The sequence below is a fragment of the Burkholderia sp. RF7-non_BP4 genome, from assembly GCF_001521935.1.
Lineage (GTDB): Bacteria > Pseudomonadota > Gammaproteobacteria > Burkholderiales > Burkholderiaceae > Burkholderia > Burkholderia diffusa.
Genome location: NZ_LOTA01000048.1, coordinates 54,841 through 112,511, shown reverse-complemented (window position 1 = coordinate 112,511; position 57,671 = coordinate 54,841). Strand labels below are relative to the sequence as shown.

Here is a 57,671-nt window from a genome sequence, read left to right as displayed (position 1 = left end):
GTTCGTGCTGACGCTCACGTCGTTCACGTGGGGCGACATCGCACTCGGCGGGCTGCTCGCGATCGCACTGATCGTCACGCGGCTCGTGGCGAAGCTGGCCGGCGTCGTCGCGTTCGCGAAGCCGAGCGGCATCGGGATGAAGCAGGGCATCGCGCTCGGTATCGCGCTCACGCCGATGTCCGCGCTGTCGTACCTGCTCGTCGACGACACCTACCAGCTCTATCCGAATTTCGACCCGCACCTGCGCGCGATCGTGATGTGCACGATCGTGATCCTGCAGCTCGTCAGCCCGTTCGTCGTCTACCGCTGCCTGTCGGCGGTCAGCGAACGCAGCGACGGCAACTGATTTCCGGAACCTGCCATGGCACTCGAAACTTTCGTCAATTCCGAACCGTTCACGTTCGGCGTCGAACTGGAGATCCAGGTCGTCAACACGCACAACTACGACCTGACCAAGGCGGCATCCGACCTGATGCGCCTGATCCAGGGCGAGACCTTCCCCGGCAACATCACGCCCGAAATCACCGAGAGCATGATCGAGCTGTCGACCGGCATCTGCCATTCGCACGAGCAGGCGGTCAGCGAGCTGCACGCGATCCGCGACGTGCTCGTGAAGGCCGCCGACCAGCTCAACGTCGGGCTCGCCGGCGGCGGCACGCACGCGTTCCAGCAGTGGAGCGACCGGCAGATCTACGACGCGCCGCGCTTCCAGTACATCTCCGAGCTGTACGGCTATCTCGCGAAGCAGTTCACCGTGTTCGGCCAGCACGTGCACATCGGCTGTCCCGATCCGGACAGCGCGCTGTTCCTGCTGCACTCGATGTCGCGCTTCATTCCGCACTTCATCGCGCTGTCCGCGTCGTCGCCGTTCGTGCAGAACGTCGACACCGGCTTCCATTCGGCGCGCCTGAATTCGGTGTTCGCGTTCCCGCTGTCGGGCCGCGCGCCTTTCGTGCTGACCTGGGACAGCTTCGAGGAGTACTTCATGAAGATGGTCAACACGGGCGTCGTCAACTCGATGAAGGACTTTTACTGGGACATCCGGCCGAAGCCCGGCTACGGGACGATCGAGGTGCGCGTGATGGACACGCCGCTGTCGGTCGATCGCGCGGCCGCGATTGCTTGCTACATCCAGACGCTCGCGCGCTACCTGCTGACCGACCGGCCGCTGAAGCTGTCGGAGGACGACTATCTCGTCTACACATTCAACCGTTTCGAAGCGTGCCGCTTCGGGCTCGAGGGCACCTGCGTCAATCCTCAGACAGGTGAGCGCCGCACGATCGCGGAAGACATCCTCGACACGCTCGACCGGATCGCGCCGCATGCGGCCGCGCTCGGCTCGCGCGCGGCGCTCGACGAGATCGGCGCGCTCGCGAAGGCGCGCGTGAATGACGCGTCGTGGTTGAGAACCGTTTTCAAACAGGAAAAATCGCTGAACGAGACGGTTCGTCAGCAGTGCCTGCGCTGGCGTGAATGAAAAAATGTTTTGCAGATTACAGGCTCGACCGCGCGGCGATTCGCTGAACGCCGTTCGGCGCCGATTCGTGCGCAGCGCGTCGCCAGTCGTCCTGAAAATCTGTGGATAACCCGATATTCCGCTTCAAAGTCAACGCTCTGCGAGATGGATAACCCGGTGGACCGATGCCGTCGGCACGATGGCCGATTCGAACAGGAAAATGTTTGCGCGTTCGGTTGTGGGGTCGGCTGAGATTGCCGGCACAACGAAAAAATCCGGTTATCCAGCGATTTTCCACAGAATGCAGGGGATAACTTAGCTGTGCGATTTTCCGCTCTCGCTTAGAATGTCGGCTTTGCGGACACCGGAACGACCCGTGTCTCACCGGTCGCCGCGAACGCGACCGCCGCGTGTGCCTCGCGACGGCCGTGTCGACGCTCTTCAACGAGCGTCTGTTTTGAGATGACATTCGATCTCCACACTACGGCTGCTCGGCGATCCGGGCGGCGGCAAAGCGAAAAGACTATGAGCGAAGGCGTTTACGGGAATCAGGCTTCGGGACGTGTGACCCACAGCTTGCTGCGGTTGAGTACGGCCATGCGAAGCCAGGCATGGGATTGGGCGGAAGGCGCAGGCCTCACGCCGACGCAGGGCGAGATCCTCGTGCTGCTGCTGCAACGCAAGGGCCCGATGCGGCTCGGCGAGATCGCACGCGAGACGCAGCTCACGGCTGCGACCACCAGCGATGCGGTCAGCACGCTCGAGACGAAGGGTCTCGTCGAGAAGCGTCGCGCACTGGACGACGGCCGTGCGCTCGCCGTGCGCCTGTCGGCCCGCGGCCGTACCGCGGCGAAGAAGGCGCTGCAATGGCCTGAATTCCTGACGAAAGCGGTCGGCAAGCTCGGCGCGGACGAGCAGGGCACGCTGTACCGTGCGCTGCTGAAGACGCTGCGCGAACTGCAGGTGGCCGGTGCGACGCCGCCGCAGCGCATGTGCCTGACGTGCGCGCATTTCCAGCCAGGCAAGCAGTCGAAGAAGACCGTGCATCACTGCGCGGCGCTCGATCTGTCGATGGCCGACAGCGACCTGCGTCTCGACTGTTCGGTGCACGAAGAAGCCGACGCGGCGACGCAAAAGAAGACCTGGAAGGTATTCGCCGGCTGACGTCCGTCGATCGACCGGGAGGCCGATGATGAACGCTGAAGTGGTGGCGATCCGCCACGTGCATTTCGAGGACCTCGGCAGCTTCGAGCAGGTGCTCGGAGAGCGCGGGCGGCGGGTGCGCTACGTCGACGTCGGATCGTCGCGCGTCGAGGCGCTCGACGCGCTCAAGCCGGCGCTGCTCGTGATGCTCGGCGGGCCACTCAGCGTGTACGAGGATGCGCAGTATCCGTCGATCGCGCCGCTCGCGGCACTCGTGCGCCAGCGCATCGACGCCGGACTGCCGATCCTCGGCATCTGCCTCGGCGCGCAGTTCATCGCCCGCGCGCTCGGTGCGCGCGTCTATCCGGCTGCGCAGAAGGAACTCGGCTGGGCGCCGCTGACGCTCACCGACGCGGGCCGCGCGTCGCCGCTGCGCCATCTCGACGGCGCGGCGACCTCGATGCTGCACTGGCATGGCGATACGTTCGACCTGCCGGGCGGCGCGATCCATCTCGCCTCGACCCCGGCGTGCCGCCACCAGGCGTTCGCGTGGGGGCAGCACGTGCTGGCGCTGCAATGTCATCCTGAAATCCGCGCCGACCGCTTCGAACCCTGGCTGATCGGCAACGCCGGCGAAATCGCGTCGACGCCCGGCATCGACGCGCGCCAGTTGCGCGCCGACACCGTTCAGCACGGTCCTGTGCTGGAGACGGCCGCGCGACGCATGTTCGGCGAGTGGCTCGACAGCGTCGGGCTTTGATCCCGGGCGGGCGGCATCGCGCGTGACCGGCCCGCGGGCATTGCGGCCGGTGCACCGCCGTACGCCGCGTGCGCGCTGCCTCGTTGCCGGCTGCACGCCGGCCCTGCCTGACCATCCGCTTACTGCCGAACCGGCTGCCAGCAGGCTTCGAGTCCGCATGCTACGCTGATCCGCTCTTTCCCTTTCCTGGCGAGCGGCATCCATGACTGCGCTGTTTTCTCCGTTCACGCTGCGCGGCGTGACCCTTCCGAACCGGATCGTGATCTCCCCGATGTGCCAGTACTCGGCCGAGCGCGGCGAGGCGACCGACTGGCACATGATTCACCTCGGCCATCTCGCGCTGTCCGGCGCGGGCCTGCTCTGCATCGAAGCGACCGCCGTCGAACCCGACGGGCGCATCACGGCCGGCGACCTCGGCCTGTGGGACGACGTGACCGAAGCGGCGCTCGAGCCCGTGCTGGCGGCGATCCGCAAGCATTCGCCGGTCCGTGTCGCGATGCAGCTTTCGCATGCGGGGCGCAAGGCGTCGAGCGAGGTGCCGTGGAAGGGCGGCCAGCTCGTGTCCGTCGCCGATGGCGGCTGGCTGCCGCATGCGCCGTCGGCGTTACCGCACAAGGACGGCGAGACGCCGCCGCTCGCGCTCGACGCGGCCGGCCTGAACCGGATCCGCGAAGCGTTCGCCGCGGCCGCGAAGCGTGCGGCGCGCCTCGGCATCGATGCGATCGAGGTGCACGCGGCGCATGGCTACCTGCTGCATCAGTTCCTGTCGCCGCTTGCGAACCAGCGCACCGACGAATACGGCGGCTCGCGAGACAACCGGATGCGCTTTCCGCTCGAGATCTTCGAGATCGTGCGCGCGGCGTTCCCGGCGGACCGGCCGGTCGGCGTGCGCGTGTCGGCGACCGACTGGGTCGAGGGCGGCTGGGAACTCGAGGATACGATCGCGTTCGCGCACGAACTGAAGCAACGCGGCTGCGACTGGATCGACGTGTCGTCCGGCGGCGTGTCGCCGCTGCAGAAGATTCCGCTGTCGCCCGGTTACCAGGTGCCGTTCGCGCAGGCGGTGAAGCGCGCGGTCGGGATGCCGACGATCGCGGTCGGCCTCATCAACGAGCCCGCGCATGCGAACCGGCTGATCGAGTCCGGCGACGCCGATTTCGTCGCGATGGCGCGCGCGATGCTGTACGACCCGCGCTGGCCGTGGCATGCGGCCGCCGAGCTCGGCGCGCAGGTTTCGGCGCCGCCGCAGTACTGGCGCTCGCAGCCGCGCGAGCACAAGACGTTGTTCGGCGACATCGCATTCGGTCAGCGCTGAGCGTCATGCGCGCGATATTGCGCGCGATGTTGAACGAAGCAATCGTGAACGTGTAGGATGCGGGTGATTCGCCGCATGCCCCGACGCGGCACCGACCGGTGCCGCGTTTTCGTTTCGCGCGACGCAGGGCCGCGCAGGACGCAAACGCGGCCGTCTTCCATTCAAGTCGTCTTCAAAGGATTCGTTCGATGAGTTCACGCAGGATCGCGGTGCGCCGCTCGGGAGTACACGGCAAGGGCGTGTTCGCGGTGGAGCCGATCAAGGCCGGCGAACGCGTAGTGGAATACAAGGGCGAGCGAATTTCGTGGAAGGAAGCGCTGCGCCGCCATCCGCACGACCCGAACGAGCCGAATCATACGTTCTACTTCGCACTGGAAGAGGGCGGCGTGATCGACGGCAAGATCGACGGCAACAGCGCGCGCTGGATCAACCATTCGTGCGCGCCGAACTGCGAGGCCGAGGAGATCAAGGGCCGCGTGTTCATCCACGCGCTGCGCGATATCGGGCCGGAAGAAGAGCTGTTCTACGACTATGGCCTCGTGATCGACGAGAAGCTGACGAAGAAGCTCAAGCGTGAATACGCGTGCCATTGCGGCGCGGCCGCGTGTCGCGGCACGCTGCTCGCCACGCCCGACGACGACGGCAAGAAGAAAAAGAAGAAGGACCGGAAGTCGGAGTCCGGCGCGAAGGACAAGAAAAAGAAGAAGTGACCGGCGCGGCCGCGCATCGTGCGCGGCTGCTTCACCTTCACCGGATGGCCGCCGCGCGGCCGTCCGTCCTGCCCGATACGGGCTGGCGCGCGCGCTTCAGTGCGTCGGCGCGGCGGCCGGCGTCTCGCTCGCCGGCTTCGCGGTGCGCTTGGCGAGCGGCACCCGCACCACGAAACGCGAACCGCCTTCCGCTGCATCCTCGTACGAGACCGTGCCGCCGTGCATCGCGATGATGTCGTGCACGATCGCGAGCCCGAGCCCGGCGCCGGTCTCGACGCCGTTGCCGCTCTGCGCGTCGCCGCGGAAGAAGCGCTTGAACAGGTCGGCCTGCTGGCCGGCCGGCACGCCCGGGCCGTTGTCCTCGACGACGATCTCGGCGGCCGGCTGGCCGTCCTCGAGCGCGCCGCGCGCGACGTTCACCGTGATCCGCGCGCCGGCCGGCCGTGCGAGCGGCACGTATTTCAGCGCATTGTCGAGCAGGTTCGCGATCACTTCGCGCAGCAGCACGGGGTTGCCGCGCACGTTCAGCGTCTCGTCTTCGCCGGGATCGTCGCTGCGCTGGAAGCCGAGGTCGACATGCGATGCGAGCGCGCGCGGCACCCACTCGGCGCCCGTCTCGAACGCCATCGCGGCCAGGTCGACGTCGACGAAACGCGCGGCTTGTTCGCCCGGCTCCGCACGCGCGAGCGACAGCAGCTGGTTCGACAGCCGCACCGCGCGGTCGGCGGCCGCGCGCAGTTCGCGCACCGCGGCGTAGGTCTGCTGCGGGTCGCGCGCGACGGCGGCCTGCTCGGCATGCAGCTTCACGGCCGTGAGCGGCGTGCGCAACTGGTGCGCGGCATCGGCGATGAACTTGCGCTGCGCGTCGAGCGCGGTCTTCAGGCGGCCGAGCAGCGCGTTCATCGCGCTCGTCAGCGGCCGGATCTCGAGCGGCACGTCGGTCTCGTCGACCGGCTCCAGCGACGTGTGGGTCTGCCGGTTCAGCGAATCGGCGAGGTGCGTGAGCGGGCCGAGCTGCTGGTTCACGACCCGCCACACGATGCCCCAGCCCGCGAGCAGCAGGAGCAGCAGCGGCATCATGATCGCGACGAGGAATTCGGCCGCGATCCGGTAGCGGTGCCGTACCGGCTGCGCGACCTCGACCACCATCGGCTTGCCGCCTTCGACATCGTCGACGCGCACCTGCGCGACGCGCACCGCGCGATTGTCGTACTCGGCCTCGAACACGTACGCGTGATGCATGCGGCGCACGTTGATGCCGCGCAGCGGCAGCTTCGGGTCGCCGGCGAGTTCCTGTTCGCCGTCGCTGATCCGGTAGATCAACGCCTCCGCCGGATCGGAGAACATCGCCTGCGCGAGCGGCGGCACCGTGAACGGCGCGTCCGGCCCGGCGATCTGGATCTGTTTGGAGATGGCGGTGGCAAGATCGGCGAGCGAGCGGTCGATCACGTGTTGCGTGTATTGCCACGCGAGCCAGTAGGCAATCAGGCCGCTCATCAGCGCGAGCATCGACAGCGGCGCGGCGAGGCGTCGAAGCAGCGAGCGGCGCAGGCTGGTGGTGACAGCCGGATCAGAAGACATTTCGACGGGCAAATGGATAAGCGCCGCTCACGGGGAGCGGCGCGGACGTGCGTCGGACGGCGACGCGGGCAGGGCGGCTTGCCGGCGGCACGCGGCCGGCCGGCGTGCGGCGCCGCTCAGACGCTCGCGGTCTGGCGGATTTCCTGCAGCAGGTAGCCGAAGCCGCGCACCGTGACGATTTCGACACGGCACTGCTCGAGTTTCTTGCGCACCCGGTGCACGTAGACTTCGATCGCGGTGTCGCCGAGGTCGCCGCCGAAATGCGTGAGGTGATCCTGCAGCTGGGCCTTGCTGACCACGCGGCCGTGACGCAGCAGCAGCATTTCGAGCACCGCGAATTCGCGCGGCGACAGTTCCAGCGGCTTGTCGTCGTTGAAGATGCGGCGATCGACGCCCGACAGGCGGACACCGCCGAGCGACACTTCCGGACGCGGCATGTCGCTGTGCGGGCCGCTGCGGCGCATCACCGCGCGGATGCGCGCTTCGAGCTCGGCCGGCTCGAACGGCTTGAGCATGTAATCGTCGGCGCCGGAGTTCAGGCCCTGAATCCGGTCGTTCAGTTCGTCGCGCGCGGTCAGCACGATGACCGGCGTGTGGCGATTGGTCTGGCGGAAACGTGTGAGCAGCGTCATTCCGTCGATGCCCGGCAGGCCGAGGTCGAGGATCACGAGTTCGTGGCGGTTTTGTGCCAGCGCCTGTTCGGCAAAGATGCCGTCATGCACCATGTCGACGGTGAAGCCAGCCTGCTCGAGGCTGCTCTGGATACCGCGTGCGATGGGGCGGTCGTCTTCGATCAGAAGGAGTCGCATGAAGTTCGCTCAAGTACAATGGGTTGGCGGTTCAGGCACGCGGACAGCACGACGCCGTTTCCACAGGGGCGCCGCATCGCCTGACAATCAAGCATGGCGGCCAGCGAACGATTAAATCCAATCATGTCCGATATTTCGATTCACGACCTCGAAGCCGCGATCAATTTCTGGCGCGCCCGCTCGCCGTCGAGCGGCGACGAACTCAAACTCTGCGAAGAGGCCAGCGCGCTCTCCAAGCCGTATGCGCTGCTGATTGTACAGCGCGAAGGCGCGCTGCAACTGGAAGGTTTGGACCCCAAGGCGCGGAAAGCGTACGAGACTTACGTGCGCCTTAAGGATGGCTTGGAAAGCTGAAGGCTTTCGCTGAGTACATCCTAGAAAACGTTCATCGAAATGAAAAGTTGACGCGCCGCGCGTCGAAAGACGCGCGGCGGTAGAGGAACGTCTCAGGCGGCCGGTTCCGTGTGGGCGCACACCTGGTCGATGAACGTCGCGAGCGCGATGTCGCGTTCGGTCAGGCCGTCCGCGTCGTGGGTCGACAGCGTCACGTCGACGCGGTTGTACACGTTGAACCATTCCGGATGGTGGTTCATTTCCTGCGCCTTGATCGCGACACGCGTCATGAAGCCGAAGGCCTCGTTGAAATCGGCGAAGCGCAGGCTGCGCTGGATCGCGTCGCGGCCCGGCACGGCCGTCCAGTGCGGCAGGCCTTCGAGCCGGGTCTTGCGTTCTTCTGATGTGAGCTTGTGGATCATGTTGCACCTCGTTCGGTAACGGCGCCCGCACGCGGGCAAGGGCCACGCGGCAAAGCCGGTACCGGTCATTGTTTCATAGTTGCGGGACGGCCATCCGGAGACGGACATCGGGAGGGGGGCGGGCGCCGGCGCGCGAATCACGCCGGCATGGCCCGCGGACTTACGCGTCGGCGTCGTCCGGCCAGCCTTCGCCCGTGCCGCGATGCAGCACGAGATCGCCGTCGACCACCGCGCCGGCCGGGAATTCGGGCAGCGCAGCCAGCCGGTCGGCCAGCGCACGGCCGTCGACGTCGGCCAGCGCGAACAATTGCGCGAAATCGTCGATCACGAAGTAGGTCTTCTGGAACGTGTCGATCCGGTAGCGCGTGCGCATCACGCGCTCGAGGTCGAAACCGAGCCGGTTCGGCGCCGCGCTTTCGAGGCTGTACAGGCTCTCTCCCTTGCTCGACACGATCCCGGCGCCGTAAATCGACAGCCCGTTCGTGCCGTTCGGGTCGCGGATCAGCCCGAACTCCACCGTATACCAATAGAGACGCGCCAGTCGCGCGAGCGCCGCTTCGTCGTCCGCCACCGCGAGGGCGGTGCGGCCGTATGCCTGCATGTAGTCGGCGAACACCGGCTCGATCAGGAGCGGCACGTGGCCGAACAGGTCGTGGAAGCAGTCGGGTTCCTGCAGGTAGTCGAGCTGATCGGGGCGCCGCATCCACCAGGTGACCGGAAACCGCCGGTTCGCGAGGTGCTCGAAGAACACGCGATCGGGCACGAGGCCCGGCACGGCGACGATTTCCCAGCCGGTGGCCGGTTTCAGCTGGCGATTCACGTCGGCGAACGACGGCACGCGATCGGCCGGCAGCTCGATCTTCCCGAGCCCCGCGACGAACGCGTCGCATGCGCGTCCGCGCAGCAGCGCCGACTGGCGCGCATAGAGCTGCCGCCACACCGCGTGGTCGACCTGGCCGTAGCGTTCGAGCGGCTGGTCGATGGTGAAATCGGCGCGGGTTTCGAGGCCCGCGTCGAACTGCTCCTGCAGTTTCGCGGTGACGACGGTGGACATGGTGAGGCTCTGCACGCTGTGGTTGGGAACCGTGCAAGTGTAGAGCGGGCGACATGCGGAATGGGCGCAAAGATGGCGTGGATTCGCTTATTGATGCGATAATCGCGCATCAAAATCGGAATCAATGCGGAGAATGCTCATGCTGGAACTCGATCACTTCGATCTCGCGCTTCTCGATGTGCTGCAGCGCTTCGGCCGCGCGACGCACCAGCAGCTCGGCGAGGAGGTGCCGCTGTCGCCGTCGCAGATCGGCCGGCGGCTGCAGCGGCTGGAGGCGGCCGGCGTGATCGAAGGCTACCGCGTGATGCTGCGCCCCGAAAAGCTCGGGCTCGGCGTCACGGCGTTCACGAGCCTGAAGCTCAAGCACCACGGCGATTCGATCATCGAGCAGTTCCAGCAACAGATCGACGTGCTGCCCGAAGTGCTCGAATGTCATGCGGTGGTCGGCGACGCCGACTATCTGCTGCGGATCGTCGCGCCGGATCTCAACGCGCTGTCGCAGTTCGTGATGAAGAAGCTGATGCGCGTGCCGGGCGTCGACAGCGTGCGCTCGAACATCGTGCTGACGACCTTCAAGCGCAACGGCGCGCTGCCGCTCGCGCACCTGGCGCCCGGCGCCGCCTGACGCGGTGGCCGGGCCGGCGGCGGGGCGCGAGGCGCCGCCGCGGACAGACCGGATCAGGCCGCTTCGGATCGTGCGTCGGCGTTCAGCAGGTCGACGTACGCGACCGCGACGAGATCCTCCTGCGCCACGCCGAGCTTGGCGAACACGTCATGGGCCTCGGCTTCGCCGCCGGCTTCGTCGTCGTCGGGGCCGAGCACCACTTCCAGTTCGATGAAGTCGCCGAGGCCGTCGACGCGGTCGAGGTGAATCCGCGTGCGGCCGACGAGGTACACGTGCCGTTCCTTCGTCACGATTCCGCGCGTGGTGAGCGCGGTCGCGAGCAGCGAGTGCATCGCGTCCGGGTTCGTCACCGGGCTGCGCGTGTAGTACGACGCCTTCGGGCCGTCACGGTCGTCGCGCTGGTAGAAGATCAGTTCGGCCGGCGTGCCGTCCTCGAAGCGGCGCAGCTTCAGCCGGCCGCGCGGCACGTCGTAGAAGAAATCCTGCTGGCGGTAGAAGAGCGGTGCTTCGGCGGCGAGCTTGGCCGCCTGTTCGCGCAGCCGGTCGAATTCACGGGCGCGGGCTTTGATCTCGATGTTGCGGGCCATGCGGGTCTCCTTCAATCAGAGGTCTCGCGGTGTGCGAAGGCACAATCTAGCAAAAAGCCTGCGATGGTGGCGTGACGGGAAGGCGGGACGCGGCGACGCGCCGCGGGCCGGCGATTCGCGCCCGTTCGCGATAACACCCGTCACATACGGGCGCCGATCGGGCACCTGATGCGCGTCGGACGCTGAAGTCCGGTGCGCGATCGGCCGCACCGGCATCAGCGGCGCTCATATCGCCCATTGGGTCTCGATCAGCCGCAGGGCGGCCGCGATCGCCGGTTCGGCGCGCCGCTCGGCGAGCGTCACGAAAGTCAGTTCGGTCGGCACCGTCACGCGTTCGACGATCGTCAGCGCATGCGCGTGCGCTTCGGCCAACGCGGTCGAGTCGCGCGCGAGCGTCAACCCGATCCCCGATTTCACGAGATCGAGCATCGATTGCTCCTGGTCGACCTCGGCGACCTTCACCGGCTGCGCGCCGGCCGCCGCGAACAGCCGCGACAGCAGCCGGTGATGAGCGGACGCCGGCGGCGTCCAGATCCACGGCAGCGCGGCGAGCGCGCGCCAGTCGTGCGCGCGCTGCACGCGCTCCTTCCAACCGGCCGGCGCGAGCACGCGGTACTGGAAGTGCGTGAGCGTGACCGTGTGGAACAGCGCGTCGTCGCGCGGATCGTCCTCGCCGGGCCGGCCGATGTAATAGCCGACGTCGAGCGCCTGCGCGCGCACCTGTTCGAGCACCCAGCCGGACATCCCGTGCCGCAACGCGGTTTCTATCTGCGGATGGGTTTCGACCAGCGCGCGCAGGAAGCCGCCGAGCCGCAGGAAGCCGGGATCGAGGATCGTGCCGATCCGCAGCCGTCCGCGCACCTCGTGGCGCAGCGCAGCAGCGGCGCGCTGCACGTCCGCGGCCGCGGCCAACGCGCGCTCCGCATGCGGCAGCAGCGTCTGGCCGTCTCGCGTGAGCGCAAGCCCGCGCGACGTGCGCGTGAACAGCGTGACGCCGAGCGTTTCCTGCAGATGCTTGATCTGCAGGCTGACGGCCGGCTGCGTCAGGTGCAAATGCACGGCGGCGCGCGTCAGGTTGCCTTCGCGGGCGACCGTCGCGAACGCACGGAGCAGGGTGAGATCCATCGTCGTGATATGAGCGCAGCTTATAACGCGGTTCAGCATAACTCATTGGATCGGCGGCGGGCGGCCGGAGTACGCTTCATCGACCGCATCGCCCGCGACGCACTATGCTGAAAACGACGCGCGGAATCGCATGCGCGATACACAACAATCCATGGAGACACTCGTGAGTACTCAACGCACGCTCGAGGGCGAATTCGATTACGTGATCGTCGGCGCGGGCACCGCGGGCTGCGTGCTCGCGAACCGCCTGACCGAGGATCCCGAGATCCGCGTGCTGCTGCTCGAAGCCGGCGGCAAGGACGACTATCACTGGATCCACATCCCGGTCGGCTATTTGTATTGCATCGGCAATCCGCGCACCGACTGGCTGTACAAGACGCAGCCCGAGGCGGCGCTCAACGGCCGCGCGCTGTCGTATCCGCGCGGCCGCGTGCTCGGCGGCTGCTCGTCGATCAACGGGATGATCTACATGCGCGGCCAGCGCGAGGATTACGACGGCTGGGCGCAGGAAACCGGCGACGCCGGCTGGTCGTGGGACAGCGTGCTGCCCATCTTCAAGCGCAGCGAGGACCACCACGCGGGCGCGAGCGATGCGCACGGCGCGGGCGGCTACTGGCGCGTCGAGAAGCAGCGGCTGCGCTGGGAAATCCTCGAATCGTTCGCGCAGGCCGCGCAGCAGACGGGCATCCCGGCGACCGACGATTTCAACCGCGGCGACAACACCGGGGTCGGCTATTTCGAAGTGAACCAGAAGCGCGGCGTGCGCTGGAATACGTCGAAGGCGTTCCTGCGGCCCGCGATGACCCGCCCGAACCTCACCGTGATCACCGGCGCGCAAGCGCAGTGCGTGATCTTCGAGGGGCGGCGCGCGGTCGGCGTCGAGTATCGCGGCGGTGGCACCGACTACGTCGCGCGCGCGCGCGCCGAAGTGCTGCTCACCGCCGGCGCGGTGAATTCGCCGCAGTTGCTCGAACTGTCGGGCATCGGTGCGGGCGCGCGGCTGCAGGCGCTCGGCATCGACGTCGTGCAGGATCTGCCGGGTGTCGGCGAGAACCTGCAGGATCACCTGCAGTTGCGGATGGCATTTCGCGTCGAAGGTGTACGCACGCTGAACACGCTGTCCGCGCACTGGTGGGGCAAGCTGATGATCGGCGCCGAATATGCGCTGCTGCAGCGCGGGCCGATGTCGATGGCGCCGTCGCAGCTCGGCGCGTTCGCGAAGTCCGATCCGGACGATCCCGCGCTCACGCGCCCCGATCTCGAATACCACGTGCAACCGCTGTCGCTGGAGCGTTTCGGCGAGCCGCTGCACGGCTTCAACGCCTTCACGGCGTCCGTCTGCCATCTGCGGCCGAGCTCGCGCGGCAGCGTGCATATCGCGAGCCCCGATGCGGGCGCGGCGCCGTCGATCGCACCGAACTATCTGTCGACCGACCACGATCGTCATGTCGCGGCGAATGCGCTGCGCCTCACGCGCCGGATCGCGTCCGCGCCGGCGCTCGCGCGCTACCGCCCCGAGGAGATCCTGCCCGGCACGCGGTACCAGACCGAAGCCGAACTGATCGAAGCGGCGGGTGCGGTCGGCACGACGATCTTCCATCCGGTCGGTACGTGCCGGATGGGGCGTGCGGACGACGCGCGCGCCGTCGTCGACAGCCGGCTGCGCGTGCGCGGCATCGCGGGGCTGCGGATCGTCGATGCATCGGTGATGCCGTTCATCACGTCGGGCAACACGAATTCGCCGACGCTGATGATCGCCGAGCGCGCGAGCGACATGATCCGCGCCGATCGACGTGCTGCGCACGACGCGACACAGGTGCGAACGGAAGCGGCGGTGACGGCAGCATGACGCCACGCTGACACGCGCGCCAGCGGGCCGTCATCCGGGTGCCCGCTGATTCGCTATGCGAAACAAGCTCGCGCGTGCGGATCGCAACCGATCGACGACGCGCACGCCGCGCATTGTTCGCAGTCTTCTTGTTGCGCGACGACATGACGCGCAGCGTAACGTGCCCGCTTTCGCGCAGGCACGCGTCGTGCGAGCGCGCGACCGTCGATGATGCGCGTGTCAAAAAAAACGCGTCGAAATGCGCGCTCAGCCGCGTCCTGTATGGCGGCCAGCCCTATAAGTGCAAATCCCGATGATTGCACTGCACCAACGGCGCGACAATGTTGCGCAGTGTGCATACGCGTCGGCGCGGGAGACCACCCTCGAGGCGTAATACGGCGCCCCGGGGGCAGCCCGCTGATCCGCGGTTCTGTTCGCGGTCGCTTGCGCGAATCTTCCCGGTGCTTCGCCTGACTTCGTACGGAAGGGAACATGATTCTCGGCGACACGATTCTCGAAACACGCGGACTGACGAAGGAATTCAGGGGCTTCACCGCCGTGAACGGCGTCAACCTGCGTGTGCGCCGCGGTGCGATCCATGCGTTGATCGGACCGAACGGCGCGGGCAAGACCACCTGCTTCAACCTGCTCACCAAATTCCTGACCCCGACGGCCGGCCAGATCGTCTTCAACGGCATCGACATCACCGACGAGCGGCCCGCCCAGGTCGCACGTCGCGGCATCATCCGTTCCTTCCAGATCTCGGCGGTATTCCCGCACCTGACCGCATTGCAGAACGTGCGCATCGGCCTGCAGCGCGCGCTCGGCACCGAATTCCACTTCTGGCGCAGCGAGCGCACGTTGCGGCGCCTCGACGATCGCGCGATGGACCTGCTCACGCAGGTCGGCCTCACCGATTTCGCGCACGTGCCGACGGTCGAGCTCGCGTACGGCCGCAAGCGCGCGCTCGAGATCGCGACGACGCTCGCGATGGAACCCGAACTGATGCTGCTCGACGAGCCCACGCAAGGGATGGGCCACGAGGACGTCGACCGCGTGACCGCGCTGATCAAGAAGGTCGCGAGCGGCCGCACGATCCTGATGGTCGAGCACAACATGAACGTGATCGCGGGCATCTCCGACACGATCACCGTCCTGCAGCGCGGCGAGGTGCTGGCCGAAGGGTCGTATGCGGAAGTGTCGAAGAATCCGCTGGTGATCGAGGCCTACATGGGCAGCGCCGACGCGGCGCTCGCGGGGGCGCACGCATGAAGCACAGCGAACGGGAGGAACGCGAATTGAGCGGCGTCGAAAGCGGCACGCCCGCGCTGGAGATCACGGGCCTCGAGGCCTGGTACGGGGAATCCCACATATTGCACGGTGTCGACCTGAGCGTTCATCGCGGCGAGGTCGTCACGCTGCTCGGCCGCAACGGCGCGGGCCGCACCACGACGCTGCGCGCGATCATGGGCCTCACCGGCCGGCGCAGCGGCTCGATCAAGGTCGCGGGCAACGAGACGATCGGCCTCGCGACGCATCGCATCGCGCATTTCGGCGTCGGCTATTGCCCGGAGGAGCGCGGGATCTTCTCGAGCCTGTCGTGCGAGGAGAACCTGATGCTGCCGCCGCCGATCGGGCCGCGCGAGCACGCGATGTCGCTCGACGAGATCTACGCGATGTTCCCGAACCTCGCGTCGCGCCGGCAGAGCCAGGGTACGCGGCTGTCCGGCGGCGAGCAGCAGATGCTCGCGGTGGCGCGGATCCTGCGCACCGGCGCGAACCTGCTGCTGCTCGACGAGATTTCCGAAGGCCTCGCGCCGGTGATCGTGCAGGCGCTCGCGCGAATGATCGTCGCGCTGAAGGCGCGCGGCTATACGGTCGTGATGGTCGAGCAGAATTTCCGCTTCGCCGCGCCGCTCGCCGATCGCTTCTACGTGATGGAACATGGCCGCATCGTCGAGCATTTCCGCTCATCAGAACTGGAAGGCAAGATGCCGATCCTTCACGACCTGCTCGGGGTGTGACGCCGCCCCGTTTCCCTTGCCGCTAGCCGTGGCGGCCTTCGAACAACCACAACGCATCAGAAGAACAGGAGACGTCAATGAAAATGAAGACCCTCGCACACGCGTGTCTCGCGGTCGCGACCGCAGCGTTCACCGCCGGCGCCGCACACGCCGCGGATAGCGTGAAGATCGGTTTCGTCACCGACATGTCGGGGCTTTACGCGGACATCGACGGGCAGGGCGGCCTCGAGGCGATCCGCATGGCCGTCGCCGATTTCGGCGGCAAGGTGCTCGGCAAGCCGATCGAGGTCGTCTATGCCGATCACCAGAACAAGGCGGACATCGCCGCGTCGAAGGCGCGCGAATGGATGGACCGCGGCGGGCTCGACCTGCTCGTCGGCGGCACGAATTCGGGGACGGCGCTGGCGATGGCCAAGCTCGCCGCGGAGAAGAAGAAGGTCTACATCAACATCGGTGCGGGCGCGGATACGCTGACGAACGAGGAGTGCACGCCGTACACGGTGCACTATGCGTACGACACGATGGCGCTCGCGAAGGGCACCGGCTCGGCGGTGGTGAAGCAGGGCGGCAAGAGCTGGTTCTTCCTGACCGCCGACTACGCGTTCGGCAAGGCGCTCGAGAAGAACACGTCGGACGTCGTGAAGGCGAACGGCGGCCAGGTGCTCGGCGCGGTGCGGCATCCGCTGTCCGCGTCGGATTTCTCGTCGTTCCTGCTGCAGGCGCAGTCGTCGAAGGCGCAGATCCTCGGCCTCGCGAACGCGGGCGGCGACACGATCAACGCGATCAAGGCCGCGAAGGAATTCGGCATCACGAAGACGATGAAGCTCGCCGGGCTGCTGATGTTCATCAACGACGTGCACAGCCTCGGCCTCGAGACGACGCAGGGCCTCGTGCTGACCGACAGCTGGTACTGGAACCGCGACGCGGCGTCGCGCCAGTGGGCGCAGCGCTACTTCGGCAAGATGAAGAAGATGCCGTCGAGCCTGCAGGCGGCCGACTATTCGTCGGTGACGACCTACCTGAAGGCCGTGCAGGCGGCCGGCACGACCGACTCCGACAAGGTGATGGCCGAGCTGAAGAAGATGAAGATCAACGACTTCTACGCGAAGGGCTTCATTCGCCAGGACGGCAGCATGATTCACGACATGTACCTGATGGAAGTGAAGAAGCCGTCCGAATCGAAGGAGCCGTGGGACTACTACAAGGTGCTCGCGACGATTCCGGGCGATCAGGCATTCGGCACCAAGCAGGAATCGCGCTGCGCGCTGTGGAAGTAAGCGCGACGTAGCGCCGCGCGGCGGCGGGCGCAGCGATGTGCCCGCTGCGCCGCCCGTGCGCGCGACGGCTTGAACGTTGCGCACGCAACGAAACTCATTCTGACGGCTAAGTCGATGGAAATCTTTGGCATTCCGTTGCCGGCGATGCTGAGCCAGTTGCTGCTCGGGCTCGTCAACGGCTCGTTCTACGCGATCCTGAGCCTCGGCCTCGCGGTGATCTTCGGGCTGCTCAACGTGATCAACTTCGCGCACGGCGCGCTGTTCATGCTGGGCGCGATGCTCGCGTGGATGGGGTTGTCGTACTTCGCGTTGCCGTACTGGGCGATGCTCATGCTCGCGCCGCTGATCGTCGGTGCGTTCGGGATCCTGATCGAGCGTTCGATGCTGCGCTGGCTGTACAAGCTCGATCACCTGTACGGGCTGCTGCTCACGTTCGGCCTCACGCTCGTCGTCGAAGGCGTGTTCCGCTCGATCTACGGGGCGTCCGGCCAGCCGTACGACGTGCCGTCGCAGCTGTCCGGCGCGACCAATCTCGGCTTCATGTTCCTGCCGAACTACCGTGCGTGGGTGGTCCTCGCGTCGCTCGCGGTGTGTCTCGCGACCTGGTTCGTGATCGAGAAGACGCGCCTGGGCGCCTATCTGCGCGCCGGCACCGAGAACCCGAAGCTCGTCGAGGCGTTCGGCGTGAACGTGCCGATGATGATCACGCTCACCTACGGCTTCGGCGTCGCGCTCGCGGCGTTCGCGGGCGTGCTCGCGGCGCCGGTGATCCAGGTGTCGCCGCTGATGGGCCAGCCGATGATCATCACCGTGTTCGCGGTGGTCGTGATCGGCGGGATGGGTTCGATCCTCGGTTCGATCATCACGGGCCTGCTGCTCGGGGTGATCGAGGGCTTCACGCGCGTGTTCTATCCGGAAGCATCGGCCACGGTCGTGTTCGTGATCATGGCGATCGTGCTGCTGATTCGCCCGGCGGGCCTGTTCGGCAAGGAAAAATGATGCAGAGAAAAGTGCTCTACGGCGTGCTGCTCGCGGCACTGCTCGCCGCGCCGTTCATCGGTGCGTATCCGGTGTTCGTGATGAAGGTGCTCACGTTCGCGTTGTTCGCGGCCGCGTTCAATCTGCTGATCGGCTATACGGGGCTGCTGTCGTTCGGCCACGCGATGTTCCTCGCGACCGCCGGCTATTCGACCGGTTATGCGATCCAGACGCTCGGCTTCACGCCCGAGCTTGGCGTGCTCGTGGGCACGTTCGCCGCGACGCTGCTGGGGCTCGTGGTCGGCCTGTTCGCGATCCGCCGGCAGGGCATCTACTTCGCGATGATCACGCTCGCGTTCGCGCAGATGGTCTACTTCATCTACCTGCAGGCGCCGTTCACGCACGGCGAGGACGGCCTGCAGGGCGTGCCGCGCGGGCACCTGTTCGGGCTCGTGGACCTGTCGAACGACGTCGCGCTCTACTACGTCGTGCTCGCGGTGATCGTCGCGGCGTGCGCGTTCATCGTGCGGATCGTGCATTCGCCGTTCGGCCAGGTGCTCGTCGCGATCAAGGAGAACGAGGCGCGCGCGATCTCGCTCGGCTACGACACCGACCGCTTCAAGCTGCTCGCGTTCATCCTGTCGGCCGGGCTCGCGGGGCTGGCCGGTTCGCTGAAGGTGCTGGTGCTCGGTTTCGAAACGCTGTCCGACGCGTACTGGACGATGTCGGGCCTCGTCGTGCTGATGACGCTCGTCGGCGGGATGGGCACGCTGTTCGGGCCGTTGCTCGGCGCGGCGCTGATCGTCGCGCTGGAGGACCGGCTCGGCGACATCGGCGAGTGGCTCGCGTCGGCGACCGGCATCGGCTGGTTCCACTCGCTCGGCGAATCGACGACGATCGTCACGGGGCTGATCTTCATCGCATGCGTGCTTGCATTCAGGCGCGGGATCGTCGGCGAGATGGTCGCGCGGGTCAAGACGCTCAGGCCGTCCTGATCGCAGCGCGGCGGTCGGCGCGGCGCGTTGATGCGAAGCACCATCCGGCGCGGCCGGGAAGGGCGTTTCGGCGGCCTCGTGCCGGTGCCGCGCGGCGAGACTGGTGCCCCATTTTCGTGCGGCGATGCACCATAGGGGTAAATGCTAAGTTGTCGCAGGGTGAAAGGTCCTTTAATCTTCGTTTCAGTTCTGATGCACCGCGAAACGAATTTGCAGGTGGAGAACGAGGAGACAATCGAGGCACAAAGTGCCCGGACCCCAAAGCGCTGTTGGACGGAATCCAACAGCGCTTTTTCATTTGGTGCGCGAATTTCCATTGCTGGTGCAGGGCAGTGGCGCCGCATTCTGCACCACCTCGCTCGCCTCATCCCGTCTCCCCGTTTTCATCCATTCCTGCCGGTCGATCGCCGCCGGCGCGCAGCCGCGTGCATCGTCGTCCGGGCTTACCCGGTTGGCGTGCGCAAAAAGCGTCCGTTACACTCAGCTTTCGCCGACCGAGCGGTCGGGAAAACGGTCGGCAGTTCTCCTACAAGCAAAATGCAGAAGAGGGAGTGCGGTTGGATGAGAAGCGCGGGACGATGGATCGGGGTGCGAGGGGCGGCTGGCGCCGCTCGTTCGGGGTCGGCGGTGCACGGGTATGCCCCGGCGTTCACGAGCCGTCCTGCGGCCGGCATGCGCGTTCCGGTGCGATTTGCCGGCACGACGGTCTCCGCGGTCGTTGCGTTCGCATCCGACGTGTCGTTCGCGTTCGCATGAACGGCCGATTTTTCGATTCTGCGCCGCTCGCTCGTGGAGCCGAACCCGGCCCGGCCGGCCGACCTTCCGACGATCGTTGCGTCCGCATCGATCGCGTCTCGCGCAACGTCGCATTCCTCCGTTTTGTTCATCCTGACGACATTGCCGCCGCGCATCGTGGCGGTCGCACGACCGTGTCGGCACGCGCCGCGGCGCATGTGCGCGCGGTCTCGCCGGGGCTTGATGGCGGTGCCGGCGTTTCACGGGAAAACGAGCGTAGGCGCGGTACGGCGAGATAGTTAAATTATTAACTTGTTTGAGGACCGGGAGCCGCCCGAGCGACCCGCGGATTTTTCGAGCAGCGTTTGGAGACAACGTAAATGAAGATGAATCGATGGATGGAGGTTCTGCTTGCCGCGGGCCTCGTGTGCGCGGCGGCCACGGCGTCGGCGCAGGTGAAGATCGGTGTGACGCTGTCGGCCACCGGGCCGGCCGCATCGCTCGGGATTCCGGAAAAGAACACGATCGCGCTGCTGCCGAAGGAAATCGCGGGCAAGAGCGTCCAGTACATCGTGCTCGACGATGCGTCCGACACGAGCCGCGCGGTGCAGAACGTGCGCAAGCTGATCGACGAGGATCACGTCGACGCGATCATCGGTTCGTCCGTCACGCCGAACTCGCTCGCGATGCTCGATCCGGTATCGCAGGGCAAGACGCCGACGATCTCGCTCGCGGCGAGCGCGCAGATCATCTCGCCGATGGACGCGAAGCGCGCATGGATGTTCAAGGTGCCGCAGAACGACCAGCTGATGGCCGATGCGATCGCGGGCTACATGGCGAAGCACGGCGTGAAGACGGTCGGCTTCATCGGCTTCGCCGATGCGTACGGCGACAGCTGGTACAAGACGTTCAGCGCGGCGGCCGAGAAGAACGGGCTGAAGCTCGTGTCGAACGAGCGTTACAACCGCACCGACGCGTCGGTGATGGGGCAGGTGCTGAAGCTGATGGGCTCGAATCCCGACGCGATGCTGATCGCCGGGTCCGGCACGCCGGCCGCGCTGCCCGCCAAGACGCTGAAGGAGCGTGGCTACAAGGGCAAGGTGTATCAGACGCACGGCGTCGCGAACAACGACTTCCTGCGCGTGTGCGGCAAGGATTGCGAAGGCGAGATCCTGCCGGCCGGCCCGGTGCTCGTGACCGACCAGCTCCCCGATTCGAACCCGGTGAAGAAGCCGGCGCTCGGCTACAAGGCCGCGTACGAGAAGGCGTACGGCGCCGGTTCGCTGTCGACCTTCGGCGGCCACGCATGGGATGCGGGGCTGTTGCTGCAGCGTGCGATTCCCGACGCGCTGAAGAAGGGCCAGCCGGGCACCGAGGCGTTCCGCGAGGCGCTGCGCGCGTCGCTCGAGAGCGTGAAGGACCTGCCCGTGTCGCACGGCGTGATCAACACGACGCCGACCGATCACAACGGCTTCGACACGCGTGCGCGCGTGATGGTGCAGATCGTCGACGGCAAGTGGAAGCTGCAGGCCGAATAAGCACCACGTGAAACCGGCGGGCGCGGCGCGAACGGCGTCGTGCGCGCCGTCGGCAGCGGAGCGGGCCTGACGGCCGCTCCCGTGCCGCATGGAATCACCGGGGCCCGCCGCGTGGCGCCCGACGCGCCGATCTTGCCGTTCGTGCGCCGCGGCCATTCCCGTCTCTCGTTTCTCCGCAGCATTCTCGATACACGAAACGTATGGATCTCTCGATTGCGGCGATCCTCGCGCAAGACGGCATCACGACCGGCGCCATTTATGCATTGCTGTCGCTGGCGCTCGTGCTGGTGTTTTCCGTCACGCGGGTGATCTTCATTCCCCAGGGCGAATTCGTCGCCTACGGTGCGCTCACGCTTGCAGCGCTGCAGGCGCAGAAATTTCCCGCCACCTGCTGGCTGCTGTTCGTGATGGGTATCGCGTGCTTCCTGCTGGAAGTGGGCGGCCTGATCCGCCATCGCGAACGCCGCCATCAGCTCGGCCGCACGCTCGCAACGCTCGGTAGCCGCTACGTGCTGCTGCCGCTCGCGGTGTTCGCGATCACGCGCAGCTTTGCCGCGCAGCCGATGCCGATGCTTGCGCAGATCGCGCTGACGCTCGCGATCGTCGTGCCGATGGGGCCGTTCGTCTACCGGCTCGTTTATCAGCCGATCGCCGAAGGCACGACGCTGCTACTGCTGATCGTGTCCGTCGCCGTCCATTTCGCGATGGTCGGCCTCGGGCTCGTGATGTTCGGGGCGGAAGGTTCGCGCACCAACGGCTTCGCGGATGCGTCGCTGTCGGTCGGCAGCATGACGGTGTCGGTGCAGAGCATCCTCGTGGTCGTGACCGCGCTGGTGCTGATCGGTGCGCTCTACGTGTACTTCGGCCGCACGATCGCCGGCAAGGCGCTGCGTGCGACGTCGGTGAACCGGCTCGGCGCGCGGCTCGTCGGCATCGGCACGACCGAAGCCGGGCGGCTCGCGTTCACGCTGGCGGCCGGGCTCGGTGTGCTGTCCGGCATCCTCGTCGGTCCGCTGACGACGATCTATTACGACTCCGGCTTCCTGATCGGCCTGAAGGGTTTCGTCGGCGCGATCATCGGCGGGCTGGTCAGCTATCCGCTCGCGGCCGCCGGCTCGCTGCTGGTCGGCGTGCTCGAATCGTATTCGTCGTTCTGGGCGAGCGCGTACAAGGAAGTGATCGTGTTCACGCTGATCATCCCGGTGCTGCTGTGGCGCAGTTTCGCGACGCCGCACACGGAAGAGGAAGAGGAGTGACGCGATGAAGACGATGGTACGCAACAAGACCTTCTGGGTGTTCCTCGTGGCGCTGTTCGCGCTGCCGGTGCTGCCCGGCGCGCTGCAGGTGCCCGAATACTGGATCACGCTGCTGAACTACATCGGCCTCTACGCGATCGTCGCGATCGGACTCGTGCTGCTGACGGGCGTCGGCGGGATGACGAGCTTCGGGCAGGCCGCATTCGTCGGCATCGGCGCGTATGCGACCGCATTCCTGACGACGCGCTACGGCGTGTCGCCGTGGCTCGCGCTGATCGTCGGCGTCGTGCTGACGGCGCTCGTCGCGCTCGTGCTCGGTGCGGTCACGATGCGCCTGTCCGGGCACTTCCTGCCGCTCGGCACGATCGCGTGGGGCCTCGCGCTGTTCTACCTGTTCGGCAACCTCGAACTGCTCGGCAAGTACGACGGGATCAACGGGATTCCGGCACTGAACCTGTTCGGCATCGAGCTGGGAAGCGGCCGAAGCCTGTACTTCCTGATCTGGGCCGTCGTGCTGGCCGCGATCGTGTCGGTGCAGAACCTGCTCAACAGCCGGCCAGGCCGCGCGATCCGCGCATTGCGCGGCGGCGGCGTGATGGCCGAGGCGATGGGCGTGAACACCGCGTGGATGCGCGTCGTGATCTTCGTCTACGCGGCCGTGCTCGCGGCGGTTTCGGGCTTCCTGTATGCGCACCTGCAGCGCGCCGTGAACCCGACCCCGTTCGGCCTGAACCACGGGATCGAATTCCTGTTCATGGCCGTGGTCGGCGGCGTGTCGCACGTGTGGGGCGCGGTGCTCGGGGCGGCGATCCTCACGGTGCTGCAGGACTATCTGCAGACGCTGTTGCCGAAGCTGCTCGGCTCGGAAGGCAACTTCGAGATCATCGTGTTCGGCGTGCTGATGGTGCTGCTGCTGCAGTACGCACGCCAGGGTGTATGGCCGTTCGTCGCGAAGCTGTTTCCGCGCGGGCCGCGCGCACATGTGCCCGACCATGCCGATCCGTTGCCGCAGCGCGCGAAGCCGGTGGCGGGCGAGCCGCTGCTCGTCGTCGATAACGCGCGCAAGCAGTTCGGCGGCCTGGTGGCCGTCAATGACGTCAGCTTCGACGTGAAAGCGGGGCAGATCATCGGCCTGATCGGCCCGAATGGCGCCGGCAAGTCGACCACGTTCAACCTCGTGACCGGCGTGCTGCAGCCGACCGCCGGCACGATCACGTTCCGCGGCGAGCGGATCGACGGGCTCACGTCGCGCCAGATCGTCCGGCGGGGGATCGGTCGTACGTTCCAGCACGTGAAGCTGCTGCCGACGATGACGGTGCTCGAGAACGTCGCGATCGGCGCGCACCTGCGCGGCCATACGGGCGTGTGGCGCAGCATCGCGCGGCTCAATGCGCACGAGGAAGCGCAGCTGCTGGCCGAGGCGGCACGCCAGATCCGCCGCGTTGGGCTGGAGAGGCACATGTACGACGAAGCAGGCAGCCTCGCGCTCGGCCAGCAGCGGATTCTCGAAATCGCGCGCGCGCTGTGCTGCGATCCGACGCTGCTGCTGCTCGACGAGCCGGCTGCCGGGCTGCGCTACCAGGAGAAGCAGCAACTCGCCCACTTGCTGCGGCGCCTGAAGGCGGAAGGGATGAGCGTGTTGCTCGTGGAACATGACATGGATTTCGTGATGAACCTCACCGACCGGCTGGTGGTGATGGAATTCGGCACGCGGATCGCGGAAGGGCTGCCGCAGGACGTGCAGCAGGATCCGGCGGTGCTCGAAGCATATCTGGGCGGGGTGGAATGATGACGGATACGACGATGCCGATTCTCGACGTGCGCGGCCTAGCGGTGCGTTACGGGAAGGTCGAGGCGCTGCACGGCGCGGCGATCAAGGTCGGCGCCGGGCAGATCGTCAGCGTGATCGGCCCCAACGGGGCCGGCAAGTCGACGCTGCTGAACGCAATCATGGGCGCGTTGCCGGTGACCGGGCATGCATCAGGGGCGGTGGTGTACCGCGGCAAGGACGTGGGCGCACTGCCGGTCGAACAGCGTGTCGCGCGGGGAATGTGCCTGGTGCCGGAAAAGCGCGAGCTGTTCAGCACGATGACGGTCGAGGATAACCTTGTGCTGGGCGCGTATCGCCGCAAGCTCGCAGGCGAGTCGAACTTCCTCGACCAGCTCGATCATGTGTTTGCGCTGTTTCCGCGGCTCAAGGAGCGGCGCAAGCAGGCAGCCGGCACACTGTCGGGTGGTGAGCGGCAGATGCTCGCGGTGGGCCGCGCGCTGATGGGCAAGCCCGACCTGCTGATGCTCGACGAGCCCAGCCTCGGCTTGGCGCCGCTGATCGTGAAGGAGATTTTTCATATCATCAGCGCGTTACGCGGCACAGGCGTCGCGACGCTGCTGATCGAGCAGAATGCCCGGGCCGCGCTGCAGATCTCGGACTACGGATATGTACTGGAGACGGGGGAGTTTGCGTTGGAAGGGCCGGCGGCCGAGCTGGCGCAAAATCCTCGCGTGATCGAAACATACCTCGGGTTGGTGAAAAAAACGGCTTGATCGGTGGGGCGGTCGGCTGGAAACGGGCGGCGTGTTTCACGTGAAACACGCCGCTTTTGTTTTCTGGAAGAGGGCGATGCGTCGGTGAATCGGGCGTGGGGATAAGTGCCGGAGCAACAAGCGGAAGCCCTGTGACGAGCGGGGCCCCCATCACGTCGGGTTGCACAGAGTAGTGAGCGCGGTACGCGCGACGGTGTTCTATCGACACGGGCCAAACGGCACAGGGGATAAGCGCAGGAAGGTCGATCCGAAATGCTGTGATGGCGCAGCGACTGCGGGTTTCGCAAACAACCGCCGGGTGTGCGATTTTGCACAGCCTGACGATGTGCGCTGAGGCTGCGGCAGCGCCGGCCGAAGCAGGCCGCACGGCACAGTTTGTATGATCAGGCGAAAAAAACGACCAAATGAACCGGCCCTACCATTCGGACGGTCTTCGGGTGAAAAGCGAACCCGCTATAATTCGCCCCATACATTTCTCAGATAGGTTCGTGCGCAGTCCTGCGCACGGAATCCACCATGCTTTTTCCCACAGAATTTGACGTCATCGTCGTCGGTGGCGGGCACGCCGGCACGGAAGCCGCGTTGGCATCGGCCCGTATGGGTGCGAAGACGCTGCTGCTGACCCATAACATCGAAACGCTCGGCCAGATGAGCTGCAATCCGTCGATCGGCGGCATTGGCAAGGGCCATCTGGTCAAGGAAGTCGATGCGCTCGGCGGCGCGATGGCCGCCGCGACGGACGAGAGCGGTATTCAGTTCCGGATCCTCAACTCGTCGAAGGGCCCGGCCGTGCGCGCGACGCGTGCGCAGGCTGACCGCATCCTGTACAAGGCTGCAATCCGCCATCGGCTCGAGAACCAACCGAACCTGTGGCTGTTCCAGCAGGCTGTCGACGACCTGATGGTCGAAGGCGACCGCGTGGTCGGCGCCGTCACGCAGATCGGCATCCGCTTCCGCGCACGTGCGGTCGTGCTGACGGCCGGTACGTTCCTCGACGGCAAGATTCACGTCGGCCTGAACAACTATACGGGCGGTCGCGCGGGCGATCCGGCGGCGGTGTCGCTGTCGGCCCGCCTGAAGGAGCTGAAGCTGCCGCAGGGCCGCCTGAAGACCGGTACGCCGCCGCGTATCGATGGCCGCTCGATCGACTTTTCGAAGCTGGACGAGCAGCCGGGCGACCTCGATCCGATCCCCGTATTCTCGTTTCTGGGCCGTGCGGAGCAGCATCCGCAGCAGCTGCCGTGCTGGGTGACGCACACGAACGAGCGCACCCACGACATCATTCGCGGCGGCCTCGACCGTTCGCCTATGTATACAGGCGTGATCGAAGGTGTCGGCCCGCGTTACTGCCCGTCGATCGAGGACAAGATTCACCGGTTCGCATCGAAGGAATCGCACCAGATCTTCCTTGAGCCGGAAGGGCTGACGACCAACGAGTTCTATCCGAACGGGATTTCGACGAGCCTGCCGTTCGACGTGCAGCTCGATCTCGTGCACTCGATGCGCGGCCTTGAGAACGCGCACATCCTGCGCCCCGGCTACGCGATCGAATACGACTACTTCGACCCGCGCGCGCTGAAGGCGTCGCTCGAGACGAAGGCGATCAACGGGCTGTTTTTTGCGGGCCAGATCAACGGCACGACCGGCTACGAAGAAGCAGCCGCACAAGGGCTGCTGGCCGGCCTGAATGCAGGCCGCTACGTGCAGGAGAAGGACGCATGGTGCCCGCGTCGCGATCAGGCCTATCTTGGCGTGCTGGTCGATGACCTCGTCACGCGTGGCGTGGCCGAGCCGTACCGGATGTTCACGAGTCGTGCCGAATACCGTCTGAGCCTGCGTGAAGACAATGCGGACATGCGCCTGACCGAGATTGGCCGCGAGCTGGGCCTCGTCGACGACGTGCGCTGGGATGCGTTCAGTCGGAAGCGCGACGCTGTTTCACGTGAAACCGAACGACTGAAGTCGACGTGGGTCACGCCGAAGACGCTGCCGCCTGAAGAGGCGACTGCGTTGCTCGGCAAGGCGATCGATCACGAGTACAGCCTCGCCGAACTGCTGCGCCGCCCCGGTATCAGCTACGACGGTGTGTGCGGCCTGAAGGGCGGTGAATGTGCGCCTGCGGAGCCACTGGCCGATGATCCGGTGCTGCTCGAGCAGATCAAGGAGCAGGTCGAGATTGGCATCAAATATCAGGGCTATATCGAGCGGCAGGCCAGCGAGATCGAGCGCAACGATGCGAACGAGAACACACGCCTGCCGGACGGTATCGACTACCGCGAGGTGCGCGGCCTGTCGTTCGAAGTGAGCCAGAAGCTGAACGAGTTCCGCCCGGAAACGATCGGCCAGGCATCGCGGATTTCGGGCGTCACGCCGGCTGCGATCTCGCTGCTGATGGTGCACCTGAAACGCCGGGGCCTCGGCCGTCGTAACAGCGCCGCCGCGGAAGTGACGGAACAGGGGGACGGCACCGTCCCGACGCAACAATGACGGCGCGTCGCGCGCCGGCGGTTAATCGGGACGTACTTGAACAGATGCTCGTCGACGGCACGGCCGCGCTCGACATCACGTTGACGGATGCACAACGCAACCAGCTGCTCGACTATGTCGCGCTGCTCGGCAAGTGGAACGCGGTCTACAACCTGACCGCGATCCGCGACCCGAAGCAGATGCTGATCCAGCACATTCTCGATTCGCTCTCCATCGTTCCGCATCTGCGCGCCCGTGCATCGGCGCGCGTGCTCGACGTGGGGTCGGGCGGCGGATTGCCCGGTATCGTGCTGGCGATCGTCCAGCCGGACTGGCGGGTCACGCTGAACGATATCGTGCAGAAGAAGTCTGCATTCCAGACGCAGATGCGCGCCGAGCTGAAGCTCGCGAACCTGTCTATCGTCACCGGGCGTGTCGAATCGCTGCAGCCGGGTGTCGAAGTTCCGGAAAAATTCGACATGATCGTATCCCGCGCTTTCGCGGATCTATCCGACTTCGTTAAACTTGCTCGACATCTCGTCGCGCCCGGCGGATCGATCTGGGCAATGAAGGGTGTCCATCCGGACGACGAAATTGCACGGCTGCCGGAAGGCAGTCACGTAAAGCAGACGATGCGGCTGGCGGTACCGATGCTCGATGCCGAACGGCATCTGATCGAGGTCACCGTCGACGAGGCGAATTGAAGGTGCGCGGTAGCGCGCCGTTTGTTTGAAGGTAAAGGGAACACACCAACGATGGCAAAGATCTTCTGCGTTGCGAACCAGAAGGGGGGCGTCGGCAAGACGACGACATCGGTCAATCTCGCCGCAAGCCTTGCAGCGCAGGAGCAACGAGTCCTGCTGATCGATCTCGACCCGCAGGGCAACGCGACGATGGGCAGCGGGATCGACAAGGCCGCCTGCGAGTCGACCGTGTACGAAGTGCTGGTCGACGGCGTCTCGGTGACGGACGCGCGCGTGCGTCCGGAAGGTGTCACGTACGACGTGCTGCCGGCCAACCGTGAACTGTCCGGTGCGGAGATCGAGCTGATCAGCATCGATAACCGCGAGCGACGGTTGAAGGCCGCGCTCGAACACGTGGCCGACGACTACGACTTCGTGTTGATCGATTGCCCGCCGACGCTGTCGCTGCTGACGCTGAACGGACTGTGCGCGGCGCATGGCGTCGTGATCCCGATGCAGTGCGAATACTTCGCGCTGGAGGGGCTGTCGGATCTCGTCAATACGATCAAGCAGGTTCACGCGAACATGAACCGCGATCTGAAGATCATTGGCTTGCTGCGCGTGATGTTCGATCCGCGTATCACGCTGCAGCAACAAGTTTCCGATCAACTGAAAGCGCACTTCGGCGACAAGGTGTTCGACGCGGTGATTCCGCGCAACGTGCGCTTGGCGGAAGCGCCGAGTTACGGGTTGCCGGGCGTCGTATTCGACCGTAACTCGCGCGGTGCGCAGGCGTATCTCCAGTTTGGTGCCGAGATGATCGATCGCGTGCGCGCGTTCGAGGTGTCGTGATCCGGACATGAGCGAAGCGAGGAAGAAAGACATGAACGCGGTACCAAAGAAGAAGGGCTTGGGACGTGGCCTCGAAGCGCTGCTCGGCGGCAGTGCGGACATCACCGAAGCGGTGAAGATCGAAGGGGCGCCGAACACGCTCGCGCTCGGCAAGCTGCAGGCCGGCAAGTACCAGCCGCGGACGCGGATGGACGAAGGCAGCCTGCAGGAGCTGGCGGCCAGCATTCGCGCGCAAGGCGTGATGCAGCCGATCCTGGTACGACCTATTTCATCTGACAAATACGAAATCATCGCGGGCGAGCGGCGTTTCCGCGCGGCACGCCTGGCCGGCCTCGACGAAGTGCCGGTGCTCGTGAAGGACGTGTCCGATCAGGCTGCCGCCGCGATGGCGCTGATCGAGAACATCCAGCGCGAGGATCTGAATCCGCTGGAAGAGGCGCACGGTATCCAGCGCCTGCTCGATGAGTTCGGTTTCACGCACGAACAGGCGGCCGAATCGGTTGGCCGCTCGCGCAGCGCGGTATCGAACCTGCTGCGCCTGCTGAACCTCGCGGCGCCGGTGCAGACGATGTTGCTGGCCGGCGACCTCGACATGGGCCATGCGCGTGCGCTGCTTGCGGTCGATGCCGCCACGCAGATCACGCTCGCGCACCAGGTGGTCAACAAGCGCATGTCGGTGCGCGAGACCGAGAAGCTGGTCGCGCATACGACGAAGGAAGCGCCGGCGGTGAAGGCGCGCGCGAAGGACGATGGCGGCCGCGACACGCGTCGTCTCGAGGAGGAGTTGTCCGACCTGCTCGCGTCGACGGTGAAGATCAAGCTCGGCCGCCGCGGGCGAGGGCAGGTGATGATCGACTTCGGCAACCTCGACGCGCTCGAGGGCATTCTTGCGCGTCTGCGCGGCAACGTCGCGACCGAAGAATAACGAGGCACGATCGATGGAAAACACGGGCGCGCCGGCGCCGCGCCGGTGGCTTGGCTGGCTTTTGCAGGAACCCGTACTGACGGTGCTGGCGCTTGCGCTGATTGTGCTGCAGTGGTTGCGTCCGCAACCAGTTGGCGCACTGGTCGGTCTCGTCGACTGGCAGACCGTAGCGACGCTCGCGGGTCTGCTGATGCTGACCAAGGCGCTCGAGCTGTCCGGGTGCCTGATGTGGCTCGCGCATCGCATCGTGCATCACGTGCATTCCGAGCGCGGGCTCGCGATGCTGCTCGTCGTGTTCGCGGCGGCGCTCGCGATGTGGCTCACCAACGATGTCGCGTTGTTCGTCGTCGTGCCGCTGATGGTATCGCTGCGCACGTTGACGCCGCTGCCGTTCCGGCGGCTCGTGATCGTGGTCGCGCTGGCCGTCAACGCGGGGTCCGTCGCGACCCCGCTCGGCAATCCCCAGAACCTTTTCCTGTGGCAATTGAGCGGCGTGTCGTTCGGCCGCTTCGTCGTCACGCTCGGGCCGCTCGCGCTGGCGTTGATGGCGCTGCTGCTCGTGCTGACGGCGTGCGCGTTTCGCGCGAAGCCGCTCGATCTGTCGGGAGACGTCCAGGCCGTTCCCGTGCAGCGCATGCATGCTTTGCTTGCGGCGGTGCTGTTCGGTGCGTTCGTGCTGCTCGCCGATGCGCACAATCCCGTGCCGGGCCTGATCGGCGTCGTGATCGCGCTGCTGGTGGCGAGACGTGACGCAGTCCTGAAGATCGACTGGCTGCTGCTGCTGATCTTCGTGCTGATGTTCGTTGTGCTGCGCAGCGCGGCCGCGCTGCCGGTCGTCCACGATGCGATCGCGCGAACCCATCTCGATTCGCCGCTACGCGTGTTCGCGGCGGGCGCGGTGGTGTCACAGGGAATCAGCAACGTGCCGGCGGCGATCCTGTTGTCGGAATTCACGCGCGACTGGCGGGCGCTCGCGTTCGGCGTATCGGTCGGCGGCTTCGGTTTCGCGATCGGTTCGCTCGCGAACCTGATCGCGGTGCGTCTCGCGAAGGAGCCGCGCATGTGGCTGCCGTTTCACCTCGTGTCGATTCCGTTCGCGCTCGCGAGCGCGGCGCTGGGTGCGTGGTTGCTCGTTCACGGCTGAGCAATGCGGACTAGTGCGGCGCGCGCATGCCGCAAGCCTGGCGGGGAGGGCGCACAGCGTTCCTTGTCGTTGCGAGGCCGGGCCTGTTGATAAGTGTTGCGCCACCACAGTCGTTCGACTGTGGTGGCGCAACAACTGATTGCGGGCATCGGCGCGCTCGGTTCGAGCGTATTTCGCGCATCGCGCTCGACACTGTGGCCACAGTGTTTCCTCTATTGGTCATCGCCGCGTCGGATCGTTTCCCGTGTTCGCGTCACAGCAGAGTTCCTGCTGCCATCGCGCCACGTCGGCGGCGCCCGCACCGCACGTCGCCGTCACGTCACTTCGTTGCGTCCGCATTTTTTTGGGCGAGAAATGCCGGTACGAAAAACCGACCTTACAACTGTCATCGTACGTCATCGACGCGCGCGTTTTTCACATGATGAGGCGTCGTTTTACGCTGGTTTTTGTCGCGTCTAAAGCCTTGAATCACCTGCAACTATCGCTTACAATCGCCCGGATTTGTTAGCTAGGCACCCCTGAAAGCTTTCGGAAAGCTTGGGGCCGGGTTCAAGGATTTTGCGGAAGATTGCGATGGCGGGTCAGGCGCCGAACGACAGGCACGATGATCACCGAGCGCAACGCACCGCTTCAGCGGCCGGCGAGCGGCGCGAGTCCGATGACGACGACTGGGATGCCGAGCTGCAAGATAACAACATCGTTCCGCTCACGCGGACGGAAGCCGAGAGGCTGTTCGGTCCGAACGTGAGCAAGCCGTCGCGCGTGACCCCCTACAAGGTGGTGATCGCGCAGGTGGTCTTGTCCCTGGTTGCAACGCTGGCGTGGTGGCTGTTTTCAAAGTCGCCGGGCGCCGCTGCGCAATCCGCGTTTCTGGGCGGGGCGATCGGCTGGGTGCCAAGCGCGTTGTTCGTGGCACGACTGAAGGCAGGTGGTTCGGCCACCGTGATGAGCTGGGTGATGGGCGAAGCCCTGAAGCTCGGCGTGACGATCGGGATGTTCGCCGCAGTGGCGTACGGCTATGCCGGCGTGCACTGGCCGGCGCTCCTCGTCACCTACCTCGTCGTGCTGAAGACGTACTGGATCGCGCTGGCCTGGCGGTAAGCAACAAGCAGCGTGCGGTTTCGACAACGAACCGCGCCGGCCCGTTCCCGCAATAGCGTATTGCGGAACGGGGCAAAACGATTTTCGACAATTTGGGTGGCATTAACGATATGGCAGCTAGCGAAGGCACGCGCGGTCCGGATCCGTCCGAGTACATTGCGCACCACTTGCAGAATTTCTCCACCTCGCATCAGACGTCGATTTTCGACATCCACGTCTGGAACCTCGACACGCTGTTCTGGTCGATCGTGTGCGGCATCGTGACGATCGTCCTGCTGCGTCTGGCCGCCCGCAAGGCGACCTCGGGCGTGCCGGGCCGTTTCCAGTGTGCGATCGAGATGCTCGTCGAAATGGTCGAGGATCAATCGAAGGCCATCGTCCACGGCAACCGCACCTTCATCGCTCCGCTCGCCCTCACGGTGTTCGTGTGGGTCGCGCTGATGAACTCCCTCGACTTCCTCCCCGTCGACCTGCCGGGCCGCGTCATCGGCCTGCTCGGTCTGTCGGACGTGATTTCCCACCATCGCATCGTCCCGACGGCCGACCTGAACGGCACGCTCGGCATCGCGCTCGGCGTGTTTGTCCTGATGATCTACTACAGCATCAAGATCAAGGGCGCGGGCGGCTTTGTGCATGAGCTGCTGTCGGCCCCGTTCGGCGCCCACCCGCTGCTGTGGATCCCGAACCTCGCGCTGAACATCGTCGAATATCTCGCAAAGACCGTTTCCCTCGGCATGCGGCTGTTCGGCAACATGTACGCGGGTGAGCTGTTGTTCCTGTTGATCGCCCTGCTCGGCAGCATGTGGAGCTTCGGTGGCGACGCAACGTTCCTCGGCTTCATTGGTCACGTGATCGCGGGTAGCGTCTGGGCAATCTTCCACATCCTGATTGTTCTGTTGCAGGCATTCATTTTCATGATGCTGACGCTGGTGTATCTCGGCCAGGCGCACGACAAGCACTAAGCGCGGCGTGCAAAAAAGAGTTTCCGTTTTAGTTTTTTAAATCTCAGTTCCAAGTCTTTTCACAAAGGAGTGATCATGCAAGCTTACATCGCCAACATCCAGGGTCTGACCGCCATCGGTATCGGCATCATCATCGGCCTGGGTGCAATCGGCGCCTGTATCGGTATCGCGCTGATGGGTGGCAAGTACATCGAAGCCTGCGCACGTCAGCCGGAACTCATCAACCCGCTGCAAACGAAGATGTTCCTGCTGGCCGGCCTGATCGACGCTGCATTCCTGATCGGCGTTGGTGTCGCAATGCTGTTCGCGTTCGCGAACCCGCTCCTGTCGAAGCTCGCAGGCTAAGGTTCCTCGGAAATATGCGCCCGGCGTAAGCCGGCGCAGGGCGGAACGGAGACTTGGGGCGCTGATCGAATGCAACTCGATGAGCGCCTTACCGTTTCATTTTTCCGGAATAGCAGATAAGGAAACACCGTGAATCTCAACGCAACTCTGTTTGCGCAAATGGTCGTGTTCCTGGTCCTCGCGTGGTTCACGATGAAGTTCGTGTGGCCGCCGTTGATCAACGCCCTCGACGAACGTTCGAAGAAGATCGCCGACGGCCTCGCCGCCGCGGAGAAGGGCAAGGCGGAACTCGACGCAGCGCACAAGCGCGTGGACCAGGAACTCGCGCAGGCCCGCAACGACGGCCAGCAGCGCATCGCCGACGCTGAAAAGCGTGCCCAGGCGGTCGCCGAGGAAATCAAGGCCAACGCCCAGGCTGAAGCCGCCCGCATCGTCGCCCAGGCGAAAGCGGAAGCAGAACAGCAAATCGTGAAGGCGCGCGAAGCGCTGCGTGGCGAAGTCGCCGCGCTGGCCGTGAAGGGCGCCGAGCAGATCCTGAAGCGCGAAGTCGATCAAACGGCCCACGCCCAACTGCTGAATCAACTGAAAGCCGAGCTCTGATCATGGCCGAACTTGCAACCATCGCCCGCCCTTACGCAGAAGCGCTGTTCCGCGTGGCCGAGGGAGGTGACATCGCCGCCTGGTCCACGCTCGTGCAAGAGCTGGCCCAGGTTGCGCGTCTGCCGGAAGTGCTGTCGGTCGCGTCGAGCCCGAAGGTGACGCGCACGCAAGTGGCCGAGCTGCTGCTTGCTGCGGTGAAGTCGCCGGTCGCGGCTGGCGCCGAAGCGAAGAACTTCGTGCAGATGCTGGTCGACAATCATCGCATCGCGCTGCTGCCGGAAATCGCCGAGCAGTTCGAGGCGCTCAAGAACGAACGCGAAGGTGCAGCCGACGCCGAGATCGTGAGCGCGTTCCCGCTGAACGGCGCGGATCTCGAAAGCCTCGTCTCTGGCCTCGAACGCAAGTTCAAGCGCAAGCTGAAGCCGACGGTCGAAGTCGATTCGTCGCTGATCGGCGGCGTGCGCGTGACGGTCGGCGACGAAGTGCTCGACACCTCGGTTCGCGCGCGCCTCGCATCGATGCAGGCTGCCTTGACCGCCTGAGCGCCACGCCGGCACGCAACAGAATTGACTATCAGGAGCGAATAATGCAACTCAATCCCTCTGAGATCAGCGAGCTGATCAAGAGCCGGATCCAGGGCCTTGAAGCGAGCGCAGACGTTCGCAACCAGGGCACCGTGATCTCCGTGACCGACGGTATCGTGCGCATCCACGGCCTGTCGGACGTGATGCAGGGCGAAATGCTCGAGTTTCCGGGCAACACGTTCGGCCTCGCGCTGAACCTCGAGCGCGACTCGGTCGGCGCGGTGATTCTCGGCGAATACGAACACATCTCGGAAGGCGACATCGTCAAGACGACGGGCCGCATTCTGGAAGTCCCGGTCGGTCCGGAACTCGTCGGCCGCGTGGTCGACGCGCTCGGCAACCCGATCGACGGCAAGGGCCCGGTCAACGCGAAGCTGACCGACGCGATCGAAAAGATCGCCCCGGGCGTGATCTGGCGTAAGTCGGTGTCGCAGCCGGTGCAGACGGGCATCAAGTCGATCGACGCGATGGTGCCGATCGGCCGTGGCCAGCGTGAGCTGATCATCGGCGACCGTCAGTGCGGCAAGACCGCGGTGGCGCTCGACGCGATCATCAACCAGAAGGGCAAGGACCTGATCTGTATCTACGTCGCGATCGGCCAGAAGGCTTCGTCGATCATGAACGTGGTTCGCAAGCTCGAAGAAACGGGCGCGATGGAATACACGATCGTCGTCGCCGCTTCGGCTTCGGATTCGGCAGCGATGCAGTACCTCGCACCGTACGCCGGCTGCACGATGGGCGAATACTTCCGCGACCGCGGCCAGGACGCGCTGATCATCTATGACGACTTGACCAAGCAAGCTTGGGCATACCGTCAGATCTCGCTGCTGCTGCGCCGCCCGCCGGGCCGTGAAGCATATCCGGGTGACGTGTTCTATCTGCACTCGCGTCTGCTCGAGCGTGCTGCTCGCGTGTCGGAAGAGTACGTCGAGAAGTTCACGAACGGCGAAGTGAAGGGCAAGAGCGGGTCGCTGACGGCACTGCCGGTCATCGAAACGCAGGCTGGCGACGTGACCGCGTTCGTTCCGACGAACGTGATCTCGATTACCGACGGCCAGATCTTCCTGGAAACCGACCTGTTCAACGCAGGCATCCGCCCGGCAATCAACGCCGGCGTGTCGGTGTCGCGAGTCGGTGGCGCCGCTCAGACGAAGGTCGTGAAGAAGCTGTCGGGCGGTATCCGTACCGACCTCGCGCAGTACCGTGAACTGGCCGCATTCGCGCAGTTCGCATCGGACCTCGACGAAGCGACCCGCAAGCAGCTCGAGCGCGGCCGCCGCGTGACGGAACTGCTGAAGCAGCCGCAGTACCAGCCGCTGCAGGTGTGGGAACTGGCCGTGTCGCTGTACGCCGCGAACAACGGCTACCTCGACGATCTCGACGTCAAGCAAGTGCTGTCGTTCGAGAAGGGCCTGCGCGACAACCTGAAGACCAGCCACGCTGACCTCATCAAGCGCATCGAAGACACCAAGGATCTCTCGAAGGACGACGAAGGCGCACTGCGCTCGGCGATCGAATCCTTCAAGAAGTCCGGTGCCTATTGATCCGCGAGTGACACACTGAGGCCGCGCGGGTGCTGATGCGCCCGCGCCGCTTCGGTCAAGGAGCAAGCTATGGCTGGAATGAAGGAAATTCGCGGCAAGATCAAGAGCGTGCAGAACACGCGCAAGATCACGAAGGCGATGGAGATGGTGGCCGCATCGAAGATGCGTCGCGCGCAGGAACGCATGCGCGCCGCTCGTCCGTATGCAGACAAGGTCCGTGCCATCGCCGCGCACATGAGCCGCGCGAACCCGGAGTACCGCCACCCGTTCATGGTGGCAAACGACGGCGCGAAGACGGCCGGCATCATCCTCGTCACGACGGACAAGGGTCTTTGCGGCGGTCTGAACACCAACGTGCTGCGTGCGACGGTGCAGAAGTTCAAGGAGCTGGAAGAGAAGGGCCAGAAGGTCGAAGCCACCGCGATCGGCGGCAAGGGCCTCGGGTTCCTGAACCGCTTCGGCGCGAAGGTGATGTCGCAGGTCGTGCACCTCGGCGACACCCCGCATCTGGACAAGCTGATCGGCGCCGTGAAGACGCAGCTCGATCTGTACTCGGAAGGCAAGCTGTCGGCGGTTTATATCGCTTACACGCGCTTCGTCAACACGATGAAGCAGGAAGCCGTGATCGAGCAGCTGCTGCCGCTGTCGTCGGAACACTTCGAAGCCGATGACGGTACGCCGGCCACGTCGTGGGACTACATCTACGAGCCGGACGCGCAGGCAGTCGTCGACGAACTGCTCGTGCGTTACGTCGAGGCGCTGGTGTACCAGGCCGTCGCGGAGAACATGGCGTCCGAGCAATCGGCGCGGATGGTCGCGATGAAGGCCGCGTCCGACAACGCGAAGACGGTGATCAGCGAACTGCAGCTCGTGTACAACAAGAGCCGCCAGGCCGCGATTACGAAAGAACTGTCGGAGATCGTCGGCGGCGCAGCCGCTGTTTAAGCGCGCGCCCGGGACGACAACTGCGCCTTTGCGCGAGTAAAGAATCAGGTATTTAAAGGAAAAGCGATGAGTACTGCTGCTTTGGTAGAAGGCAAGATCGTACAGTGCATCGGCGCCGTTATCGACGTGGAATTCCCGCGCGACAGCATGCCGAAGATCTACGACGCGCTCATTCTCGATGGCTCGGAACTGACGCTCGAAGTCCAGCAGCAGCTGGGCGACGGCGTGGTCCGTACCATTTGTCTGGGTGCATCCGACGGCCTGCGCCGCGGCCTGACCGTGAAGAACACGAGCAAGCCGATTTCGGTGCCGGTCGGCAAGCCGACCCTCGGTCGTATCATGGACGTGCTCGGCCGTCCGATCGACGAAGCCGGCCCGATCGAAAGCGAACACACGCGTTCGATCCACCAGAAGGCTCCGGCGTTCGACGAACTGTCGCCGTCGACCGAACTGCTCGAAACGGGTATCAAGGTCATCGACCTGATCTGCCCGTTCGCGAAGGGCGGCAAGGTTGGCCTGTTCGGCGGTGCTGGCGTGGGCAAGACCGTCAACATGATGGAGCTCATCAACAACATCGCGAAGGAACACGGCGGTTACTCCGTGTTCGCGGGCGTGGGCGAGCGTACCCGTGAAGGGAACGACTTCTACCACGAAATGAAGGACTCGAACGTTCTCGACAAGGTCGCGCTGGTGTACGGCCAGATGAACGAGCCGCCGGGCAACCGTCTGCGCGTCGCGCTGACCGGCCTGACGATGGCCGAGCACTTCCGTGACGAAGGCCTCGACGTGCTGTTCTTCGTCGACAACATCTACCGTTTCACGCTGGCCGGTACCGAAGTGTCGGCACTGCTCGGCCGTATGCCGTCGGCAGTGGGCTATCAGCCGACGCTGGCTGAAGAAATGGGCAAGCTGCAGGAACGCATCACGTCGACCAAGAAGGGCTCGATTACGTCGGTTCAGGCCGTGTACGTCCCTGCGGACGACTTGACCGACCCGTCGCCGGCAACCACTTTCGGCCACTTGGACGCAACCGTCGTTCTGTCGCGTGACATCGCTTCGCTGGGTATCTACCCGGCGGTCGACCCGCTCGACTCGACGTCGCGCCAGATCGACCCGAACGTGATCGGTGAAGAGCACTACTCGATCACCCGTCGCGTTCAGCAGACGCTGCAGCGCTACAAGGAACTGCGCGACATCATCGCGATTCTGGGCATGGACGAACTGTCGCCGGAAGACAAGCTGTCGGTCGCGCGCGCTCGTAAGATCCAGCGTTTCCTGTCGCAGCCGTTCCACGTCGCTGAAGTGTTCACGGGCTCGCCGGGCAAGTACGTGCCGCTGAAGGAAACGATCCGTGGCTTCAAGATGATCGTCGACGGCGAGTGCGACCACCTGCCGGAACAGGCGTTCTACATGGTCGGCACGATCGACGAAGCCTTCGAAAAGGCCAAGAAGATCCAGTAAAGGTCGGGTGTAACGCAGCGGGCGCCCGTGCGTTCGTGAAGGATGTCTCGACGGCATCTTTTCACGGGCGGGCGCCCACGTAATACGCTCAACCAGGAGTCGATATGGCAACCATCAAAGTAGACGTCGTCAGCGCGGAAGAGCAGATCTTCTCGGGCGAGGCGAAATTCGTCGCGCTGCCGGGCGAAACGGGTGAGCTGGGTATTCTGCCGGGTCACACGCCGCTGATCACGCGGATTCGTCCGGGTGCGGTGCGCATCGAAGTCGAGGGCGGCAACGACGAATTCGTGTTCGTCGCAGGCGGCATTCTCGAAGTGCAGCCGGGCGCCGTGACGGTGCTCGCCGATACCGCGATCCGCGGCAAGGACCTCGACGCGGCGAAAGCCGAGGAAGCGCGCAAGCGTGCCGAGGAAACGCTGCAGAACGCGAAGTCGGACCTCGACCTCGCAAAGGCGCAATCCGAGCTCGCGACCGCGATGGCGCAGCTCGAAGCGATCCAGCGTCTGGCGAAGATTCGCAGCCGGCACTGAGCCGCGCGCGCGTATCCAGCGAAAGAAAGCAGCCTTCGGGCTGCTTTTTTTTCGTCCGTCGTTTTCGTCTGTTTTTTGCGGACCGGATCGTATCGTCCGGTCGTGCTATTTCATCCGCCCGCCGCGATTTGATGTCAGAGTGGCGTCAGCAGAGCGCGGCATCATCCGGGCAGAGGCAGTCCGCCGCGATCGCGGCGGAGCAGGCGCGCGCGTCAGCCGCGCGCCGGGCCGATCAGACAAAAACGGACGGAGACATCGATGGCAGCAGACCTTGGCAAGGGGGCGCTGATCGCGCCCGAAAACGGACTGTCGTACGTGCGCGGCGCGACCGACGTGCCGCTATCCGACGCGACGATCAGCCGGTTCCTGCTCGACACGGCGGGCCGCTTTCCCGATCGCCCGGCCGTTGTGTTTCGCGAACAGCAGGTGCGCTGGACCTGGCGCGCGTTCGCGCACGAGGTCGACGTGCTCGCGGCGGGCCTCGCCGCGCTCGGGATCGTGAAGGGCGATTGCGTCGGCATCTGGTCGCCGAACCGCAGCGAATGGCTGCTCACGCAGTTCGCGACCGCGCGCATCGGCGCGGTCCTCGTCAACATCAACCCGGCCTACCGGCTCGCGGAACTCGAATACGCGCTGAACAAGGTCGGCTGCAAGGCCGTGATCGCGGCCGAGCGCTTCAAGACATCGGCGTACGTCGAGATGCTGCAGACCATCGCACCGGAACTCGCGAGCGCGACGCCGGGCGACCTGCATGCGGCGCGCGTGCCGAGCCTGCGCACGGTCGTGTCGATGGGCGAGGTCGCGCCGGCCGGCATGTTCCGCTTCGCGGACGTGATGGCGCGCGGCCGCGGCACGCTCGATGTCGCGCGGCTCGACGCGATCGGCGCGACGCTCGCGGCCACCGATCCGATCAACATCCAGTTCACCAGCGGCACGACCGGCAGCCCGAAGGGCGCGACGCTCACGCACCGCAACGTCGTCAACAACGCGCGCTCGATCGCGATGGCGATGCGCTTCACCGAGCAGGATTCGCTCTGCATCCCGGTGCCGCTGTATCACTGCTTCGGGATGGTGCTGGCCGTGCTCGCGTGCGTGTCGAAGGGCGCGGCGATGGTGTTCCCCGGCGAGGCGTTCGATCCGGTCGCGACGCTCGCGGCCGTTGCCGACGAGCGCTGCACCGCGCTGCACGGCGTGCCGACGATGTTCATCGCGGAGCTCGATCATCCGGACTTCGCGAAGTTCGACCTGTCGACGCTGCGCACCGGGATCATGGCCGGCTCGCCGTGCCCGATCGAGACGATGAAGCGCGTCGTGTCGCAGATGCATTTGTCCGAGATCACGATCGCGTACGGGATGACGGAGACGAGTCCCGTGTCGTTCCAGAGCTCGACCGACGACCCGCTCGAAAAGCGCACGACGACGGTCGGCCGCATCCAGCCGCACCTGGAGGTGAAGATCGTCGACCCGAACGGCGAGATCGTGCCGGTCGGCGCGACCGGCGAGCTGTGCACGAAGGGCTATTCGGTGATGCTCGGCTACTGGGACGACGACGCGAAGACACGCGAGGTGCTGGTCGACGGCTGGATGCATACGGGCGACCTCGCGACGCTCGACGCCGACGGCTATTGCAACATCGTCGGCCGGCTGAAGGACATGGTGATTCGCGGCGGCGAGAACGTGTATCCGCGCGAGATCGAGGAATTCCTGTTCAGGCATCCGAAGATTCAGAGCGCGCAGGTGTTCGGCGTGCCCGACGCGAAATACGGCGAGGAGCTGTGCGCGTGGATCGTGCTGCGTGCGGACGAGCAGATGACCGAGGACGACGTGCGCGCATTCTGCAGCGGCCAGATCGCGCACTACAAGATTCCGCGCTACATCCGCTTCGTCGACGAGCTGCCGATGACGGTGACGGGCAAGGTGCAGAAGTTCGTGATGCGCGAGCGGATGATCGACGAACTGAAGCTCGACGTGCAGAAGACCGCTTGAAAGAACCGAGCGGCCCGGCGCGGGACGAACGCGACGGCCTGCGGGCCGTTGCGTTTTCGATGGACGAAAAAAAGCGGGCTTATTAGCCCGCTAAAAACCACACGCTACGGGGTTAGCGCGAGGAGACCAAAGATGAAACCGAGTCCGGCGGGGGGCCGGAAACGACTCCAACAGGGATGCCCCTCGGAAGGGCTTCGGTACGTGACCGACTGGCTCGCAGCGCTTCGCGTCCGCTCACACTTGGCACACGAGACCGCATCCGTGTTGAAACCGTTGAGGCCATTGTGGGCGAATTAATGACCCCTCGCGGTAACAAAGTGTTTCAGGTTGTAACGCCCGCCAGATAAGGCTTTCCGGGATTTTTTGCTGTTTTCGGGGTCCTGAAAAAGGTCATATTTACCCATCTTTTCCGCAGAGTTTTCATCGGGTGCGCGTAATGCGTTTTTCATGCGTATCGACGTCGATGAATTGCCGATTTACACGCTGGAATGCGCATCGCGCGGCAGATACCGCATCTGACGAATCATTCGTCGGAAAGATTTTGAAACGTGATTGGGGCACGCGATAGTCGGCCATTCGGCCGGTTTTCGCGATTTCACGCCGGCCGGGTGCCACGCCGATGTGTAACGGCGGTGCGCCCGGCCGGCGGCAATGACGGCGTCCCTGCCGGTTATCGGCCGCTTGTTGGGCGAGCGCTCGTGCTCACTTCAGCCACTTGTCGGAGATCGCCTGGTATTCGCCGGACGACAGCGCCAGGTGCAGCCACTGGTCGACGTACTGCTGGAACACGACGTCGCCGCGCGGCACCATGTACGCCTTTTCGCCGAACTGGAACGGCTTGTCCGGATGCACGGAACACAGGCCCGGATTCAGCTTTTGCTGCAGCAGCGTCTCGGACGCATCCGTCACCATGACGTCCGCCTTGCCCGCGAGGATCTGCTTGAAGATCGTCACGTTGTCCGGATAGACGCTCAGGTTCGCATGCGTGAAGAACTGCTTCGCGAAGCGCTCGTTGGTGCCGCCCGGGTTCACGATCACGCGGGTCTCGGGCCGGTCGATCTGCGCGACGGTCTGGTACTTGTCGGCATCCGCGCAGCGCACGATCGGCGTCTTGCCGTCGACCACGTACGGCTGCGTGAAGAACACGCGCTTCTGGCGCTCGAGTGTCGTCGACACGCCGCCCACCGCGATATCGCACTTCGCGACGAAGTCGTTGGTGAGGTTCGACCAGCTCGTCTTCACGAAGTCGGCCTTCACGCCGAGCGATTTCGCGAGCGACTCGGCCATCTCGATGTCGATGCCCTCGAAACGGCCGTCCGTCCGGTGGTACGAATACGGCTTGTAGTCGCCCGTCGTGCACACGCGCAGCGTGCCGCGTGCGACCACGTCGTCGAGCCGCGAGCCGACGGCTGCGGCGGTCGGGGCCGCCGTCGCGGTCGTACCCTGCGCGTGCGCGGCGGCGCAGCAAAGCATCGCAGCGGTGAGCGTGGCCAGCGTGGCGAATGTCTTCATCGGTCTCCTCCTTCGTTCGATTCGATATCAGCGTCCGATCATAGCGGAGCCATCGCGCGCGTCATATGGCCGCCATCGCATCGGCATACGCGGCCGTGCGGCCGCGCTCCGGTAAAATGCCGCTTTGCCTTCGCATCGTCGCTCCTACCGTGGCCCATACCCTGCTCAACGACACCTTCCTGCGTGCGCTTCTGCGCGAGCCGACCGACTACACGCCGATCTGGCTGATGCGTCAGGCCGGCCGCTATCTGCCCGAATACAACGCGACGCGCGCGCGCGCCGGCAGCTTCCTCGGCCTCGCGAAGAATCCCGACTACGCGACCGAAGTGACGCTGCAGCCGCTCGAGCGCTTCCCGCTCGACGCCGCGATCCTGTTCTCGGACATCCTGACGATCCCCGACGCGATGGGTCTCGGCCTCGACTTCCAGGTCGGCGAAGGGCCGAAGTTCGCGCATCCGGTGCGCACCGAGGCCGACGTCGCGAAGCTCGCGGTGCCGGACATCGAGGAGACGCTCGGCTACGTGACGGGCGCCGTGCGCGAGATCCGCCGCGCGCTGACCGACGGCCAGGGCCGCCAGCGCGTGCCGCTGATCGGCTTCTCGGGCAGCCCGTGGACGCTCGCGTGCTACATGGTCGAAGGCGGCGGGTCGGACGATTTCCGCACGGTGAAGTCGATGGCATATTCGCGGCCCGACCTGATGCACCGGATCCTCGACGTGAACGCGCAGGCCGTGGCCGCTTACCTGAACGCGCAGATCGAAGCCGGCGCGCAGGCCGTGATGATTTTCGATACGTGGGGCGGCGCGCTGGCGGACGGCGCATACCAGCGCTTCTCGCTGGACTACATCCGTCGCGTGGTCGCGCAGCTGAAGCGCGAGCACGACGGCGAGCGCGTGCCGGTGATCACGTTCACGAAGGGCGGCGGGCTGTGGCTCGAGGAAATCGCGGCGACCGGCGTCGACGCCGTCGGCCTCGACTGGACCGTCAATCTCGGCGCCGCGCGCGAACGCGTCGCCGGGCGCGTCGCGCTGCAGGGCAACCTCGACCCGACGATCCTGTTTGCGCCGCCGGCCGTGGTGCGCGAGCAGGCGCGCGCGGTGCTCGACAGCTACGGCAATCATCCGGGTCACGTATTCAACCTCGGCCACGGCATTTCGCAGTTCACGTCGCCCGACCACGTCGCCGAACTCGTCGACGAAGTGCACACCCACAGCCGCAAGATCCGTAGCGGAGCCGCGGGCTGAGCGCAAGTGCTGTCATGCTGCACTGCGGGGTGACAGCGTTTCGCTGTCGGCGCTAAACAGGGCGCAACCCCGCACCGGTTGCCGATTCAAGGCTTGTCAAGACTTGACTTATACACATTTTCCACGTTGCAGCGCGGTAGAGCTCTGTATCGGTCGAATTGTCTCGCTATGGTTTCGTAATTTGAATAGCAGCCTTATGGAATAAGGCTCCGCGGGGCGCGGTCGAGGGCGGCCGAAAACAGCGGAAAGCACGGCCCCGCGCGCTTCGCGGCTGTTGAACGGCGAGTTCTCAACAAAGTTATCCACAGGCTGGTCAGGGTATACGGCGATTCCTAATGCGAATCCAAAACTTAGCGCCGAATCTGAAGTTTTACTTTAAGTTCGCCACCGTGGCGCGGGCCCGGGTGCAAGCCGTCGGTGCGCCTCGCGCTGTCGCCGGAGCGCGGTGATGGACGGCACTTACCTCAGGGTCGCCCTCGACCATCCGCTCGCCACCCTGTTCGACTACCGATGCGACGTCCAGCCGGCGCCGGAGCCCGGCACCCTGGTGCAGGTGCCGTTCGGCAAGCGGCAGGTTGTCGGTCTCGTCTGCGAAGTGACGACTCACACCGACGTGCCACCGTCCCGGTTGCGGGCGATCGACGCGATTTGTACCGAGCTGCCGCCGCTCGCGCCGGATTGGCTCGCGCTGGTGTCGTTCGCGGCCGATTACTACCAGCGCGGTCGCGGCGAAGTTGCGCTGCCGGCGTTGCCGCAGGCGCTGCGCGACGCGGAGCGCTGGGGCCGGCTGCTGGCGCCCGAGGTGCGCTACCGGCTGACCGAAGCCGGCCGCGCGGCGCTGCCCGACACACTGCCGGCGCGCGGGGCCGCGCTGCGGCGGCTCGCGCAGGCGCTCGCCGATACCGATTCGATGACGTTGCCCGATGCGCGTGCGTTGCATCCGAAGGCCGCCGCCACGCTCGACGACTGGGCGGCGCGCGGCTGGGTCGCCGTCGAGGAAATCGGCTGGGCCGACGCGCCTGTGCCCAAAGCTGTGGATAACCTGTCGACAACCAGTGGACGAACTGTGCCGCCGGCGCTCACCGACCAGCAGGCGGAGGCGCTCGACGCGATCCGCGCCGCGCAGGGTTTCGCGCCGTTCCTGCTGCATGGCGTGACCGGGAGCGGCAAGACCGAGGTCTATCTGCATGCGCTCGCCGCGCTGCTCGATGCGCGGCCCGACGCGCAGGCGCTCGTGCTCGTGCCCGAAATCAACCTGACGCCGCAATTCGAGGCCGCGTTCCGGGCACGCTTCGCGGGCACGCTCGCCGACGACGCGATCGTCACGCTGCACAGCGGGCTCGCCGAGGGCGAGCGGGCGCGCAACTGGCTCGCCGCACACACGGGCCGCGCGCGAATCGTGCTCGGCACGCGGCTCGCGGTGCTCGCGTCGCTGCCGACGCTCGCACTGATCGTCGTCGACGAGGAGCACGAACCCGCGTACAAGCAGCAGGAAGGGCTGCGCTATTCGGCGCGCGATCTTGCCGTGTGGCGCGCGAAGCATCTTGGCATTCCGGTCGTGCTCGGTTCGGCGACGCCGTCGCTCGAGAGTTGGTGGCAAGCCGATCAGGGCCGCTACACGCGACTCACGCTGTCGCGCCGCGCGGTGGCCGACGCGACGCTGCCGACCGTGCGGTTGATCGATCTCGAAGAGGAGCGGCGGCGCGGGCGCGCGTCGATGGGCGGGCTGTCGGGGCCGCTCGTCGCGGCGTTGAAGGCGCGGCTCGAGCGCGGCGAACAGAGCCTCGTGTTCCTGAACCGGCGCGGTTACGCGCCGCAGCTCGCGTGCGACGCATGCGGCTGGGTCGCCGGTTGCCCGCGCTGCAGCGCTTACGTCGTGCTGCACAAGCCTGAACATGCACTGCGCTGTCATCACTGCGGCTGGGAAGCGCGCATTCCGCGGTCGTGCCCGGAATGCGGGAACGTCGATATCGCGCCGCTCGGGCGCGGCACGCAGCGCATCGAGGAGGCGCTCGCCGAGGCCGTGCCGGGCGCACGGATACTGCGGATCGACGCGGACAGCACGCGACGCAAGGGCAGCGCGCAGGCGCTGTTCTCGGACGTGCACGCCGGTGAAGTCGACATCCTGGTCGGCACGCAGATGATCGCGAAGGGGCACGACTTCCAGCGCGTATCGCTGGTTGGCGTGCTCAATGCCGACACCGCGCTGTTCTCGCACGACTTCCGCGCGAGCGAGCGGCTGTTCGCGCAGCTGATGCAGGTGAGCGGCCGCGCGGGGCGCGCCGGGCTGCCGGGCGAGGTGCTCGTGCAGACGCGCTATCCGCGTCACGCGCTGTATCACGCGCTCGGCCGGCAGGATTACGTCGGCTTCGCGAATTCGACGCTCGGCGAGCGCCGCGACGCGCACCTGCCGCCGTTCGTCTACCAGGCGCTGCTGCGCGCCGAAGGACGCACGCTCGACGCGGCGCTCGCGTTCCTGCTGCAGGCCGCGGCCGCGTTGCCGGGGCTGCCGGGCGCCGATCGCGTGACCGTCTACGACGCGGTGCCGATGACGATCGTCAAGGTCGCGAACGTCCACCGCGCGCAGTTGCTGCTCGAAAGTGCGTCGCGGGCGGCACTGCAGCATGCGCTGCGCGCATGGCAGCCGGAACTGCGCGCGCTGAAGGGCGTGCTGCGGTGGAGCGTCGAGGTCGATCCGCTCGATATCTGAGCGGTGCGCGCGCGGCCGCCGTGCCGCATGCCGATACCGAGCCGGCCGGATCCACCGACCCGCGCGATCCTCCTCCCGACCCGTCCCACAGCCGCCTGAATTACCCGCCGCCACGCACAGTGCAACCCGCTTTTCCCCTTGGTGGTGCACGCCGCGGGTTGCCCACGTGCGCCAACTTGACCCGATCAGGGAAAACACCGATCCGCCGACCACGGGCAACCCCTAGGCTGCAACCTCATAAGTGGCTGATTATATTGAATAACTTGTGGGTGCAACCAATCCATCAATTCGGTTGCACCTTTTTATTGCGTGCCGTAGGATTTCGCGCATCCTCTCACACCACATTGCCGGGCTCGCACCGGCGCACGAACCCACCATGGCAAGCACGACTCTCGGCGTCAAAGTCGACGACCTTCTCCGCTCGCGCCTGAAAGACGCGGCGGCGCGTCTCGAGCGCACTCCCCACTGGCTGATCAAGCAGGCGATCTTCGCGTATCTCGAGCGGATCGAGCACGGCCAGCTGCCGCCCGAACTGTCGGGCAGCAGCGGCGTGACGGAGCTTGCCGACGGCCAGGCGGTGGACGGCGACGACGACAACTCGCCGCATCCGTTCCTCGAGTTCGCCCAGAACGTGCAGCCGCAATCGGTGCTGCGCGCGGCGATCACGGCCGCGTATCGCCGCCCCGAGCCGGAATGCGTGCCGTTCCTGCTGGGCCAGGCGCGCCTGCCCGCGAACCTGCAGGCCGACGTGCAGACGCTCGCGACGCAGCTCGTCGAGGCGCTGCGCGAGAAGAGCTCGGGCGGCGGCGTCGAGGGGCTGATCCACGAGTTCTCGCTGTCGAGCCAGGAAGGCGTCGCGCTGATGTGTCTCGCCGAAGCGCTGCTGCGCATTCCCGATCGCGCGACCCGCGATGCGCTGATCCGCGACAAGATCAGCAAGGGCGACTGGCGCTCGCACGTCGGCCACGCGCCGTCGCTGTTCGTGAACGCGGCGACCTGGGGCCTGATGATCACCGGCAAGCTCGTGACGACCAACAGCGAAGCGGGCCTGTCGTCGGCGCTCACGCGCCTGATCGGCCGCGGCGGCGAGCCGCTGATCCGCAAGGGCGTCGACATGGCGATGCGCCTGATGGGCGAACAGTTCGTCACCGGCGAGACGATTTCCGAAGCGCTCGCGAACAGCCGCAAGTACGAAGCGCGCGGCTTCCGCTACTCGTACGACATGCTCGGCGAAGCGGCGACGACCGAAGAGGACGCGCAACGCTACTACGCATCGTACGAGCAGGCGATCCACGCGATCGGCAAGGCGGCCGGCGGCCGCGGCATCTACGAAGGCCCGGGCATCTCGATCAAGCTGTCGGCGCTGCACGCGCGCTACTCGCGCTCGCAGCAGGACCGCACGATGAGCGAGCTGCTGCCGCGCGTGCGCGCGCTCGCGCTGCTCGCGCGCCGCTACGACATCGGCCTGAACATCGACGCGGAAGAAGCCGACCGTCTCGAGCTGTCGCTCGACCTGCTGGAAGCGCTGTGCTTCGACCCGGAACTCGCGGGCTGGAACGGCATCGGCTTCGTCGTGCAGGGCTATCAGAAGCGCTGCCCGTTCGTGATCGACTACCTGATCGACCTCGCGCGCCGCAGCCGTCACCGCCTGATGATCCGTCTGGTGAAGGGCGCGTACTGGGATACCGAAATCAAGCGTGCGCAGGTCGACGGCCTCGAAGGCTATCCGGTCTACACGCGCAAGATCTACACGGACGTGTCGTACCTCGCGTGCGCGAAGAAGCTGCTCGCGGCGCCCGACGCCGTCTACCCGCAGTTCGCGACGCACAACGCATACACGCTGGCCGCGATCTATCACCTGGCCGGCCAGAACTATTACCCCGGCCAGTACGAATTCCAGTGCCTGCACGGGATGGGCGAGCCGCTGTACGAGGAAGTCACGGGCCGCGACAAGCTGAACCGTCCGTGCCGCGTGTACGCGCCGGTCGGCACGCATGAAACGCTGCTCGCGTACCTCGTGCGCCGCCTGCTGGAGAACGGCGCGAACACGTCGTTCGTGAACCGCATCGCGGATAAAACCGTGTCGGTGAAGGAACTGGTTGCCGATCCGGTCGACGAGGCATCGAAGGTCGTGCCGCTCGGCGCGCCGCACGCGAAGATCCCGCTGCCGCGCAACCTGTACGGCGACGAGCGTCCCAACTCGATGGGCCTCGACCTGTCGAACGAACATCGTCTCGCGTCGCTGTCGTCCGCGCTGCTCGCGAGCGCGCACCATCCGTGGCGCGCGGCGCCGATGCTCGCCGACGACGCGCTCGCCGACGCCCCGGCGCGCGACGTGCGCAACCCGGCCGATCAGCGCGACCTGGTCGGCACCGTCAGCGAAGCGACGGCCGAACACGTGAGCGCGGCGCTCGCGCATGCCGTGGCGGCCGCGCCGATCTGGCAGGCGACGCCCGTCGATGCGCGCGCCGACTGCCTGGTGCGCGCGGCCGACCTGCTCGAAGCGCAGATGCACACGCTGATGGGCCTGATCGTGCGCGAAGCCGGCAAGTCGCTGCCGAACGCGATCGCCGAAATTCGCGAGGCCGTCGACTTCCTGCGCTACTACGCGGCGCAGATCCGCGACGAATTCTCGAACGACACGCACCGTCCGCTCGGCCCCGTGGTCTGTATCAGCCCGTGGAACTTCCCGCTCGCGATCTTCATGGGCCAGGTGGCCGCCGCGCTTGCGGCCGGCAACACGGTGCTCGCGAAGCCGGCCGAACAGACGCCGCTGATCGCCGCCCAGGCCGTGCGCCTGCTGCGCGAGGCCGGCGTGCCGGCCGGCGCGGTGCAGCTGCTGCCGGGCACCGGCGAGACCGTCGGCGCGGCGCTGGTCGCCGATCCGCGCACGCGCGCGGTGATGTTCACCGGCTCGACCGAAGTCGCGCGCCTGATCAACAAGACGCTGTCCGCGCGCCTCGACCCGGACGGCAAGCCGATTCCGCTGATCGCGGAAACGGGCGGCCAGAACGCGATGATCGTCGACTCGTCGGCGCTCGCGGAGCAGGTCGTCGCCGACGTGATGCAGTCGTCGTTCGACTCGGCCGGTCAACGGTGTTCGGCGCTGCGCGTTCTGTGTCTGCAGGACGACGTCGCGGACCGCACGTTGACGATGCTCAAGGGCGCGATGCACGAGCTGGCGCTCGGCAACCCGGACCGGCTGTCGACCGACGTCGGCCCGGTGATCGACGCCGAAGCGAAGCAGACGATCGACACGCACGTCGCGGCGATGAAGGAGAAGGGCCACGCGGTCACGCAGCTGCCGTCGCCGGAAGCCTGCGCGCACGGCACGTTCGTGCCGCCGACGCTGATCGAGATCAGCAGCATCGACGAGTTGAAGCGTGAAGTGTTCGGCCCGGTGCTGCACGTCGTGCGCTATCGCCGCAGCCAGCTCGACAAACTGCTCGAGCAGATCCGCGCGACGGGTTACGGCCTGACGCTCGGCATCCACACGCGGATCGACGAGACCATCGCGCACGTGATCTCGAACGCGCACGTCGGCAACATCTACGTGAACCGCAACGTGATCGGCGCGGTGGTCGGCGTGCAGCCGTTCGGCGGCGAAGGGCTGTCGGGCACGGGCCCGAAGGCCGGCGGCGCGCTGTACCTGCAGCGTCTGCTCGCGACGCGTCCGTCGGGCCTGCCGCGTTCGCTCGCGCAGACGCTGATCGCGGATGGCGCGGTTGACGGCGAACAGCGCAGCAACCCGGCGGCGGCGCTCACCGCGCTGCGCGACTGGCTGATCGAGCAGCGCGAGCCGGCGCTGGCCGCACGTTGCGACGGCTATCTGGCGCAGGTGCCGGCCGGTGCGACCGCGGTGCTGACCGGGCCGACGGGCGAGCGAAACACGTATACACTCGGCCCGCGCGGCACGGTGCTGTGTGTCGCGGCCACGCCGGGCGGCGCGCGCGCGCAGTTCGCGGCGGTGCTGGCGACGGGCAACCGCGCGCTGTTCGTCGGCGCGGCGGGCGAGGCGCTGGTCGCCGCGCTGCCGGCCGCGCTGAAGGCGCATGCGGCCGTGCGCAAGCAGGCCGACGCGCCGTTCGACGCGGTGCTGTTCGAAGGCGACAGCGACGAACTGCAGACGCTCGTGAAGGACGTCGCGCAGCGGCCGGGCCCGATCGTGTCGGTGCAGGGCGTGTCGGCGGGCGCGTTCGAGAACGGCGACGCGGAAGACTACGCGCTCGAGCGCCTGCTGACCGAGCGCTCGGTGAGCGTGAACACGGCCGCGGCGGGCGGCAATGCGAATTTGATGACGATCGGCTGACCATCCTTGCCGTTCGGATCAAACAAAGGAAGCGGCAAGGCGATCCCGAAGCCGCTCCATTTACCCTGGTACCAAGGAGATGCTATGCAACACACGATGAAAAAGCTGGCAGGCGCGACGTTCGTCGCCGTCATGTCGCTTGCGGGGACGGCCCATGCGGACGACGTGAAGATCGGTTACGCAGGGCCGATGACGGGCGCCCAGGCTCACTACGGCAAGGATATGCAGAACGGGATCGCGCTCGCGCTGGAAGACTTCAACGCGACGAACCCGAAGATCGGCGGCAAGGCAGTGAAGTTCGTGCTCGAGACGCAGGACGACCAGGCTGACCCGCGCACCGGCACGACGGTTGCGCAGAAGCTCGTCGACGACGGCATCAAGGGCATGCTCGGCCACTTCAACTCGGGCACGACGATTCCGGCCTCGCGCATCTACGCGAACGCCGGCATTCCGGAAATCGCGATGGCGACGGCGCCGGAATACACGCAGCAGGGTTACAAGACGACCTTCCGCATGATGACGTCCGACACGCAGCAGGGCTCGGTGGCGGGCACCTTCGCGGCGAAGGATCTCGGCATGAAGAAGATCGCGATCGTCGACGACCGCACGGCCTACGGCCAGGGTCTCGCCGACCAGTTCGAGAAGGCCGCGAAGGCCGGCGGCGCGACGATCGTCGACCGTGAATTCACGAACGACAAGGCCGTCGACTTCAAGGCGATCCTGACCAAGCTGAAGGCGGCGAAGCCGGACCTCGTCTACTACGGCGGCGCGGATTCGCAGGCAGCGCCGATGGTCAAGCAGATGAAGACGCTCGGCATCACCGCACCGCTGATGAGTGGCGAGATGGTGAAGACGCCGACGTTCCTGAAGATCGCGGGCAACGCGGCCGACGGCACGATCGCATCGCTGGCAGGCCTGCCGCTCGAGGAAATGCCGGGCGGCAAGACCTACGCCGACAAGTACAAGAAGCGCTTCGGCGAAGACGTGCAGACGTACTCGCCGTACGCGTACGACGGCGCGATGGCGATGCTCAACGCGATGAAGAAGGCCGATTCGACCGATCCGGCGAAGTACCTGCCGGTGCTCGCGAAGACCGACATGGCCGGCGTCACGTCGTCGCACGTCGCGTACGACGCGAAGGGCGACCTGAAGAACGGCGGCATCACGATGTACAAGGTCGAGAAGGGCGAGTGGAAGCCGCTGAAGAGCATCGGCGGCAAGTAAGCATGGCGTGAGTCGCCGGCGGCGCCGAAGGGCGCCGCGCGGGGCATCATGCGAAGAAGCCACCGGGCCGTCGGGTCCGGTGGCTTTTTCTTTGGCGTCGGCGGCGGGTTCGGCGCCCGTCAGGCCGGGTACGCGCGCTGCAGCAGCGCGGCGACGTCGAGCGCGTGCGGATCGAAGCCGCCCGCGATGCGGCCCCAGTCGGGCGCGGCAAGCCGCGTCGCGATGAACGCGTCGGCGACGGCCGCGGGCGCGTCGCGCCGCAGCAGGCAGGCCTGCGCGACGAGCGCGAGCCGCTGCGCGAACACGCGGGCCGACGCCTCGAGCGTATCGGCCGGTGCCGCGAGCATCGCGCGCAGCGCATCGAGCGCCGCGCGGATGCGCGGTTCGCCCGCGCCGAGGTCGGTCAGTTCGGCGAAGAGCGCCGCGGCCGCGTCGGGCTCGCGCGACACCGCGCGCAGCACGTCCAGGCACATCACGTTGCCGGAGCCTTCCCAGATCGAGTTGACCGGCGCTTCGCGGAACAGCCGCGCGATCGGGCCGTCGTCGACGTAGCCGTTGCCGCCGAACACTTCCATCACCTCGCCGGTCAGCTCGACCGCGCGCTTGCAGACCCAGAATTTCGCGGCGGGCGTGACGATCCGCTTCCACGCGCGTTCGCGCGGCGAGTCGTCGCGCTCGAACGCATCGGCGAGACGCATCGCGAGCGCGAGCGCGGCCTCGCTTTCGAGCGCGAGATCGGCGAGCACGGTGCGCATCAGCGGCTGCTCGGCGAGCGCGCGGCCGAACGCGTGGCGCTGGCGCGTGTACGCGATCGCCTGCACGACGCCCTGGCGCAGCATCGCCGCGCTGCCGAGCACGCAGTTCAGCCGCGTGTGCGTGGCCATCTCGATGATGGTCGGAATGCCGCGGCCTTCGTCGCCGAGCATGATGCCCCATGCGTCGTTCAACTCGATTTCGCTGCTCGAGTTGCTGCGATTGCCGACCTTGTTCTTCAGCCGCTGGATCTCGACCGCGTTCTTCGTCCCGTCGGGCCGCCAGCGCGGCACGTAGAAGCACGACGGGCTGCCCGCTTCGGTGCGCGCGACGACCAGGTGCGCGTCGCACATCGGCGCGGAGAAAAACCACTTGTGGCCGCGCAGCCGGTATTCGCCGCCGCGTCCGCCCGCGCCGACGGCGCTCGCCAGCGTCGTGTTCGCGCGCACGTCGGAGCCGCCCTGTTTCTCGGTCATGCCCATGCCGAACCAGATCGAGCGCTTGTCGGCGACCGGCACGTCGCGCGGATCGTAGTCGTCGCTGTACAGCTTGTCGCGCAGCAGGTCCCACAGCGCGGGTTCCTTCTGCAGCACCGGAATCGCGGCCTGCGTCATCGTCGCCGGGCACAGCGTGCCGGCCTCGATCTGGCCGTGCAGGTAGAAGCCGGCAGCGGTCGCGGCCCAGCGGCCCGGGCGCGTATCGCGGAACGCGAGCGATACGAAGCCTTCGTTGCGATACATGCCGAGCAGCGTGTGCCACGCCGGATGGAAGTCGACGCGGTCGATGCGCCGGCCGCGGCGGTCGAACGCGTTCAGTTCCGGCGTGTGGCGGTTCGCTTCGTCGGCGAGCTGCGCGGTGTCGGCGCTGCCGAGTCGCGCGCCGTACGCGTCGAGCCGCGGCACGGCCCAGCCGGCGCCCGCGCGGGCGATGGCCTCGCGCAGCGCGACGTCGGTGGCGAAGAGGTTATAGTCGACCAGTTCGTCGAACTGGTTCGTGACGGCATGGGTCGATTCGGTCATCGGGCTGTCTCCGGTCTCGTGCTTCGCGGTCTGCCGGTCAAACGCGTTTCCGCTGAATTTCAGAGTAGCAAATATGCCGCCGCGACATGTTCAGGTTCCGGCGCCGCCCGGCCAGCCGGCGGCGCAACCCGCGCCCGCGTTGCGTCGCCGGCCGCGCCAGTCGCGCGCGCAGGCCACCTCCGACGCGCTTCAGCAGGCCTTCGTTCAGCTTTTGCTCGAGCGCGGTTACGCGAAGGCGACGATCCGCGAAATCGCGGCCGTCGCGGGCGTGAGCGTCGGCACCTTCTACGAATACTTCGGCGACAAGCAGAGCCTCGCCGCGCTGTGCATCCACCGGCGCGTGCTAGCGCTGGCCGACGGGCTGCGCGACGCGGCGCAGCGGCTGCGCGGCGTGCCGCGTGCCGCGCTCGCGGCCGCGCTCGTCGACCTGCAGGTCGATGCGATCGCCGCCGACGCCGCGTCGTGGAGCGCGTTCTTCGCGCTGGAGCGGCAGGTGTCGCCGCTTGCCGCATACCGCCGCCATTACGACGCGTATGTCGCGCTGTGGCGCGACGCGCTTGCGCAGTGCAGCGATCCGCCGCCGGCCGCGCGGCTCGACGGGATCGCGCGGATGGCGCATGCCGTCTGCTACGGCGGCGTGTCGCAGGCGCTGCTCACGCTCGGGCCGGCGCTCGACGTCGCCGCGTTGCGCGGCGAGTTGCAGGCCGTGCTGGCCGCCTATCTGGCGGCCGCGGGCGCGTGACGCGCGGCGCGGCCGTGCGGCCGAGCATCCGGCGCGAGCCCGCCGCGAGCGTGACCAGGGCCTAATGGAAATGCCGGATGTGCATGCATTGCCGGCCATACGGCCTTGACATCGAGCATTGCGGATGGCCGATCATGAGAAAAATGCATGGCCGCCATGACGAACTTTCGATTGTCCGCCCTTATTGGCTCGGGCTAAATCATGCGTCATGAGCCGGGCCGCGCGCGTCGCGCGGGCCGGTCCGAAGGACATCTGAAGGAGGAGTCATGCGAAGCGCCACCACGCCCCGCTCGAAACTGCCGGACGTCGGGACGACGATCTTCACGGTGATCGGCCAGCTCGCCGCGCAGCACGATGCGCTGAACCTGTCGCAGGGCGCGCCGAATTTCGCGCCCGATCCGGCGCTCGTCGAGGGCGTCGCGCGCGCGATGCGCGACGGTCACAACCAGTACGCGCCGATGGCCGGCGTCGCGTCGCTGCGCGAACGCCTCGCGGAGAAGACGGAGGCGCTGTACGGCACGCGCTACGACCCGGGCACCGAGATCACGGTGATCGCGAGCGCGAGCGAAGGGCTCTACGCGGCGATCAGCGCGCTCGTGCATCCGGGCGACGAAGTGATCTATTTCGAGCCGTCGTTCGACAGCTATGCGCCGATCGTGCGGTTGCAGGGCGCGACGCCGGTCGCGATCAAGCTGTCGCCCGAGCATTTCCGCGTGAACTGGGACGAAGTCGCCGCGGCGATCACGCCGCGCACGCGAATGATCATCGTCAACACGCCGCACAACCCGACCGCGACGGTGTTCTCCGCCGACGATCTCGAACGGCTCGCGCAGCTCACGCGCAATACCGACATCGTGGTCCTGTCGGACGAGGTCTACGAGCACGTGGTGTTCGACGGCGCGCAGCATCAGAGCGTCGCGCGTCACCGTGAGCTCTCCGGGCGCAGCGTGATCGTGTCGTCGTTCGGCAAGACGTTCCACGTGACGGGCTGGCGGGTCGGCCATTGCATCGCGCCGGCCGAACTGATGGACGAGATCCGCAAGGTGCACCAGTTCATGGTGTTCTCGGCCGATACGCCGATGCAGGTCGCGTTCGCGGAAATCCTCGCGCGGCCGGAAAGCTATCTCGGCCTGTCGGCGTTTTACCAGGCCAAGCGCGACCTGCTCGCGCGCGAGCTGGCCGGTTCGCGCTTCGAGCTGCTGCCGAGCGAGGGCTCGTTCTTCATGCTCGCGCGCTTCCGGCACTTCTCGGACGAACGCGACAGCGACTTCGTGTTGCGCCTGATCCGCGATGCGCGCGTCGCGACGATTCCGCTGTCGGCGTTCTACACCGACGGTACCGACGCGGGCGTGATCCGGCTCAGTTTCTCGAAGGACGACGCGACGCTGATCGAAGGCGCGCGGCGGTTGCGTTCGCTGTAATCGCGGGCGCGGCCCGCACCCCAAGCAGGCGACGTGTACGTCGCACGGAAAGTTACCGCCGGAACCGGCGCACGTGCGACCGCACGGCGCCGGCCGACAAGCCAGGAGATCACGATGAAGCATGCAAATACCCTCAAGCTCGCGTTCGCCCTCGCGTGCGCGCTCGGTTCCGGCGCGGCGCTCGCCGACGGGCAGACGCTGCGTTTCGGCCTCGAGGCGCAATATCCGCCGTTCGAGTCGAAGGCGCCGAACGGCGACCTGCAGGGCTTCGACATCGACGTCGGCAACGCCGTCTGCCAGACCGCGAAGCTGTCGTGCAAGTGGGTCGAGACGTCGTTCGACGGGCTGATTCCCGCGCTGAAGGGCCGCAAGTTCGACGCGATCAACTCGGCGATGAACGCGACCGAACAGCGGCGCCAGGCGATCGACTTCACGACGATCATCTATCGCGTGCCGACGCAGTTGATCGCTCGCACCGGCAGCGGGCTGCTGCCGACGCCGGAATCGCTGAAGGGCAAGCGCGTCGGCGTGCTGCAGGCATCGATCCAGGAAACCTACGCGAAGGCGCACTGGGAGCCGGCCGGCGTGTCGATCGTCGCGTACCAGGATCAGAACCAGGTGTATGCGGATCTCGTGGCGGGCCGTCTCGACGCAACGCTGGTGCTCGCGCCGGCCGGCCAGCGCGGCTTCCTGTCGCGCCCGGACGGCAAGGGTTTCGCGTTCGTCGGCCAGCCTGTGCGCGACGACCGGATTCTCGGCAGCGGGATCGCGTTCGGCCTGCGCAAGGGCGACGACGCGCTGAAGGCGAAACTCGATTCCGCGATCGACAAGCTGAAGGCGGACGGCACGGTGAAGTCGCTCGGCCAGAAGTACTTCGGCGATATCGACATCTCCACCAAGTAAGCGGACGCGCACGATGCAGAGCCTGGATACGGGCGGAGAGCCCGGCGGCGACGGTGCGGCGATGCCGGTGGACGACGCGCTCGAAGCGGCGCTCGTCGCCGCACTGGGCGACACGCTGGTCACGCGGGCGGCCGAGATCGATCCGCGCTACTTCACCGCGTACAACGAGCCGGCCGGTGTGCGGCCGCGCGCGCTGGTGCGGCCGCGCAGCGTCGATGACGTGTCGCGCACGCTCGCGCTGTGCACGCGGCTCGGGCAGCCGGTCGTGCCGCAGGGCGGCCTCACCGGCCTCGCGCGCGGCGCGGTCGCGCTGGGCGGCGAGATCGTGCTGTCGATGGAGCGTTTCGCGGGCGTCGAGGCAATCGACGCGGCGGCGGGCACGATGACGGTGCGCGCCGGGACGCCGTTGCAGACGGTGCAGGAGGCCGCGGACGCGGCGGGCTTCACCTTCGGCGTCGATCTCGGCGCACGCGGTTCGTGCCAGATCGGCGGCATGCTCGCGACCAACGCGGGCGGCACGCGCGCGATCCGCTACGGCATGATGCGCGAGCAGGTGCTCGGGCTCGAGGCCGTGCTCGCCGACGGCACCGTCGTGTCGTCGATGAACCGGA

Annotated in this window: 49 protein-coding genes (2 of these 49 only partly in view); 41 read left to right on the top strand and 8 right to left on the bottom strand. The window is 66.3% G+C overall.

Features of this window, described 5'->3' with window-relative positions; translation table 11 throughout:
• From WS49_RS17985 to WS49_RS17960, 6 genes are all read left to right on the top strand, one after another.
• Positions 1-346, top strand: partial view of a cation:proton antiporter gene (locus tag WS49_RS17985; RefSeq protein WP_059531269.1) — the final stretch only. It extends 869 nt beyond the left edge of the window; only the last 346 of its 1,215 coding nucleotides appear in the window; the start codon falls outside the window, past its left edge; its stop codon occupies positions 344-346.
• Between the two features lie 15 nt (positions 347-361).
• Positions 362-1,477 carry a YbdK family carboxylate-amine ligase gene (locus tag WS49_RS17980; protein ID WP_034183814.1) on the top strand — a complete coding sequence of 372 codons (1,116 nt, stop codon included), beginning with the start codon at positions 362-364 and terminating at the stop codon, positions 1,475-1,477.
• A 504-nt stretch (positions 1,478-1,981) separates the two neighbouring features.
• Complete coding sequence (locus WS49_RS17975) at positions 1,982-2,620, top strand: MarR family winged helix-turn-helix transcriptional regulator (RefSeq protein ID WP_059531266.1); 639 nt, start codon at positions 1,982-1,984, stop codon at positions 2,618-2,620.
• 28 nt (positions 2,621-2,648) lie between these two features.
• Positions 2,649-3,359, top strand: a complete 711-nt coding sequence (locus WS49_RS17970) for a glutamine amidotransferase (protein WP_059531420.1) — start codon at positions 2,649-2,651, stop codon at positions 3,357-3,359.
• Positions 3,360-3,561: 202 nt separating this feature from the next.
• Positions 3,562-4,674 (top strand): NADH:flavin oxidoreductase/NADH oxidase, encoded by a 1,113-nt coding sequence (locus WS49_RS17965; RefSeq protein WP_059531264.1) that lies wholly within the window; start codon positions 3,562-3,564, stop codon positions 4,672-4,674.
• A 188-nt stretch (positions 4,675-4,862) separates the two neighbouring features.
• A complete protein-coding gene (locus WS49_RS17960; RefSeq protein ID WP_059531261.1) occupies positions 4,863-5,384 on the top strand; it encodes an SET domain-containing protein in 522 nt (173 codons plus the stop codon).
• Between the two features lie 96 nt (positions 5,385-5,480).
• On the opposite strand, the gene WS49_RS17955 is transcribed toward WS49_RS17960, so the two are convergent.
• Both WS49_RS17955 and WS49_RS17950 read right to left on the bottom strand, forming a co-directional pair.
• Positions 5,481-6,965 (bottom strand): sensor histidine kinase, encoded by a 1,485-nt coding sequence (locus WS49_RS17955; protein WP_059531258.1) that lies wholly within the window; start codon positions 6,963-6,965, stop codon positions 5,481-5,483.
• Positions 6,966-7,081: 116 nt separating this feature from the next.
• Positions 7,082-7,774 (bottom strand): response regulator, encoded by a 693-nt coding sequence (locus WS49_RS17950; protein WP_006401494.1) that lies wholly within the window; start codon positions 7,772-7,774, stop codon positions 7,082-7,084.
• A gap of 123 nt (positions 7,775-7,897) precedes the next feature.
• Here WS49_RS17950 and WS49_RS17945 point away from each other — a divergent pair, with 123 nt between their 5' ends.
• Positions 7,898-8,128 carry a DUF3717 domain-containing protein gene (locus WS49_RS17945; RefSeq protein WP_006756491.1) on the top strand — a complete coding sequence of 77 codons (231 nt, stop codon included), beginning with the start codon at positions 7,898-7,900 and terminating at the stop codon, positions 8,126-8,128.
• Between the two features lie 92 nt (positions 8,129-8,220).
• Here WS49_RS17945 and WS49_RS17940 read toward each other — a convergent pair whose 3' ends face one another.
• Together WS49_RS17940 and phhA are read right to left on the bottom strand one after the other, a co-directional pair.
• On the bottom strand, positions 8,221-8,529 hold the full coding sequence (locus WS49_RS17940) for a 4a-hydroxytetrahydrobiopterin dehydratase (protein WP_059531247.1): 309 nt from the start codon (positions 8,527-8,529) through the stop codon (positions 8,221-8,223).
• A 160-nt stretch (positions 8,530-8,689) separates the two neighbouring features.
• On the bottom strand, positions 8,690-9,583 hold the full coding sequence (phhA, locus tag WS49_RS17935; RefSeq protein WP_059531244.1) for a phenylalanine 4-monooxygenase: 894 nt from the start codon (positions 9,581-9,583) through the stop codon (positions 8,690-8,692).
• A 139-nt stretch (positions 9,584-9,722) separates the two neighbouring features.
• Here phhA and WS49_RS17930 point away from each other — a divergent pair, with 139 nt between their 5' ends.
• A complete protein-coding gene (locus tag WS49_RS17930) occupies positions 9,723-10,208 on the top strand; it encodes an Lrp/AsnC family transcriptional regulator (RefSeq protein WP_006408082.1) in 486 nt (161 codons plus the stop codon).
• A gap of 53 nt (positions 10,209-10,261) precedes the next feature.
• Here WS49_RS17930 and WS49_RS17925 read toward each other — a convergent pair whose 3' ends face one another.
• Together WS49_RS17925 and WS49_RS17920 are read right to left on the bottom strand one after the other, a co-directional pair.
• Positions 10,262-10,795, bottom strand: a complete 534-nt coding sequence (locus WS49_RS17925) for a class IV adenylate cyclase (RefSeq protein WP_059531241.1) — start codon at positions 10,793-10,795, stop codon at positions 10,262-10,264.
• A gap of 225 nt (positions 10,796-11,020) precedes the next feature.
• Complete coding sequence (locus tag WS49_RS17920; protein ID WP_059531238.1) at positions 11,021-11,920, bottom strand: LysR family transcriptional regulator; 900 nt, start codon at positions 11,918-11,920, stop codon at positions 11,021-11,023.
• A 163-nt stretch (positions 11,921-12,083) separates the two neighbouring features.
• Here WS49_RS17920 and WS49_RS17915 point away from each other — a divergent pair, with 163 nt between their 5' ends.
• The 25 genes from WS49_RS17915 (at position 12,084) to WS49_RS17795 (ending at position 41,223) form a co-directional block, all read left to right on the top strand.
• On the top strand, positions 12,084-13,769 hold the full coding sequence (locus tag WS49_RS17915) for a GMC family oxidoreductase (RefSeq protein WP_059531417.1): 1,686 nt from the start codon (positions 12,084-12,086) through the stop codon (positions 13,767-13,769).
• A 471-nt stretch (positions 13,770-14,240) separates the two neighbouring features.
• Positions 14,241-15,020, top strand: coding sequence for an ABC transporter ATP-binding protein (locus WS49_RS17910; protein WP_040142748.1), 780 nt, complete (start codon positions 14,241-14,243; stop codon positions 15,018-15,020).
• Positions 15,017-15,772, top strand: a complete 756-nt coding sequence (locus tag WS49_RS17905; RefSeq protein WP_059465973.1) for an ABC transporter ATP-binding protein — start codon at positions 15,017-15,019, stop codon at positions 15,770-15,772. Before WS49_RS17910 ends, WS49_RS17905 begins: the two co-directional genes overlap by 4 nt.
• A 77-nt stretch (positions 15,773-15,849) precedes the next feature.
• A complete protein-coding gene (locus tag WS49_RS17900; RefSeq protein ID WP_059531235.1) occupies positions 15,850-17,049 on the top strand; it encodes an ABC transporter substrate-binding protein in 1,200 nt (399 codons plus the stop codon).
• A gap of 114 nt (positions 17,050-17,163) precedes the next feature.
• Positions 17,164-18,048 carry a branched-chain amino acid ABC transporter permease gene (locus WS49_RS17895; RefSeq protein WP_059531232.1) on the top strand — a complete coding sequence of 295 codons (885 nt, stop codon included), beginning with the start codon at positions 17,164-17,166 and terminating at the stop codon, positions 18,046-18,048.
• Entirely contained in the window at positions 18,048-19,022 is a 975-nt protein-coding gene (locus tag WS49_RS17890) for a branched-chain amino acid ABC transporter permease (RefSeq protein ID WP_059531415.1), read from the top strand. The genes WS49_RS17895 and WS49_RS17890 overlap by 1 nt, the downstream gene beginning before the upstream one ends.
• Positions 19,023-20,137: 1,115 nt before the next feature.
• Positions 20,138-21,295 carry an ABC transporter substrate-binding protein gene (locus WS49_RS17885; protein WP_059531229.1) on the top strand — a complete coding sequence of 386 codons (1,158 nt, stop codon included), beginning with the start codon at positions 20,138-20,140 and terminating at the stop codon, positions 21,293-21,295.
• A 200-nt stretch (positions 21,296-21,495) separates the two neighbouring features.
• The gene (locus WS49_RS17880; protein ID WP_059531226.1) at positions 21,496-22,551 is read left to right on the top strand and encodes a branched-chain amino acid ABC transporter permease; all 1,056 of its coding nucleotides are present in this window, start codon (positions 21,496-21,498) and stop codon (positions 22,549-22,551) included.
• A 4-nt stretch (positions 22,552-22,555) separates the two neighbouring features.
• On the top strand, positions 22,556-24,340 hold the full coding sequence (locus WS49_RS17875) for a branched-chain amino acid ABC transporter ATP-binding protein/permease (RefSeq protein ID WP_059531223.1): 1,785 nt from the start codon (positions 22,556-22,558) through the stop codon (positions 24,338-24,340).
• The gene (locus WS49_RS17870; protein ID WP_059531413.1) at positions 24,340-25,095 is read left to right on the top strand and encodes an ABC transporter ATP-binding protein; all 756 of its coding nucleotides are present in this window, start codon (positions 24,340-24,342) and stop codon (positions 25,093-25,095) included. Before WS49_RS17875 ends, WS49_RS17870 begins: the two co-directional genes overlap by 1 nt.
• Before the next feature lie 516 nt (positions 25,096-25,611).
• A complete protein-coding gene (gene mnmG, locus WS49_RS17865) occupies positions 25,612-27,582 on the top strand; it encodes a tRNA uridine-5-carboxymethylaminomethyl(34) synthesis enzyme MnmG (RefSeq protein WP_059531220.1) in 1,971 nt (656 codons plus the stop codon).
• Positions 27,579-28,265 carry a 16S rRNA (guanine(527)-N(7))-methyltransferase RsmG gene (gene rsmG, locus WS49_RS17860; protein WP_059531217.1) on the top strand — a complete coding sequence of 229 codons (687 nt, stop codon included), beginning with the start codon at positions 27,579-27,581 and terminating at the stop codon, positions 28,263-28,265. Before mnmG ends, rsmG begins: the two co-directional genes overlap by 4 nt.
• A gap of 51 nt (positions 28,266-28,316) precedes the next feature.
• Positions 28,317-29,096, top strand: coding sequence for a ParA family protein (locus WS49_RS17855; RefSeq protein ID WP_044845234.1), 780 nt, complete (start codon positions 28,317-28,319; stop codon positions 29,094-29,096).
• A 31-nt stretch (positions 29,097-29,127) separates the two neighbouring features.
• A complete protein-coding gene (locus WS49_RS17850; RefSeq protein WP_059531410.1) occupies positions 29,128-30,021 on the top strand; it encodes a ParB/RepB/Spo0J family partition protein in 894 nt (297 codons plus the stop codon).
• Positions 30,022-30,034: 13 nt separating this feature from the next.
• Positions 30,035-31,165, top strand: a complete 1,131-nt coding sequence (locus tag WS49_RS17845; RefSeq protein WP_059531214.1) for an SLC13 family permease — start codon at positions 30,035-30,037, stop codon at positions 31,163-31,165.
• Positions 31,166-31,738: 573 nt separating this feature from the next.
• Positions 31,739-32,266: an ATP synthase subunit I gene (locus WS49_RS17840; protein ID WP_059531211.1), complete on the top strand. Its 528-nt coding sequence runs from the start codon at positions 31,739-31,741 to the stop codon at positions 32,264-32,266.
• A gap of 110 nt (positions 32,267-32,376) precedes the next feature.
• Entirely contained in the window at positions 32,377-33,228 is an 852-nt protein-coding gene (atpB, locus tag WS49_RS17835) for a F0F1 ATP synthase subunit A (protein ID WP_059531209.1), read from the top strand.
• A gap of 75 nt (positions 33,229-33,303) precedes the next feature.
• Entirely contained in the window at positions 33,304-33,573 is a 270-nt protein-coding gene (gene atpE, locus WS49_RS17830; protein ID WP_006482730.1) for a F0F1 ATP synthase subunit C, read from the top strand.
• A 129-nt stretch (positions 33,574-33,702) separates the two neighbouring features.
• A complete protein-coding gene (locus tag WS49_RS17825; protein ID WP_006477283.1) occupies positions 33,703-34,173 on the top strand; it encodes a F0F1 ATP synthase subunit B in 471 nt (156 codons plus the stop codon).
• A gap of 2 nt (positions 34,174-34,175) precedes the next feature.
• The gene (locus tag WS49_RS17820) at positions 34,176-34,715 is read left to right on the top strand and encodes a F0F1 ATP synthase subunit delta (RefSeq protein WP_014895498.1); all 540 of its coding nucleotides are present in this window, start codon (positions 34,176-34,178) and stop codon (positions 34,713-34,715) included.
• A 44-nt stretch (positions 34,716-34,759) separates the two neighbouring features.
• The gene (gene atpA / locus WS49_RS17815; RefSeq protein WP_014895499.1) at positions 34,760-36,301 is read left to right on the top strand and encodes a F0F1 ATP synthase subunit alpha; all 1,542 of its coding nucleotides are present in this window, start codon (positions 34,760-34,762) and stop codon (positions 36,299-36,301) included.
• 69 nt (positions 36,302-36,370) lie between these two features.
• Positions 36,371-37,246 carry a F0F1 ATP synthase subunit gamma gene (gene atpG / locus WS49_RS17810; RefSeq protein ID WP_034188170.1) on the top strand — a complete coding sequence of 292 codons (876 nt, stop codon included), beginning with the start codon at positions 36,371-36,373 and terminating at the stop codon, positions 37,244-37,246.
• A 66-nt stretch (positions 37,247-37,312) separates the two neighbouring features.
• Positions 37,313-38,707: a F0F1 ATP synthase subunit beta gene (atpD, locus tag WS49_RS17805; protein ID WP_059531206.1), complete on the top strand. Its 1,395-nt coding sequence runs from the start codon at positions 37,313-37,315 to the stop codon at positions 38,705-38,707.
• A gap of 104 nt (positions 38,708-38,811) precedes the next feature.
• Positions 38,812-39,237, top strand: coding sequence for a F0F1 ATP synthase subunit epsilon (locus tag WS49_RS17800; protein WP_006477288.1), 426 nt, complete (start codon positions 38,812-38,814; stop codon positions 39,235-39,237).
• A gap of 258 nt (positions 39,238-39,495) precedes the next feature.
• On the top strand, positions 39,496-41,223 hold the full coding sequence (locus WS49_RS17795) for an AMP-binding protein (RefSeq protein WP_059531203.1): 1,728 nt from the start codon (positions 39,496-39,498) through the stop codon (positions 41,221-41,223).
• 702 nt (positions 41,224-41,925) lie between these two features.
• On the opposite strand, the gene WS49_RS17790 is transcribed toward WS49_RS17795, so the two are convergent.
• The gene (locus WS49_RS17790) at positions 41,926-42,735 is read right to left on the bottom strand and encodes a transporter substrate-binding domain-containing protein (RefSeq protein ID WP_059531200.1); all 810 of its coding nucleotides are present in this window, start codon (positions 42,733-42,735) and stop codon (positions 41,926-41,928) included.
• Positions 42,736-42,884: 149 nt separating this feature from the next.
• On the opposite strand from WS49_RS17790, the gene hemE reads away from it, so the two are divergent.
• The 4 genes from hemE (at position 42,885) to WS49_RS17770 (ending at position 52,222) form a co-directional block, all read left to right on the top strand.
• Positions 42,885-43,979 (top strand): uroporphyrinogen decarboxylase, encoded by a 1,095-nt coding sequence (hemE, locus tag WS49_RS17785; RefSeq protein WP_279610106.1) that lies wholly within the window; start codon positions 42,885-42,887, stop codon positions 43,977-43,979.
• A gap of 448 nt (positions 43,980-44,427) precedes the next feature.
• Positions 44,428-46,689: a primosomal protein N' gene (locus WS49_RS17780; RefSeq protein ID WP_059531197.1), complete on the top strand. Its 2,262-nt coding sequence runs from the start codon at positions 44,428-44,430 to the stop codon at positions 46,687-46,689.
• Positions 46,690-47,065: 376 nt separating this feature from the next.
• The gene (putA, locus tag WS49_RS17775) at positions 47,066-50,998 is read left to right on the top strand and encodes a trifunctional transcriptional regulator/proline dehydrogenase/L-glutamate gamma-semialdehyde dehydrogenase (protein WP_059531194.1); all 3,933 of its coding nucleotides are present in this window, start codon (positions 47,066-47,068) and stop codon (positions 50,996-50,998) included.
• Positions 50,999-51,082: 84 nt separating this feature from the next.
• The gene (locus tag WS49_RS17770; RefSeq protein WP_059531190.1) at positions 51,083-52,222 is read left to right on the top strand and encodes a branched-chain amino acid ABC transporter substrate-binding protein; all 1,140 of its coding nucleotides are present in this window, start codon (positions 51,083-51,085) and stop codon (positions 52,220-52,222) included.
• Between the two features lie 119 nt (positions 52,223-52,341).
• Here the strand turns inward: WS49_RS17770 and WS49_RS17765 are convergent, their stop codons facing one another.
• Positions 52,342-53,994 (bottom strand): acyl-CoA dehydrogenase family protein, encoded by a 1,653-nt coding sequence (locus WS49_RS17765; RefSeq protein WP_059531188.1) that lies wholly within the window; start codon positions 53,992-53,994, stop codon positions 52,342-52,344.
• 73 nt (positions 53,995-54,067) lie between these two features.
• Here WS49_RS17765 and WS49_RS17760 point away from each other — a divergent pair, with 73 nt between their 5' ends.
• The 4 genes from WS49_RS17760 to WS49_RS17745 all read left to right on the top strand — a co-directional run.
• Positions 54,068-54,736 carry a TetR/AcrR family transcriptional regulator gene (locus WS49_RS17760; RefSeq protein WP_059531186.1) on the top strand — a complete coding sequence of 223 codons (669 nt, stop codon included), beginning with the start codon at positions 54,068-54,070 and terminating at the stop codon, positions 54,734-54,736.
• 266 nt (positions 54,737-55,002) lie between these two features.
• Entirely contained in the window at positions 55,003-56,157 is a 1,155-nt protein-coding gene (locus tag WS49_RS17755; protein WP_059531185.1) for a pyridoxal phosphate-dependent aminotransferase, read from the top strand.
• 114 nt (positions 56,158-56,271) lie between these two features.
• The gene (locus WS49_RS17750; RefSeq protein WP_059531182.1) at positions 56,272-57,060 is read left to right on the top strand and encodes an ABC transporter substrate-binding protein; all 789 of its coding nucleotides are present in this window, start codon (positions 56,272-56,274) and stop codon (positions 57,058-57,060) included.
• 13 nt (positions 57,061-57,073) lie between these two features.
• Positions 57,074-57,671, top strand: partial view of an FAD-binding oxidoreductase gene (locus WS49_RS17745; protein WP_059531179.1) — the start only. The gene runs 833 nt beyond the window's last position; only the first 598 of its 1,431 coding nucleotides appear in the window; the start codon lies at positions 57,074-57,076; its stop codon lies off the right edge, out of view.

Bases quoted from the DNA above. Each gene is read 5' to 3' on its own strand.
- WS49_RS17980 (WP_034183814.1), top strand. From the start codon at position 362: ATGGCACTCGAAACTTTCGTCAATTCCGAACCGTTCACGTTCGGCGTC.
- WS49_RS17975 (WP_059531266.1), top strand. From the start codon at position 1,982: ATGAGCGAAGGCGTTTACGGGAATCAGGCTTCGGGACGTGTGACCCAC.
- WS49_RS17970 (WP_059531420.1), top strand. From the start codon at position 2,649: ATGAACGCTGAAGTGGTGGCGATCCGCCACGTGCATTTCGAGGACCTC.
- WS49_RS17965 (WP_059531264.1), top strand. From the start codon at position 3,562: ATGACTGCGCTGTTTTCTCCGTTCACGCTGCGCGGCGTGACCCTTCCG.
- WS49_RS17960 (WP_059531261.1), top strand. From the start codon at position 4,863: ATGAGTTCACGCAGGATCGCGGTGCGCCGCTCGGGAGTACACGGCAAG.
- WS49_RS17955 (WP_059531258.1), bottom strand. From the start codon at position 6,965: ATGTCTTCTGATCCGGCTGTCACCACCAGCCTGCGCCGCTCGCTGCTT.
- WS49_RS17950 (WP_006401494.1), bottom strand. From the start codon at position 7,774: ATGCGACTCCTTCTGATCGAAGACGACCGCCCCATCGCACGCGGTATC.
- WS49_RS17945 (WP_006756491.1), top strand. From the start codon at position 7,898: ATGTCCGATATTTCGATTCACGACCTCGAAGCCGCGATCAATTTCTGG.
- WS49_RS17940 (WP_059531247.1), bottom strand. From the start codon at position 8,529: ATGATCCACAAGCTCACATCAGAAGAACGCAAGACCCGGCTCGAAGGC.
- phhA (WP_059531244.1), bottom strand. From the start codon at position 9,583: ATGTCCACCGTCGTCACCGCGAAACTGCAGGAGCAGTTCGACGCGGGC.
- WS49_RS17930 (WP_006408082.1), top strand. From the start codon at position 9,723: ATGCTGGAACTCGATCACTTCGATCTCGCGCTTCTCGATGTGCTGCAG.
- WS49_RS17925 (WP_059531241.1), bottom strand. From the start codon at position 10,795: ATGGCCCGCAACATCGAGATCAAAGCCCGCGCCCGTGAATTCGACCGG.
- WS49_RS17920 (WP_059531238.1), bottom strand. From the start codon at position 11,920: ATGGATCTCACCCTGCTCCGTGCGTTCGCGACGGTCGCCCGCGAAGGC.
- WS49_RS17910 (WP_040142748.1), top strand. From the start codon at position 14,241: ATGATTCTCGGCGACACGATTCTCGAAACACGCGGACTGACGAAGGAA.
- WS49_RS17905 (WP_059465973.1), top strand. From the start codon at position 15,017: ATGAAGCACAGCGAACGGGAGGAACGCGAATTGAGCGGCGTCGAAAGC.
- WS49_RS17900 (WP_059531235.1), top strand. From the start codon at position 15,850: ATGAAAATGAAGACCCTCGCACACGCGTGTCTCGCGGTCGCGACCGCA.
- WS49_RS17895 (WP_059531232.1), top strand. From the start codon at position 17,164: ATGGAAATCTTTGGCATTCCGTTGCCGGCGATGCTGAGCCAGTTGCTG.
- WS49_RS17890 (WP_059531415.1), top strand. From the start codon at position 18,048: ATGCAGAGAAAAGTGCTCTACGGCGTGCTGCTCGCGGCACTGCTCGCC.
- WS49_RS17885 (WP_059531229.1), top strand. From the start codon at position 20,138: ATGAAGATGAATCGATGGATGGAGGTTCTGCTTGCCGCGGGCCTCGTG.
- WS49_RS17880 (WP_059531226.1), top strand. From the start codon at position 21,496: ATGGATCTCTCGATTGCGGCGATCCTCGCGCAAGACGGCATCACGACC.
- WS49_RS17875 (WP_059531223.1), top strand. From the start codon at position 22,556: ATGAAGACGATGGTACGCAACAAGACCTTCTGGGTGTTCCTCGTGGCG.
- WS49_RS17870 (WP_059531413.1), top strand. From the start codon at position 24,340: ATGACGGATACGACGATGCCGATTCTCGACGTGCGCGGCCTAGCGGTG.
- mnmG (WP_059531220.1), top strand. From the start codon at position 25,612: ATGCTTTTTCCCACAGAATTTGACGTCATCGTCGTCGGTGGCGGGCAC.
- rsmG (WP_059531217.1), top strand. From the start codon at position 27,579: ATGACGGCGCGTCGCGCGCCGGCGGTTAATCGGGACGTACTTGAACAG.
- WS49_RS17855 (WP_044845234.1), top strand. From the start codon at position 28,317: ATGGCAAAGATCTTCTGCGTTGCGAACCAGAAGGGGGGCGTCGGCAAG.
- WS49_RS17850 (WP_059531410.1), top strand. From the start codon at position 29,128: ATGAACGCGGTACCAAAGAAGAAGGGCTTGGGACGTGGCCTCGAAGCG.
- WS49_RS17845 (WP_059531214.1), top strand. From the start codon at position 30,035: ATGGAAAACACGGGCGCGCCGGCGCCGCGCCGGTGGCTTGGCTGGCTT.
- WS49_RS17840 (WP_059531211.1), top strand. From the start codon at position 31,739: ATGGCGGGTCAGGCGCCGAACGACAGGCACGATGATCACCGAGCGCAA.
- atpB (WP_059531209.1), top strand. From the start codon at position 32,377: ATGGCAGCTAGCGAAGGCACGCGCGGTCCGGATCCGTCCGAGTACATT.
- atpE (WP_006482730.1), top strand. From the start codon at position 33,304: ATGCAAGCTTACATCGCCAACATCCAGGGTCTGACCGCCATCGGTATC.
- WS49_RS17820 (WP_014895498.1), top strand. From the start codon at position 34,176: ATGGCCGAACTTGCAACCATCGCCCGCCCTTACGCAGAAGCGCTGTTC.
- atpA (WP_014895499.1), top strand. From the start codon at position 34,760: ATGCAACTCAATCCCTCTGAGATCAGCGAGCTGATCAAGAGCCGGATC.
- atpG (WP_034188170.1), top strand. From the start codon at position 36,371: ATGGCTGGAATGAAGGAAATTCGCGGCAAGATCAAGAGCGTGCAGAAC.
- atpD (WP_059531206.1), top strand. From the start codon at position 37,313: ATGAGTACTGCTGCTTTGGTAGAAGGCAAGATCGTACAGTGCATCGGC.
- WS49_RS17800 (WP_006477288.1), top strand. From the start codon at position 38,812: ATGGCAACCATCAAAGTAGACGTCGTCAGCGCGGAAGAGCAGATCTTC.
- WS49_RS17795 (WP_059531203.1), top strand. From the start codon at position 39,496: ATGGCAGCAGACCTTGGCAAGGGGGCGCTGATCGCGCCCGAAAACGGA.
- WS49_RS17790 (WP_059531200.1), bottom strand. From the start codon at position 42,735: ATGAAGACATTCGCCACGCTGGCCACGCTCACCGCTGCGATGCTTTGC.
- WS49_RS17780 (WP_059531197.1), top strand. From the start codon at position 44,428: ATGGACGGCACTTACCTCAGGGTCGCCCTCGACCATCCGCTCGCCACC.
- putA (WP_059531194.1), top strand. From the start codon at position 47,066: ATGGCAAGCACGACTCTCGGCGTCAAAGTCGACGACCTTCTCCGCTCG.
- WS49_RS17770 (WP_059531190.1), top strand. From the start codon at position 51,083: ATGCAACACACGATGAAAAAGCTGGCAGGCGCGACGTTCGTCGCCGTC.
- WS49_RS17765 (WP_059531188.1), bottom strand. From the start codon at position 53,994: ATGACCGAATCGACCCATGCCGTCACGAACCAGTTCGACGAACTGGTC.
- WS49_RS17760 (WP_059531186.1), top strand. From the start codon at position 54,068: ATGCCGCCGCGACATGTTCAGGTTCCGGCGCCGCCCGGCCAGCCGGCG.
- WS49_RS17755 (WP_059531185.1), top strand. From the start codon at position 55,003: ATGCGAAGCGCCACCACGCCCCGCTCGAAACTGCCGGACGTCGGGACG.
- WS49_RS17750 (WP_059531182.1), top strand. From the start codon at position 56,272: ATGAAGCATGCAAATACCCTCAAGCTCGCGTTCGCCCTCGCGTGCGCG.